Source organism: Ottowia sp. (assembly GCF_035325765.1).
GTDB lineage: Bacteria > Pseudomonadota > Gammaproteobacteria > Burkholderiales > Burkholderiaceae_C > Ottowia.
Genome location: NZ_DAOKZG010000017.1, coordinates 1 through 57,671 on the forward strand (window position 1 = coordinate 1; position 57,671 = coordinate 57,671).

Annotated in this window: 44 protein-coding genes and 2 riboswitches (1 of these 46 running past the window's edge); of the genes, 13 read left to right on the forward strand and 31 right to left on the reverse strand. The window is 70.9% G+C overall.

Annotated elements, in window-relative coordinates; genetic code table 11:
* Positions 1-291 precede the first annotated feature (291 nt).
* From ftsW to PKA16_RS07775, 14 genes are all read right to left on the reverse strand, one after another.
* Positions 292-1,566: a putative lipid II flippase FtsW gene (ftsW, locus tag PKA16_RS07710; RefSeq protein ID WP_324401989.1), complete on the reverse strand. Its 1,275-nt coding sequence runs from the start codon at positions 1,564-1,566 to the stop codon at positions 292-294.
* Positions 1,563-3,167: a UDP-N-acetylmuramoyl-L-alanine--D-glutamate ligase gene (gene murD, locus PKA16_RS07715; RefSeq protein ID WP_324401991.1), complete on the reverse strand. Its 1,605-nt coding sequence runs from the start codon at positions 3,165-3,167 to the stop codon at positions 1,563-1,565. Before murD ends, ftsW begins: the two co-directional genes overlap by 4 nt.
* Positions 3,168-3,339: 172 nt before the next feature.
* Positions 3,340-4,518, reverse strand: a complete 1,179-nt coding sequence (mraY, locus tag PKA16_RS07720; protein WP_324401993.1) for a phospho-N-acetylmuramoyl-pentapeptide-transferase — start codon at positions 4,516-4,518, stop codon at positions 3,340-3,342.
* The gene (gene murF, locus PKA16_RS07725) at positions 4,508-5,920 is read right to left on the reverse strand and encodes a UDP-N-acetylmuramoyl-tripeptide--D-alanyl-D-alanine ligase (RefSeq protein WP_324401995.1); all 1,413 of its coding nucleotides are present in this window, start codon (positions 5,918-5,920) and stop codon (positions 4,508-4,510) included. Before murF ends, mraY begins: the two co-directional genes overlap by 11 nt.
* Positions 5,921-5,925: 5 nt before the next feature.
* A complete protein-coding gene (locus PKA16_RS07730; protein ID WP_324402070.1) occupies positions 5,926-7,410 on the reverse strand; it encodes a UDP-N-acetylmuramoyl-L-alanyl-D-glutamate--2,6-diaminopimelate ligase in 1,485 nt (494 codons plus the stop codon).
* Between the two features lie 262 nt (positions 7,411-7,672).
* Positions 7,673-9,409, reverse strand: a complete 1,737-nt coding sequence (locus PKA16_RS07735) for a penicillin-binding protein 2 (protein ID WP_324401997.1) — start codon at positions 9,407-9,409, stop codon at positions 7,673-7,675.
* On the reverse strand, positions 9,406-9,714 hold the full coding sequence (ftsL, locus tag PKA16_RS07740; protein WP_324401999.1) for a cell division protein FtsL: 309 nt from the start codon (positions 9,712-9,714) through the stop codon (positions 9,406-9,408). Before ftsL ends, PKA16_RS07735 begins: the two co-directional genes overlap by 4 nt.
* Positions 9,711-10,625, reverse strand: coding sequence for a 16S rRNA (cytosine(1402)-N(4))-methyltransferase RsmH (gene rsmH, locus PKA16_RS07745; RefSeq protein ID WP_324402001.1), 915 nt, complete (start codon positions 10,623-10,625; stop codon positions 9,711-9,713). Before rsmH ends, ftsL begins: the two co-directional genes overlap by 4 nt.
* 11 nt (positions 10,626-10,636) lie before the next feature.
* Positions 10,637-11,065 (reverse strand): division/cell wall cluster transcriptional repressor MraZ, encoded by a 429-nt coding sequence (gene mraZ / locus PKA16_RS07750; protein ID WP_324402003.1) that lies wholly within the window; start codon positions 11,063-11,065, stop codon positions 10,637-10,639.
* A gap of 440 nt (positions 11,066-11,505) precedes the next feature.
* Positions 11,506-12,843 carry an ATP-dependent protease ATPase subunit HslU gene (hslU, locus tag PKA16_RS07755; RefSeq protein WP_324402005.1) on the reverse strand — a complete coding sequence of 446 codons (1,338 nt, stop codon included), beginning with the start codon at positions 12,841-12,843 and terminating at the stop codon, positions 11,506-11,508.
* A gap of 99 nt (positions 12,844-12,942) precedes the next feature.
* Positions 12,943-13,488: an ATP-dependent protease subunit HslV gene (hslV, locus tag PKA16_RS07760; protein WP_324402007.1), complete on the reverse strand. Its 546-nt coding sequence runs from the start codon at positions 13,486-13,488 to the stop codon at positions 12,943-12,945.
* 67 nt (positions 13,489-13,555) lie between these two features.
* Positions 13,556-15,226: an STAS domain-containing protein gene (locus PKA16_RS07765; RefSeq protein ID WP_324402009.1), complete on the reverse strand. Its 1,671-nt coding sequence runs from the start codon at positions 15,224-15,226 to the stop codon at positions 13,556-13,558.
* 27 nt (positions 15,227-15,253) lie between these two features.
* Complete coding sequence (dksA, locus tag PKA16_RS07770; RefSeq protein WP_324402011.1) at positions 15,254-15,895, reverse strand: RNA polymerase-binding protein DksA; 642 nt, start codon at positions 15,893-15,895, stop codon at positions 15,254-15,256.
* A gap of 199 nt (positions 15,896-16,094) precedes the next feature.
* Positions 16,095-17,165, reverse strand: a complete 1,071-nt coding sequence (locus PKA16_RS07775; RefSeq protein WP_324402013.1) for a GTP-binding protein — start codon at positions 17,163-17,165, stop codon at positions 16,095-16,097.
* A gap of 202 nt (positions 17,166-17,367) precedes the next feature.
* Between PKA16_RS07775 and PKA16_RS07780 the strand changes: the two genes are divergently transcribed.
* Positions 17,368-18,816 (forward strand): aldehyde dehydrogenase family protein, encoded by a 1,449-nt coding sequence (locus tag PKA16_RS07780; protein ID WP_324402015.1) that lies wholly within the window; start codon positions 17,368-17,370, stop codon positions 18,814-18,816.
* A gap of 16 nt (positions 18,817-18,832) precedes the next feature.
* Here the strand turns inward: PKA16_RS07780 and PKA16_RS07785 are convergent, their stop codons facing one another.
* The 8 genes from PKA16_RS07785 to PKA16_RS07820 form a co-directional block, all read right to left on the reverse strand.
* A complete protein-coding gene (locus PKA16_RS07785) occupies positions 18,833-19,696 on the reverse strand; it encodes an AlkA N-terminal domain-containing protein (protein ID WP_324402017.1) in 864 nt (287 codons plus the stop codon).
* Positions 19,697-19,773: 77 nt separating this feature from the next.
* The gene (locus tag PKA16_RS07790; RefSeq protein WP_324402019.1) at positions 19,774-21,357 is read right to left on the reverse strand and encodes a glutamate synthase-related protein; all 1,584 of its coding nucleotides are present in this window, start codon (positions 21,355-21,357) and stop codon (positions 19,774-19,776) included.
* Between the two features lie 117 nt (positions 21,358-21,474).
* Positions 21,475-22,701, reverse strand: coding sequence for an alpha/beta fold hydrolase (locus PKA16_RS07795; RefSeq protein WP_324402021.1), 1,227 nt, complete (start codon positions 22,699-22,701; stop codon positions 21,475-21,477).
* Positions 22,702-22,762: 61 nt separating this feature from the next.
* Positions 22,763-23,758 (reverse strand): tyrosine recombinase XerC, encoded by a 996-nt coding sequence (locus PKA16_RS07800; protein WP_324402022.1) that lies wholly within the window; start codon positions 23,756-23,758, stop codon positions 22,763-22,765.
* Positions 23,759-23,868: 110 nt separating this feature from the next.
* Positions 23,869-24,549 (reverse strand): DUF484 family protein, encoded by a 681-nt coding sequence (locus PKA16_RS07805; RefSeq protein WP_324402024.1) that lies wholly within the window; start codon positions 24,547-24,549, stop codon positions 23,869-23,871.
* 80 nt (positions 24,550-24,629) lie between these two features.
* Entirely contained in the window at positions 24,630-25,346 is a 717-nt protein-coding gene (locus PKA16_RS07810) for an ABC transporter ATP-binding protein (protein ID WP_324402071.1), read from the reverse strand.
* A 10-nt stretch (positions 25,347-25,356) separates the two neighbouring features.
* Positions 25,357-26,583 carry an FtsX-like permease family protein gene (locus tag PKA16_RS07815; protein ID WP_324402026.1) on the reverse strand — a complete coding sequence of 409 codons (1,227 nt, stop codon included), beginning with the start codon at positions 26,581-26,583 and terminating at the stop codon, positions 25,357-25,359.
* Positions 26,580-27,860, reverse strand: coding sequence for an efflux RND transporter periplasmic adaptor subunit (locus PKA16_RS07820; protein ID WP_324402028.1), 1,281 nt, complete (start codon positions 27,858-27,860; stop codon positions 26,580-26,582). The genes PKA16_RS07815 and PKA16_RS07820 overlap by 4 nt, the downstream gene beginning before the upstream one ends.
* Positions 27,861-27,935: 75 nt before the next feature.
* Between PKA16_RS07820 and PKA16_RS07825 the strand changes: the two genes are divergently transcribed.
* On the forward strand, positions 27,936-28,481 hold the full coding sequence (locus tag PKA16_RS07825; protein ID WP_324402030.1) for a carboxymuconolactone decarboxylase family protein: 546 nt from the start codon (positions 27,936-27,938) through the stop codon (positions 28,479-28,481).
* Between the two features lie 152 nt (positions 28,482-28,633).
* On the opposite strand, the gene ruvB is transcribed toward PKA16_RS07825, so the two are convergent.
* The 4 genes from ruvB to ruvA form a co-directional block, all read right to left on the reverse strand.
* Positions 28,634-29,695 carry a Holliday junction branch migration DNA helicase RuvB gene (gene ruvB / locus PKA16_RS07830; protein WP_324402032.1) on the reverse strand — a complete coding sequence of 354 codons (1,062 nt, stop codon included), beginning with the start codon at positions 29,693-29,695 and terminating at the stop codon, positions 28,634-28,636.
* Between the two features lie 14 nt (positions 29,696-29,709).
* On the reverse strand, positions 29,710-31,188 hold the full coding sequence (locus tag PKA16_RS07835) for a trypsin-like serine protease (RefSeq protein ID WP_324402035.1): 1,479 nt from the start codon (positions 31,186-31,188) through the stop codon (positions 29,710-29,712).
* 41 nt (positions 31,189-31,229) lie between these two features.
* Entirely contained in the window at positions 31,230-31,586 is a 357-nt protein-coding gene (locus tag PKA16_RS07840) for an I78 family peptidase inhibitor (RefSeq protein WP_324402037.1), read from the reverse strand.
* 177 nt (positions 31,587-31,763) lie between these two features.
* A complete protein-coding gene (ruvA, locus tag PKA16_RS07845) occupies positions 31,764-32,339 on the reverse strand; it encodes a Holliday junction branch migration protein RuvA (protein WP_324402039.1) in 576 nt (191 codons plus the stop codon).
* Positions 32,340-32,416: 77 nt separating this feature from the next.
* Here ruvA and PKA16_RS07850 point away from each other — a divergent pair, with 77 nt between their 5' ends.
* Together PKA16_RS07850 and PKA16_RS07855 are read left to right on the forward strand one after the other, a co-directional pair.
* Positions 32,417-33,379, forward strand: a complete 963-nt coding sequence (locus tag PKA16_RS07850) for a PhoH family protein (protein ID WP_324402041.1) — start codon at positions 32,417-32,419, stop codon at positions 33,377-33,379.
* Positions 33,380-33,793: 414 nt separating this feature from the next.
* On the forward strand, positions 33,794-39,820 hold the full coding sequence (locus PKA16_RS07855; protein WP_324402043.1) for an excinuclease ABC subunit A: 6,027 nt from the start codon (positions 33,794-33,796) through the stop codon (positions 39,818-39,820).
* Between the two features lie 247 nt (positions 39,821-40,067).
* On the opposite strand, the gene PKA16_RS07860 is transcribed toward PKA16_RS07855, so the two are convergent.
* Complete coding sequence (locus PKA16_RS07860; protein ID WP_324402045.1) at positions 40,068-40,910, reverse strand: DUF3883 domain-containing protein; 843 nt, start codon at positions 40,908-40,910, stop codon at positions 40,068-40,070.
* A gap of 79 nt (positions 40,911-40,989) precedes the next feature.
* Here PKA16_RS07860 and hemE point away from each other — a divergent pair, with 79 nt between their 5' ends.
* The 3 genes from hemE (at position 40,990) to PKA16_RS07875 (ending at position 45,290) form a co-directional block, all read left to right on the forward strand.
* Positions 40,990-42,117: a uroporphyrinogen decarboxylase gene (gene hemE / locus PKA16_RS07865; protein ID WP_324402047.1), complete on the forward strand. Its 1,128-nt coding sequence runs from the start codon at positions 40,990-40,992 to the stop codon at positions 42,115-42,117.
* A gap of 331 nt (positions 42,118-42,448) precedes the next feature.
* A complete protein-coding gene (gene priA / locus PKA16_RS07870; RefSeq protein WP_324402049.1) occupies positions 42,449-44,575 on the forward strand; it encodes a primosomal protein N' in 2,127 nt (708 codons plus the stop codon).
* Positions 44,576-44,924: 349 nt separating this feature from the next.
* The gene (locus PKA16_RS07875; protein ID WP_324402051.1) at positions 44,925-45,290 is read left to right on the forward strand and encodes a hypothetical protein; all 366 of its coding nucleotides are present in this window, start codon (positions 44,925-44,927) and stop codon (positions 45,288-45,290) included.
* 317 nt (positions 45,291-45,607) lie between these two features.
* Here PKA16_RS07875 and PKA16_RS07880 read toward each other — a convergent pair whose 3' ends face one another.
* Positions 45,608-46,588: an AEC family transporter gene (locus PKA16_RS07880; protein WP_324402072.1), complete on the reverse strand. Its 981-nt coding sequence runs from the start codon at positions 46,586-46,588 to the stop codon at positions 45,608-45,610.
* A gap of 241 nt (positions 46,589-46,829) precedes the next feature.
* On the opposite strand from PKA16_RS07880, the gene PKA16_RS07885 reads away from it, so the two are divergent.
* From PKA16_RS07885 to PKA16_RS07895, 3 genes are read left to right on the forward strand one after another with little or no spacing between them, the layout of a single operon-like run.
* A complete protein-coding gene (locus PKA16_RS07885; RefSeq protein ID WP_324402053.1) occupies positions 46,830-48,893 on the forward strand; it encodes a UvrD-helicase domain-containing protein in 2,064 nt (687 codons plus the stop codon).
* Complete coding sequence (locus PKA16_RS07890) at positions 48,890-49,381, forward strand: hypothetical protein (RefSeq protein WP_324402055.1); 492 nt, start codon at positions 48,890-48,892, stop codon at positions 49,379-49,381. The genes PKA16_RS07885 and PKA16_RS07890 overlap by 4 nt, the downstream gene beginning before the upstream one ends.
* On the forward strand, positions 49,371-50,222 hold the full coding sequence (locus PKA16_RS07895) for an arylamine N-acetyltransferase (protein WP_324402057.1): 852 nt from the start codon (positions 49,371-49,373) through the stop codon (positions 50,220-50,222). The genes PKA16_RS07890 and PKA16_RS07895 overlap by 11 nt, the downstream gene beginning before the upstream one ends.
* 174 nt (positions 50,223-50,396) lie before the next feature.
* Here PKA16_RS07895 and PKA16_RS07900 read toward each other — a convergent pair whose 3' ends face one another.
* The 3 genes from PKA16_RS07900 to PKA16_RS07910 are packed head-to-tail and all read right to left on the reverse strand — an operon-like array spanning position 50,397 to position 52,295.
* A complete protein-coding gene (locus PKA16_RS07900) occupies positions 50,397-51,092 on the reverse strand; it encodes an SDR family NAD(P)-dependent oxidoreductase (RefSeq protein WP_324402059.1) in 696 nt (231 codons plus the stop codon).
* Positions 51,089-51,985 (reverse strand): phenylalanine 4-monooxygenase, encoded by an 897-nt coding sequence (phhA, locus tag PKA16_RS07905; RefSeq protein ID WP_324402060.1) that lies wholly within the window; start codon positions 51,983-51,985, stop codon positions 51,089-51,091. The genes PKA16_RS07900 and phhA overlap by 4 nt, the downstream gene beginning before the upstream one ends.
* A 4-nt stretch (positions 51,986-51,989) precedes the next feature.
* On the reverse strand, positions 51,990-52,295 hold the full coding sequence (locus PKA16_RS07910; RefSeq protein ID WP_324402062.1) for a 4a-hydroxytetrahydrobiopterin dehydratase: 306 nt from the start codon (positions 52,293-52,295) through the stop codon (positions 51,990-51,992).
* A 118-nt stretch (positions 52,296-52,413) separates the two neighbouring features.
* Positions 52,414-52,523: riboswitch (TPP riboswitch) on the forward strand.
* Between the two features lie 51 nt (positions 52,524-52,574).
* On the opposite strand from PKA16_RS07910, the gene PKA16_RS07915 reads away from it, so the two are divergent.
* The 3 genes from PKA16_RS07915 to PKA16_RS07925 form a co-directional block, all read left to right on the forward strand.
* A complete protein-coding gene (locus PKA16_RS07915) occupies positions 52,575-53,846 on the forward strand; it encodes a cytosine permease (protein ID WP_324402063.1) in 1,272 nt (423 codons plus the stop codon).
* Positions 53,847-53,873: 27 nt separating this feature from the next.
* Positions 53,874-54,087: riboswitch (cobalamin riboswitch) on the forward strand.
* Between the two features lie 384 nt (positions 54,088-54,471).
* The gene (locus PKA16_RS07920; protein ID WP_324402064.1) at positions 54,472-56,916 is read left to right on the forward strand and encodes a ribonucleoside-diphosphate reductase subunit alpha; all 2,445 of its coding nucleotides are present in this window, start codon (positions 54,472-54,474) and stop codon (positions 56,914-56,916) included.
* Positions 56,917-56,935: 19 nt separating this feature from the next.
* Positions 56,936-57,671 carry the 5' portion of a ribonucleotide-diphosphate reductase subunit beta gene (locus PKA16_RS07925; protein ID WP_324402065.1) on the forward strand. It continues 362 nt past the right edge of the window, so 736 of the gene's 1,098 nt are visible here — the first part of the coding sequence; the start codon lies at positions 56,936-56,938; the stop codon falls past the right edge of the window.

Genomic DNA, 57,671 nt, shown 5'->3' on the forward strand with positions numbered 1-57,671 from the left:
CGGCGCTCAGGAGCAGGCCCCCACGCTTCCCCGCTGCGCGTGGTGCGCTGCCCCCAAAGGGGGCGCTCGCGCCTTGGGACGGCCCGGCGGCGCTCAGGAGCAGGCCCCCACGCTTCCCCGCTGCGCGTGGTGCGCTGCCCCCCAAGGGGACGCTCGCGCCTTGGGACGGCCCGGCGGCGCTCAGGAGCAGGCCCCCACGCTTCCCCGCTGCGCGTGGTGCGCTGCCCCCCAAGGGGGCGCTCGCGCCTTGGGACGGCCCGGCGGCGCTCAGGATGTGCAGGCACATCGCGCTCATTTGCGCCCTCCCCGCATCAGCGCGCGGCTTTCGACGTCGACGCGCAGCACGATGGCAATCGCCACGAGGTTGGCCATGATGGCCGAGCCGCCGTAGCTCATGAACGGCAGGGTCAGGCCCTTGGTGGGCAGCGCGCCCAGGTTGACGCCGATGTTGATGAAGGCCTGGAAGCCCAGCCACAGGCCGATGCCCTGCGCCACCAGGCCGGAGAACACGCGGTCCAGCGCGATCGCCTGGCGGCCGATGATCATGATGCGGCGCGTGAGCCAGAAGAACAGGAAGATCACGCACACCAGGCCGACCAGGCCAAACTCCTCGCCGATCACGGCGAGCAGGAAATCGGTATGCGCCTCGGGCAGCCAGTGCAGCTTCTCGATGCTGGCGCCCAGGCCGACGCCGAAGATCTCGCCGCGGCCGATCGCGATCAGCGCGTGCGAAAGCTGGTAGCCCTTGCCCAGCGCGTGGTCCTCGCTGAACGGGTCGAGGTAGGCGAAGATGCGCTCGCGCCGCCAGGGCGACGTCCAGATCATGAGCGCGAACGCCACCACCAGGATGGCGGCGATCAGGAAGAACATACGCGCGTTGACGCCACCCAGGAACAGGATGCCCATGGCGATCACGGCGATCACCAGGAAGGCGCCCATGTCGGGCTGGGCCAGCAGCAGGGAACCGACCACGCCCACCGACGCCGCCATCGGCAGCACGGCGCGAAAGAAGCGCTCCTTGACTTCCATCTTGCGCACCATGTAGTCGGATGCGTAGAGCAGGATGGCGATCTTGGCCAGCTCGGAGGGCTGGAAGTTGATGGGACCGAGCGCGATCCAGCGGCGCGCGCCGTTGATCATGCTGCCCACGTGCGGGATCAGCACGGCGATCAGCAGGCCCAGGGTGAGCAGGAACAGCCAGGGCGCCGCCTTTTCCCACCAGTCCATGCGCACCTGGAAGGCCACCAGCGCTGCCACCAGGGACAGGCCGATCCACAGCGCATGGCGCAGCGCGAAGTGATTGGGCGAGTAGCGCGCGAAGCGCGGGCTGTCGGGCAGCGCGATGCTGGCCGAATACACCATCACCAGGCCGAAGGCGAGCAGGGCCACGCAGACCCAGACGAGGCCCTGGTCGAAGCCCAGCACGCGCGAGGGCGTGCTGCTGGTGTGCGTGGTGCCGGCCGAGCCGATGCGCACCGGCAGCTCGGCCGCGGCGGCATGTGCGCCGCGCCGGCGGCGCGCCTTGCCGCTGCCGCCGGCACCCGTGAATCCAGCGGCCGCGGTCACGCGAGCGCCTCCAGTTCGATGCCCTCGGCGTGCGCCAGCGCCTGCACCTCGGCGCGGAACACGTCGCCGCGATGGCCGTAGTTGTCGAACATGTCGAAGCTGGCGCAGGCGGGCGACAGCAGCACCGCGTCGCCTGCCTGCGCCGCGTCGCGCGCCAGCACGACGGCCTGCGCCATGTCGGCGGCGTCGAGCAGGGGCACGCCCGACAGCACCTGGCGGATCAGCGGTGCATCCTGGCCGATCAGGATCACGGCGCGGGCATGGCGCGCCACCGGATCGGCCAGCGGCGCGAAGTCCTGGCCCTTGCCCTGCCCGCCCAGGATCAGCACCACGCGGCGCTGAACGATAGCCCCCACGTCCGGCACCTGGTGTCCGCCCTGCCCCCCAAGGGGGCTCTCGCTTGCCTCGGACGGCCCGGCGCTGCGCTCGCCCCCCAGGCCCTGCAGGGCGGCCACGGTGGCGCCGACGTTGGTGCCCTTGCTGTCGTCGAAGAACTCGATGCCGCCGAGCACGCCGACCGACTGCAGGCGATGCGGCTCGCCGCGGTATTCGCGCAGGCCGTACAGCATGGGCGCCAGCGGACAGCCGCAGGCCACGGCAAGTGCCAGCGCCGCCAGCGCGTTGGCGGCGTTGTGGCGGCCGCGGATGCGCAGCGCGTCGGCCGGCATCAGGCGCTGCAGATGCAGTTCCGGCGCGTCGCCGGCCTTGCGGCGGCGCTCGGGTTCGCTGTCCGGCAGCGCGCGCACCAGCCAGGTCATGCCCGCCACGCTCTCGAGGCCGAAATCACCGGCCTCCGGCGGCAGGTCGGTGCCGAAGCTGATGACCTCGCGCAGCAGCGGGCGCTGCCCGCGCACCGCCTTCGCCGGCGCCGGCCGCAGCGCGGCCACGCGCGCATCGTCGCGATTGAGCACCATCGCGCCGGTCGGACCAAACACCTTGGCCTTGGCTGCCGCATAGGCCTCCAGGCTGCCGTGCCAGTCGAGGTGGTCCTGGGTGATGTTGAGCAGCACGGCCGCGGTCGGCTCGAAGTCGTGCGCCGCGTCGAGCTGGAAGCTGGAGAGTTCGAGCACCCAGGCCTCGGGCAGCTCGCCCGCGTCCAGGCGCGCGGCCAGGGTGTCGAGCAGGCTGGGGCCGATGTTGCCGGCCACCGCCACCGACTTGCCGGCGCGCTCGATCAGCTGGCCCGCCAGCGCCGTCACCGTGGTCTTGCCGTTGGTGCCGGTGACGGCCAGCACCGCCGGTGCGTAGCCGCGCTCGGCCTTGAGCTGGGATAGCGCCTGAGTGAACAGGTCGAGCTCGCCGGCGACCGGCAGCGCGCGCGCCGCCGCGGCCTCGGTGACGGCGGCGATCTCGGCCGGCGCCAGGCCGGGGCTGCGGTAGACCGCGCGCAGGCTCGGGTCCGCGGCCAGGCTGGCCGTGAACGGTCCGCTGACGAAGGCGGCCCCCGGCACGGCCGCGCGCAGCGCCGCGAGCTGCGGCGGCTCGGCGCGCGTGTCGGCGACCGTCACGCGCGCCCCCGCGCGCGCGCACCAGCGCGCCATGGCCAGGCCGGAGGCGCCCAGACCCAGCACCAGCACGTGGAGGCCCTGCAGCGTGTTCACCGCGCCCTCCCCGCAATCAAGGCGCCGCAGTCGCTCACCCCAACCCGCTCCCAGGGGGAGAGGGAGAACGGTCCGCGGAGCAGGCCACGCGCGGGCACCCGTGGCCAGGGTCTCCCTGGCCACAGGGTGCGTCCCCCTTCGGGGGAACGAGCGAAGCGAGACAGGGAGAGCATCATCTCAGCTTGAGCGACGACAACCCCACCAGGCACAGCAGCATGGTGATGATCCAGAACCGGACGACGACCTGGGTCTCAGCCCAGCCGCTCTTCTCGAAGTGGTGGTGCAGCGGCGCCATCTTCAGCAGGCGCCGGCCCTCGCCGTAGCGGCGCTTGGTGAACTTGAACCAGGTCACCTGCAGCATGACCGAGATCGCCTCGACCACGAAGATGCCGCCCATGATGGCGAGCACGATTTCCTGGCGCACGATGACGGCGATGGTGCCGAGTGCCCCGCCCAGCGCCAGCGCGCCGACGTCGCCCATGAAGACCTGGGCCGGGTGCGCGTTGAACCAGAGGAAGGCCAGGCCGGCGCCGGCCATGGCGGCGCAGAAGATCAGCAGCTCGCCGGTGCCGGGGATGTAGGGAAACAGCAGATACTTCGAATACACGGCGCTGCCGGTGACGTAGGCGAACACGCCCAGCGCCGAACCGACCATGATCACCGGCATGATGGCCAGGCCATCGAGCCCGTCGGTCAGGTTGACGGCGTTGCTGGAACCGACGATGACGAGGTAGCTCAGGATGACGAAGCCCAGCACGCCGAGCGGGTAGCTGACCTCCTTGAAGAAGGGCAGCAGCAGGCCGGCAGCGTGGGGCAGCTCGACCTGGAAGCCCGAGCGGATCCAGCTCGTGAACAGCTCCCAGACCTTGGCGTTGGAGCCCTCGGAGATGCTGAACACCAGATACAGCGCGGCGACCAGGCCGATCACCGACTGCCACAGGTACTTGTCGCGCGAACGCATGCCCTCGGGGTCCTTGTTGACCACCTTGCGCCAGTCGTCGACCCAGCCGATGGCGCCGAAGCCGAAGGTGACCAGCATCACGATCCAGACGAAGCGGTTGCTCCAGTCGAACCAGAGCAGGGTCGAGATGGCGATCGCCAGCAGGATCAGCACTCCGCCCATGGTCGGAGTGCCGCTCTTGATCAGGTGCGTCTCCATGGCGTAGCCGCGCACCGGCTGGCCGATCTTCAGTGCCGTCAGGCGCCGGATCACCCAGGGACCGAAGGCAATGCCGATCAGCAGCGCGGTCATCGCCGCCATCACGGCGCGGAAGGTGAGGTACTGGAAGACGCGGAAGAAGCCCAGCTCTGGGGAGAGCTTCTGCAGCCAGGCGGCCAGTTCAAGCAGCATGCTCGCTCCCTTCCGGGGACGCGTTGTCCGCCGCCCGCGTGAGTGCCTCGACCACGCGCTCCATGCGCATGAAGCGCGAACCCTTCACGGCCACGCTGGCGCATTGCGCCAGCAGCGTGTGCACGGCGGCGTTCAGGCGCTCGATGTCGTCGAAGTGCAGGCCGCCAGAGGCCATCGCGGCGTGGATCGCGAGCGGTCCGTGCGCCAGCAGGTGCTCGATGCCACGCTGGCGCGCGTAGCTGCCGACCTCCGCGTGGAAGGCCGTGCCCTGGGTGCCCACCTCGCCCATGTCGCCCAGCACCAGCAGGCGCGGACCCGGCAGTTCGGCCAGCACGTCGATCAGGGCGCGCACCGAATCGGGGTTGGCGTTGTAGGTGTCGTCGATCAGGGTGATGCTGCGGCCGCGCCGGCGCAGCACCAACGTGCGCGAGCGTCCGCGCACCGGCCGAAACGCGGCGAGCCCCTGCGCCATGGCGTCGGGCGGCACGCCGGCGGCCTGTGCACAGGCCAGCGCCGCCAGCGCGTTGTGCAGGTTGTGGCGGCCGGCGATGTGCAGATCGAATGCCAGCGTGCCGGCCGGCGTCGCGGCACGCACCTGCCAGCGGTCGCCGCGCCACTCGGCCTGCCGCAGGTGCACGTCGGCATCCGCCCCGGAGGCGGCAAACAGCAGTTGGGCGTGGGCGCCGGCCATGGTGCGCCACAGCGGCGCATGCGCGTCGTCGCTCGGGAACACGGCCGTGCCGCCGGCGCGCAGGGCCTTGAGGACGGCGCCGTTCTCGCGTGCCACCGCCTCGACGGAGGCCATGAACTCCAGGTGCTCGCGCTGGGCGTTGTTGACCAGCGCCACCGTCGGCTGCGCGATCTCGGCCAGACGCGCGATCTCGCCCGGGTGGTTCATGCCGAGTTCGACCACCGCCGCACGGTGACCTGGCCGCAGCCGCAGCAGGGTCAGCGGCAGGCCGATGTCGTTGTTGAGATTGCCTTCGGTCGCGAGCGCGGCCTCGCCCACCCAGGCGCGCAGGATGCCGGCCAGCATCTGGGTCACCGTGGTCTTGCCGTTGCTGCCGGTGACCGCGATCAGCGGGCCATCGAAGCGCTGGCGCCAGTGCGCGGCGAGGTCGCCCAGGGCCCGACGCGCGTCGGGCACCAGCACGCCGGGCAAACCGCTCGCGTGCAGGCGCGCGGCCGCGTCCTCGCCGCACAGCGCCGCCACGGCGCCGCGCTCGGCGGCCTGCGCCAGGAAGTCGGCGGCATCGAAGCGCTCGCCGCGCAGCGCGACGAACAGGTCGCCCGGCTGCAGCGTGCGGGTGTCGCTGTGCACGCGCGTGATGCGCGTGGCGCCAGCACCCGCCAGGCGCGCACCGGGCAGCCAGGCCGCGATCTGGTCCAGGGGCAGATCCATGCCCATCATGGCCGCGCCCCCGGCAGGGCGGCGCGCGCCACCGCCTGGTCGGAAAACGGATGGCGCTGGCCGGCGACTTCCTGGTGGTCCTCGTGCCCCTTGCCGGCGATCAGCACCACGTCGCGGGGCTGCGCCGCGGCCAGCGCCGCTGCGATGGCGCGTGCCCGGTCGACCTCGACCAGGGCCGCATCCGGCCGCGCCAGTCCGGCCAGCACGGCGTCCACGATGGCGCGCGGGTCCTCGTGGCGCGGGTTGTCGCTGGTGACCACGACGCGATCGGCCAGCCGCTCGGCCACCGCCGCCATCAGCGGGCGCTTGCCGGCGTCGCGGTTGCCGCCGCAGCCGAACACGCACCACAGCGCGCCGGCGCGCCGCTCGGCCAGCGGCCGCAGCGCGCGCAGCACCTGCTCCAGCGCGTCGGGCGTGTGGGCGTAGTCGACAATGGCCAGCGGCGCGCCGGCAACCTCGATGCGCTCCAGGCGCCCCGGCACCGCCGGCAGGGCGGCGCAGGCCGCCGCCGCGTCCGCCAGCGGCACGCCGAGGGCCCGCATGACGCCGAGCACGCCCATCAGGTTGGCGGCGTTGTACGCGCCCACCACGGCGGCATCGACGACCTGTTCGGCCTGGGCCTCGTGCACGGTCCAGTGCAGGCCGCGCTCGTTCCAGTGCAGGTCCTGCGCGCGCAGCCGCGCAGGGCGTTGCAGGGATACGGTCCAGACGTCGACGCCGCGCGCGGCGGCATGGTGCGCCAGTGCGTCGCCGCGCGGATCGTCGATATTGATCACCGCCGCCTGCAGGCCGGGCCAGTCGAACAGCGCCTGCTTGGCCTGCCAGTAGGCGGCCATCGTGTCGTGGTAGTCGAGGTGATCCTGGCTGAAGTTGGTGAACACGGCGACGCGGATCGCCGTGGCGTCCAGCCGGTGTTCGGCCAGGCCGATCGACGAGGCCTCGAGTGCGCAGGCGCGCACGCCGTGGTCGACCAGGGTGCGCAGCCCGGCGTGCAGGCGCACCGGATCGGGCGTGGTCAGGCCGGTCGGCTCCAGCCGCGGCGGCACGCCGATGCCGAGCGTGCCGACGATGGCGCACGGCGACAGCGCGGGCGACCGCAGGGCCGACAGCGCGTGCGCCAGCCACCAGGCGGTCGAGGTCTTGCCGTTGGTGCCGGTGATGGCGACCAGGGCGAGCGCACGCGAAGGCGCATCGTAGTAGGCGTCGGCAATCGGGCCGCAGGCAGTCCTGAGGCCGGCATAGCGTGCCACCGGCGCATCCGGGGCAAAGCCGAAGCGCTCGCTGCCTGCCTGCTCGACCAGGCAGGCCAGCGCGCCCTGGGCCAGCGCGGCGGCAACGAAGGCGCGGCCATCGCTCGCCGCCCCCGGCCAGGCAATGAAGCCGTCGCCCGCGCGCACGCGCCGGCTGTCCGTGTGCAGGCAACCGCGCACGCGCGCGCGCAGCCAGCGCGCGGCCTCTTGCGGGGTATGCAGCACGGTGATCGCCACCTCAGTCCTTCCCGACGCCAGCCGTCACGCCAGAACCCGGGCATCGCGTGGCCGTGGAACAGGCCATTCGAGCGAACGCCGTGGCCTCAGCCATGCCGGCCACCAGCGTTGTCCCCCGGCCCGCGCAGCGCAGCGCAGCGAGAGCGGGGGGCTGAGGCTCGCGGCTCCAGGCCTGCCTGCGCAGGCCGGGGCGAGCCGAAAAGCCACCGACTCTGGCGGTAAGCACGTGGCGCGTCAGCGACTCAGGGGGGTGCATCTAGAACGACTCCTCGACCTGCTGCGCCACGATCTCGGGCTTGACCTCCACGTCGGGAGCCACGCCCATGATGCGCAGCGCCTGCTGCGCGACTTCGCTGAACACCGGGGCCGCCACGCTGCCACCGTAGAACACGCCGTTGCTCGGCTCGTCGACCATCACGGCGACGATCACACGCGGCTGCTCGATTGGCGCCATGCCGACGTACCAGGCGCGGTACTTGTTGGCGGCATAGCCCTTGCCGACCTGCTTGCGCGCGGTGCCGGTCTTGCCGCCGACCGAGTAGCCGATGGTCTGGGCGCGCTGGCCGGTGCCGCCCGGGCCGGCGGCCATGTGCAGCATCTTGCGCACGGCGCGCGCGGTCTTGTCGGAGAACACGCGCAGGCCGGGCACGGCGGCGCCGTCCTGGCTCTTCAGCAGGGTCGCCGGGATGATCACGCCGTCGTGGGCGAAGGCGGTGTAGGAATGCGCCATCTGGAACAGCGAAGCCGACAGGCCGTAGCCGTAGGCCATGGTGGCCTGCTCCACCGGGCGCCAGCTCTTCCACGGGCGCACGCGACCGCTGGCGGCGCCCGGGAACGTGAGGTCCGGCTTGCGCCCGTAGCCGAGCGCGGAATAGGCGTCCCACATCTCGCGCGCACCCAGCTTCTGCGCGATCTTCAGCGCGCCGACGTTGCTCGATTTCTGGATCACGCCCTCCACCGTCAGCGTGCCGTAGTCGTGCGTGTCACGCACCGTGTAGCGGTCGAGCTGGTAGCGACCGGGGCCGGTCTGGATCAGCGTCTGCGGCGTCACGCGTCCGAGCTCGAGCGCGATCGCGGCGGTGATCGGCTTCATCACCGAGCCGGGCTCGAAGGTGTCGGTGAGTGCGATGTTGCGCAACTGGGGCCCGCTCAGGCCGGCCCGGTTGTCCGGCGCGTAGCTGGGGTAGTTGGCCAGCGCCAGCACCTCGCCGGTGCGCGTGTCGAGCACCACCACGCTGCCCGATTTCGCCTTGTGCGCGGTCACCGCGTCGCGCAGCTTCTGGTAGGCGAAGAACTGGACCTTGGAATCGATCGAGAGCTGGATGTCCTGGCCGTCGGTGGGCGGAACCGCTTCGCCGATGGCGTCGACCACGCGGCCCAGCCGGTCCTTGATGACGCGACGCGAGCCCGGCCGCCCGGCCAGCCGCTGGTCGAACGAACGCTCGGCGCCTTCCAGGCCCTGGTTCTCGACGTCGGTGAAGCCGATCACGTGCGCCGCCGCCTCGCCCTCCGGGTACTTGCGCTTGTATTCGCGGCGCTGGTGGATGCCGGGGATCTTCAGCTCGGCGATGCGCTGCGCCACCGGCTCGTCGACCTGGCGCTTGACCCAGACGAAATTCTTGTCCTCGTCCGCCAGCTTGCGCTTGAGGTTGGCCAGCGGCATGCCCAGCAGCCCGGCCAGCTCGCGCAGCTCGGCCTCGCTCGCCTTGACGTCCTCGGGGATCGCCCAGATGCTCGGCGCCACCACGCTGGACGCGAGCAGCAGGCCATTGCGATCGAAGATGCGGCCGCGGCTCGCCGGCAGCTCCAGCGTGCGCACGAAGCGCACCTCGCCCTGGCGCTTGAAGAAGGCGTTGTCCACCACCTGGACGTAGGCCGCGCGCCCGGTCAGGCCGAGGAAGGCCACGGCCAGGCCGGCGACGATGAACTTGCTGCGCCAGACCGGCGTGCGCGAGGCCAGCAACGGGCTGGAGGTGTAGCGGATGCTCTTCATGGCCGCGCCCCCTCGGCGGCCGCGGCGCCGGCGACAGCCGCGCGCGGCAGCGTCACGTATTCGGTGATGGCCGGCGTGATCGAGCGCATCGCCAGCTTCTCCTTGGCCAGCTTCTCGACACGCAGCGAGGTCGCCTGCGCGCGCTTTTCCACCTCCAGCCGGCGCCGTTCGGTCTCGAGCGCGCGCGCCTCGCGGCCGACGCGATCGATCTCGGTGAACAGGCGGCGCGACTCGTACTGCACGCGCACCAGGTAGAGTGCCGACACCATCACGGCCGCCAGCAGCACGATCGACAATCGCGTCATGCTGGAGCCTCCGTGCGCTCGGCCACGCGCAGGATGGCGCTGCGTGCCCGCGGGTTGGCCGCCACCTCGGCGGCACTGGGGCGCTGGCGCGCGAGCGCGCGCAGCAGGGGCGGCGCCGGCTCGACGAAGGGCGCATGCCGGTCCACCGGCGCCCGCGCGTGGCGCGCGATGAACCGCTTGACGATGCGATCTTCCAGCGAATGGAAACTGATCACCACCAGACGCCCCCCGGCCCGCAGCACGCGAAGACTCGCGTCTAGCGCCTGGGCGAGCTCTTCCAACTCGCCGTTGATGAAAATCCGAATAGCCTGGAACGTGCGTGTCGCAGGGTGCTGGCCCGGCTCGCGGGTGCGGACCGCGCCAGCCACGAGTTCGGCCAGTTCCAGGGTGCGGGCCACCGGCCGGCCGGCCTGCCGGCGCGCGACAATCGCCTTTGCAATGGCGACAGCAAACCGTTCTTCGCCGTAGTCACGAATCACCTCCGCGATCTGACGCTCCCCAGCCTCCGCCAGCCACTCGGCCGCGCTCTGGCCCCGCGTGGGGTCCATGCGCATGTCGAGCGGGCCGTCGGCACGAAAAGAAAAACCCCGCGCGGGGTTGTCGACCTGGGGCGAGCTGATGCCCAGGTCCAGCAACACTCCGGCCACGCTGGCCGGGGCCAGTTCGCCCAGCGCCGCGAAGCCCTGGTGCCGGATGGCAAAACGCGCATCCTCGATGCGCGCCGCTGCGGCCAATGCCTCGGGATCCTTGTCGAAGGCGACCAGGCGGCCCGCCGGCGCCAGGCGATCCAGGATCTCGCGCGCATGTCCGCCGCGGCCGAAGGTGGCGTCGACATAGCAGCCCTGCGGATCGGTGACCAGTGCATCCACCGCTTCCTGCCGCAAGACCGTGGTGTGGGACCATGCGTGCACTGCCCCCGCCTTCAAAACGCGAAGTCCTCGAACGCCTCAGGCATCTGCGCCTGCATGGCCTCGGCCTCCTGCGCCTCGTAGCGTGCCTTGTCCCAGAGCTCGAAGTGCTGGCCCATGCCCAGCAGCATGGTCTCGCGCACCAGGCCGGCGGCGCCGCGCAGCTCGGGCGACACCAGCACGCGGCCGGTGGCGTCCATTTCCACGTCCATGGCATTGCCCAGGAAGATGCGCTTCCACCACTGGGCCGACATCGGCAACTGGGCGATGCGCTCGCGAAAACGCTCCCACTCCGGGCGCGGGAACAGCATCAGGCAGCCATGCGGATGCTTGGTGATGGTGAGCTGCCCGCTCGCCATGGCAAGCAGGACGTCGCGGTGCCGCGTGGGCACGGAGATCCGCCCCTTGGCATCCAGATTCAGCGACGACGCCCCTTGAAACACCGATATTCCCTGCTACGCTGGCCGCGATTTGGCAAGAATGGCACTTCTCACCACTTAATTGCACTAAATTGCACTGTAGCAGGAATTCACCGCGAACAACAGCGTGGGCCGCATTTTTTTTCAATGAAATCAATGCCTTAGCCCGTCATTCGAGATTTCTTTGAAGAAAAATGGCTTTGAAATTAGTCACTTATGGCGATCAATGAAAGTGCTTTGAAAGGATGCGCGCGAATCGCCCGGTCGCAGGGCGCACGCAAGAGCGTGAAATTCCGCACACCCTGCGGCCGCTGGCGCCGTCGACAGGAGGCAGGCCGGGCGCGCAGCCGCTGCCCCGGCCCGCCGCCCGGCCCGCGGCTGCCTGCAAACGCCGCGCGAGCCGCCTGAGCCTCGGTCCCGACGCCGTCGGGACGCGCCCCGGACGGGCCCGGCCGGACTCCGGCTCAGAGGATGTAGCGCGACAGGTCTTCGTCGCGGCTGAGCGCCGCCAGCCGCGCATCGACGTAGGCGGCGTCGATCACCACCGCCTGCCCTTCCAGCCGGGTGGCGTCGAAACTGACCTCATCGAGCAGGCGCTCCATCACCGTGGACAGGCGGCGCGCGCCAATGTTCTCGGTCGACTCGTTGACGTCGCAGGCGATCTGCGCGATGCGCGCGATGCCGTCCTCGGTGAAGTCCAGGCGCACGCCCTCGGTGGCCAGCAGGGCCTGGTACTGGCGCACCAGGCTGGCATCAGTCTGCGTCAGGATGGCCTTGAAGTCCTCCACCGAGAGCGAGGCCAGTTCGACGCGGATCGGCAGGCGCCCCTGCAGCTCCGGCACCAGGTCGCTCGGCTTGGCCAGGTGGAAGGCGCCGGAGGCGATGAACAGGATGTGGTCGGTGCGCACCATGCCGTACTTGGTGCTCACCGTGGTGCCCTCGACCAGCGGCAGCAGGTCGCGCTGCACGCCCTGGCGCGAGACGTCGGCCGTGCTGCCGCCGCCCTCCAGCGAGCGCGAGGCGACCTTGTCGATCTCGTCGATGAAGACGATGCCGTTCTGCTCCAGGTTCTGGATCGCCTGCACGCGGATCTCGTCCTCGTTGACCAGCTTGCCGGCTTCCTCGTCGACCAGCAGCTTGAGGGCCTCGCCGATCTTCACGCGGCGCAGCTTGCGCCGGCCGCTGCCCAGGTTGCCGAGCATGCCGCGCAGCTGTTCGGCCATTTCCTCCATGCCGGGCGGCGTCATGATCTCCATGGTCGGCGTCGGCTGCGCCAGCTCCAGTTCGATTTCCTTGTCGTCGAGCTGGCCCTCGCGCAGCTTCTTGCGAAAGGCCTGGCGCGCCGCGCTGTCGCCGCCCTGCGGCGTGCTGCCGTCGGCGCTGCGCGCGGGCGGGATCAGCACGTCGAGGATGCGCTCCTCGGCCAGGTCCTCGGCGTGCGTGCGATGCTGGCGCATGGCCTGCTCACGCTGCTGCTTCACGGCCAGTTCGGCCAGGTCACGGATGATCGAGTCGACGTCCTTGCCGACGTAGCCGACCTCGGTGAACTTGGTCGCCTCGACCTTGATGAACGGTGCATTCGCCAGCCGCGCCAGGCGGCGCGCGATCTCGGTCTTGCCGACGCCAGTGGGGCCGATCATCAGGATGTTCTTGGGCGTGATCTCGGGGCGCAGCTTCTCGTCGACCTGCTGGCGGCGCCAGCGGTTGCGCAGCGCGATCGCGACGGCGCGCTTGGCGGCCTGCTGGCCGACGATGTGGCGGTCCAGTTCGGAGACGATCTCCTGGGGGGTCATGGAGGACATGGCTGGGCGCGTGACAAATGACAGGTGACTGGCGTCGCTGCGCGACGTCGATGACGAAGACGGCCCGCGCGTCCAGGCGCGGCACGCGTCACGCCAGAATCAGAGCACCTCGATGGTGTGATTGAGGTTGGTGTAGATGCACAGCTCGCCGGCGATCTCGAGCGACTTCCTGACGATCTGCTCGGCGCTCAGCTCGGTGTGGTCGAGCAGGGCCTTGGCGGCGGCCTGGGCGTAGGGACCACCGGAGCCGATGGCGACCAGGCCGTGCTCGGGCTCGAGCACGTCGCCGTTGCCGGTGATGATGAGCGAGGCCTCGTGGTCGGCCACCGCCAGCATGGCCTCGAGCCGGCGCAGCACGCGGTCGGTGCGCCAGTCCTTGGTGAGCTCGATGGCGGCGCGCGTGAGGTGGCCCTGGTGCTTGTCGAGCTTGGCCTCGAAGCGCTCGAACAGGGTGAAGGCGTCGGCCGTGGCGCCGGCAAAGCCGGCCAGCACGCGCCCGTGGTGCAGCTTGCGCACCTTGCGCGCCGTGCCCTTGACGACGACGTTGCCCAGGGTCACCTGGCCGTCGCCGCCCAGGGCGACCTGCCAGCCGTCGGGCGTCTGGCGCCGCACGCTGATGATGGTGGTGCCGTGAAACGATTCCATCCAACTTAAGTGAGGGCGGTGCCGGCCATTGCAAGGGCCGCGCCGGCGGGCTTGGCCGCGCGCACGTTCAGTCGACGCGCCGCCGCACCCGTGCCGATTCGCTGATGCCGACAACGCCGAAGAAGGCGGCCACCAGCCGGTTCACGTGGCGGAACACGACTCGGCGACCCCGCCCCTGCTGCTCGGCGGCCCAGTTCAGCAGCGCACCGGCGGCGCCGAAATCGACCCGCTCCAGGCGCCGGCAGTTGAACTCGATGGTGCGCGTGTGTTCGGTGATGCCCAGCCCCTGCAGCGCCGCCGTGGCGTCGTCCTGGATCACGCCCTCGAGCTCGCGGCGCAGCACGTCCAGGCCCTCGCCCGGCAACAGGCTGGCCAGGCCCGAGGACGCCCGCCCACCGCGCTCGTCGTCCGCCTCGGGAGGTGGCAGGGTGCTGCCGCTCTCGTCCAGGAAGGCGCACTCGCAACGCGGATCTTCCCAGGCGGGCGGGGACATTTCATAGGTGACGCAGTAATTGAGCGCCACCAGGTCGAATTCGTCGCCCTCGTTCATGACGCGCAGCAGGGCGAGCCGTGCCTCCCACCAGCGGGGGTCGACGTCGCGCTGGTCGGACGGGGAGTGGTCCGCCAGGATGGCGAGCAACTGCTCGGCACCCAGCAGGCGCAGGCGCACCGGCTCCTCGGCCCAGCCACGCAGGGTCTCGAGCAGCGGCTGCAGCGCGTCCGGCTCGATCGCCCGCAGCCGGCGCCAGTCCAGGCGCCAGGGCGGCGTGGCGCGCGCCAGCGAGGCATTGAGGGCGGCGACGGACTGGATGCCCAGCGTCGATGGCGCCACCCAGTGCAGCGCCGCGCCGCCGCCGGCGCCTCCGACCACGTGCGGCGCGCCGTCCTCGTCCATCGGCACGGCGTCGGAACCCGCGCCGGGCAGCAGCTCCCACTGCGGCGCCGAACGCCCGAAGCGCCCAACGAAGGCAATCGCCGCGCCATCGAACTTGTCGGGCTCGCCCGCCGCCCGGTAGAGGTCGAACAGGGTCAGCCAGGCATCGACGTCATCGCACAGCTTGCCGCCCTCGGAGAGCAGGTCGAGCAGGCTGGCCTCGGCCCCCGAGACGTCGCCGTTGGCAAAGCGGATCGCGACCTCCTCGAGTTCGGGGCCGATCGAGACCGCATCCTCCTCCTCGTCGTCGGGCGCGGGGGCCGGCTGGGCCTCGGCCAGGATTTCGAGGGGCGGCTGCGCGGTCGGTCCTGCCTCGAGACCCGGCCCGGATGCGGGCGCCGACGTCGCGTCCACGGCGTCCAGGCCGTGCCCCGAACCGGTCAAGGTCGCCGGCACGGTCTTGTCATAGGCATGGCCCGCGTCGGTGGTGGTCTGCTCGCGCTCGAGCCAGGCGCGCGACATCTGCTGTTCGATCTGGTCGATCTTCTCCTCGATGCGTTCGCGCTGCTCCGACTGGGCCGACACCTGGCTGGAAGCGATCGAGCTGAGTTCCATCGAATCCGTGCCGCCCGCGAGCTGGCGCCGCCGCAGCTTGCGCAGCATGTCGAACTCGCGCTTGCGCACGAAATCGTTGCGCCGCTTGCGCTCGATCATTTCACGCAGCGCGAGGCTGGACTCGCTGGGCTCGGCCTCGCCCGAATCGACGCGATTCAGGTCGGCCCAGTCGGTGGTTGGCCGGGTGATGAACTTCACCACCTTGGACAACAGCCGCCCGCTGCTCTTGGGGGTGGTTTCCTCGTCCATCGGCCGGTGGCCCTCCACGCTTCGCGGTCAATCCCCGAACATCTTCTGCTTGAGCTCGCGCCGCTGCTGTGCTTCCAGCGACAGCGTCGCGGTCGGGCGCGCCAGCAGGCGCGGCACGCCGATCGGCTCGCCGGTCTCGTCGCAGTAGCCGTAGTCGCCCGCGTCGATGCGGGCGATCGACTGCTCGATCTTCTTCAGCAGCTTGCGCTCGCGGTCGCGCGTGCGCAACTCCAGCGCGTGCTCTTCCTCGATGGTGGCGCGGTCGGCCGGATCGGGCACGACCACGGTCTCCTCGCGCAGGTTCTCGGTGGTCTGGTCGGCGTTGGCCAGGATGTCGTTCTTCAGCCCCACCAGCTTGAGGCGGAAGAACGCCAGCTGGGTCTCGTTCATGTACTCGCCATCGGGCATGGCGATGACTTCCTCGTCGGTCAACTGGTCCGGGGCCTTGGTCTTCCAGTTGTTGGCCAGCCGGGGGTTCTTCTTGACCGCGATCGGCACGGGCGCAGGCGCGGGGGCGGGCGCGGGGCGGCGTGCAGCGGCCGGCTGCGCGGCGGACCGGGGCGCACCGGCATCGTCCTTGCGCGCGGGCGTCCGGGTCTGTCCGGCAGGCACGGTCTTTGCGGCCTTGGGCCGGGTTGCGGCCGGTGTCTTGGCAGCCTCGGATTTCACGTCATGCGTCTCCTGTCGGCGGGAGCGCGGCGGGCCACGTTCCTCCAACTCAAACATGGCGGATGGAATGGGTCACCCCCATCCGCAATGCCCTGTTATAGACCTTCTTGGGCGCTGGGGTCCCGCAGTTGCTGAAATCTTCAGCAACAGACCCGAAGGCGGCGATTGTATCGGTCCTGTCAAGCCTGCCCAAGCCCCGTCAGACCAGGCACTGCTCCAAGCCCTGCGTCAGGATGTCGCGCGGCAGGTCGATGCCGATGAACACCATCTTGTTCTGGCGCTTTTCCTCCGGCCCCCAGGCCGGCCCGAGGTCGCTGCCCATGAGCTGGTGCACGCCCTGGAACACCACCTTGCGGTCGGTGCCCTGCATCCACAGCACGCCCTTGTAGCGCAGCATGCGCGGGCCGTAGATGTTCACCATGGCGCCCAGGAAGTCCTCCAGCCGGGCCGGGTCGAAGGCGCGCTCGGACCGGAACACGAAGCTCTTCACATCATCGTCGTCATGGTGATGGTGCGCGTGGCCTTCGCCGTGATGGTGGGCGTGCCGGTGCGAGGGGTGGTCGCAGTGCGCGCCGTCGTGGTCATGCTCGTGATGGTGGTGCGCGTGCTCGTCTTCCCGCAGGAACTCGGGGTCGATGTCCAGCTTGGCGTTCAGGTTGAAGCCGCGCAGGTCGAGCACTTCCTTCAGCGCGACCTCGCCGAAGTGCACCACGCGCTGCGGCGCGCGCGGGTTCATGTGCCTCAGGCGATGCTGCAGGGCGTCGAGCTCCCGCGCGTCGACCAGGTCGGCCTTGCTGATGAAGATCTGGTCGGCAAAGCCGACCTGGCGCTGCGCCTCCAGCCGGTCGTTGAGCTGCTGCGCCGCGTGCTTGGCGTCGACCAGGGTGATGATGGAGTCGAGCAGGTAGCTTTCGGCGATCTCGTCGTCCATGAAGAAGGTCTGCGCCACCGGGCCCGGGTCGGCCAGGCCGGTGGTCTCGATGACCACGCGCTCGAAGTCGAGCAGGCCCTTGCGCTTCTTGGCCGCCAGCACCTGCAGGGTGTTGCGCAGGTCCTCGCGGATGGTGCAGCAGACGCAGCCGTTGCTCATCTGGATGATCTGCTCGCCGTCGTCGTGCACCAGGATCTCGTTGTCGATGTTCTCCTCGCCGAACTCGTTCTCGATCACGGCGATCTTCTGGCCGTGCGCCTCGGTCAGCACGCGCTGCAGCAGGGTGGTCTTGCCGGCGCCGAGGAAGCCGGTGACGATGGTGGCGGGAATCAGGGGCATGAGGATCTGGTCTTGATGCAGGTCATGCATCGCGCTTGGGTCAATCTTTCAGTGTAGCCACGCGAGGCCACGCCTGCAGCCACGGTGGCAGGAGCCGGCGCAGCGATCGTGGCAAACTGGCGGGTTGATCATTCACATGGGGTCGCCGGCGGATTTCGCAAATCACGGCGCCACGGCGCACCCCCACCTCAGGAGACCCCGCATGGACCAGCAGCTTCAGTTCTACATCGACGGTCAGTGGGTGGACCCGGCCACGCCGCGCACCCTCGACGTGATCAACCCCTCGACCGAGGAGGTCATCGCCCGCGTCAGCCTGGGCTCGGCCACCGACGTCGACCGCGCGGTGCAGGCCGCGCGCCATGCCTTCGAGACCTTCGGGCACAGCAGCCGCGAGGAGCGCCTGGCGCTGCTGGAGCGGGTGCTGGCGACCTACCAGCAGCACATCGGCGACGTGGCGCGCGCGATCTCGCTGGAAATGGGCGCGCCGCAGTGGCTGGCCAAGGCGGCGCAGGCACCGATGGGCGTGGCGCACCTGAAGCAGGCCATCAAGGTGCTGAAGGACTTCGATTTCCAGACCGTGCAGGGCACGACCGCCACGCTGTACGAGCCGGTCGGCGTGGTCGGCATGATCACGCCCTGGAACTGGCCGATCAACCAGATGATGTGCAAGGTGGCGCCGGCGCTGGCGGCGGGCTGCACCATCATTCTCAAGCCCTCCGAGATCGCGCCGCTGTCGGGCCTGCTGCTGGCCCGGGTGATGCACGAGGCGGGCGCGCCCGCCGGCGTGTTCAACCTGGTCAACGGCGACGGCGCGGGCGTGGGCGAGGCCATGGCGCGCCACCCCGGCATCGACATGATGACCTTCACCGGCAGCACGCGCGCCGGCATCGCGGTGGCCAAGGCCGCCGCCGACACGGTCAAGCGCGTGGCCCAGGAACTGGGCGGCAAGTCGGCCAACATCGTGCTGGACGACGCCGACATCGACAAGGCCGTCAAGCAGGGCGTGCAGGCCTGCTTCACCAATTCCGGCCAGAGCTGCAACGCCCCCACGCGCATGTTCGTGCCGCGCGCCAAGCAGGCCCAGGCCGTGGCCGCGGCCAAGGCGGTGGCCGAACGCACCCAGGTGGCCGACGCCATGGCCGAGGGCATGGCGATGGGTCCGGTGGTGAGCCAGGCGCAGTTCGACAAGATCCAGGGCCTGATCCAGCAGGGCATCGACGAGGGTGCGACCCTGGTGGCCGGCGGCACCGGGCGTCCCGAAGGCCTGAGCAAGGGCTATTTCGTCAAGCCGACGGTGTTTGCCGACGTCCGGAACGACATGACGATCGCGCGCGAGGAGATCTTCGGGCCCGTGCTGGTGATGATCCCGTACGACACGGAAGACGACGCGATCCGCATGGCCAACGACTCGCCCTACGGCCTGTCGGGCTACGTGCAGTCGGGCAGCCTGGAGCGCGCGCGGCGCGTCGCCGCGCGCCTGCGCACCGGCATGGTGCACCTGAACGGCGCCGGCCCGGACGTCGGCGCGCCGTTTGGCGGCTACAAGCAGTCGGGCAACGGCCGCGAGTGGGGCGAGCACGGCTTTCGCGAGTTCCTGGAGGTCAAGGCGGTGATGGGCTTCGAGCCCAAGCCCGCCAAGGCCGGCGCCTGAAGCGGGCAGACCCGGCTCACCCCAGCGACTGCCAGAGGCACATCACGGCGTAGGCGCGCCAGGGGCGCCAGCGTTCGGCGGCGGCACGGGCCTGCGCGGCCGTGCGCAACCCGAGCGCGGTCAGCACGCCGTGGTCGGCGGCCGGAAAGGCGTCGGCCCATTTCAGCGCGCGCATGGCGGCGTACTGCGCCGTCCAGTCACCGATGCCGCGAATCGCCTGCAGGGCGCGCAGCGTGGCCGGCACGTCGGCGCCGGGCGCCAGCACCAGCCCCTGCGCCACGGCTTGCGCCAGGCCCTGGATCGCCGCCACCCGGGTGCGCACGATGCCCAGGCGCCCGAGGGTCTCGCGGTCGGCCGCCGCCAGCGTGGCGGCGTCGGGGAAGGCGTGGGTCAGGCCAGCCAGCGGGATGGCCAGCGGCACGCCGAACTGCCGGGCCAGGCGACCCGCGAGGGTGCTGGCCGCCGCCACCGTGACCTGCTGGCCGAGGATGGCGCGCACCACGGTCTCGAAGCCGTCGAAGGCGCCGGGCACGCGGACGCCGGGATGCGCCGCGCCCAATGCGCCCAGCCCGGCCGCGACCGGCGCGGGATCGCGGTCGAGGTCGAACAGCCGGCGCAGGCGCACGACCACCCGATCCTGCAGCGGCGCCAGGCTGGCCGGCAGCGTGAGGCGCAGCGTGCCGGCCGGCCCCGCCGCAGCCAGCGCCAGCCAGCCTGCCACCCACTGCCCGCCATGCGGCAGGCGCACGGCGCGCCGATACACGCCGTCCTGCACCGATTCGACCCCCGGGATCGCGCGCGCGGCGAGGAAGCGGCACAGCCCCGACCAGTCGAGCGGTGGCTGGAAGGACAGGTCGAGCGTCAGGTGGTCGGCAGGCATGGCGGCACGCCCGCCAGTATCCAGCCTGACGCGATGGCCGGAACGCACCGCGATCACGCTGCGCGCGCAGCGGGCGTTCAGTCGAGTGACGCGGCGCCCGCCCAGGCGATGCCGGAAAGCTCGGCGATCTCGCGCTTGAAGGTGACGAGGTCGTCGAGGCAGAAGTCGGCCAGCCGGGCGTGGCCGCAGGCGCGCGCCATCACCTGCATCAGGCTGACCGAGGCGTCGAGGAAGCGCGCCAGCCGCTCGGCGGCGACGTCGACCTGCAGGCGCGCGCGCAGCTCGGGGCGCTGGGTGGCGATGCCGGTGGGGCAGTTGTTGGTGTGGCAGATGCGCGCAGCCACGCAGCCGATGGCCTGCATGGCGCTGTTGGCGAGCGCGATGCCGTCGGCGCCCAGGCACAGGGCCTTGATGAAGTCGGCCGGGGTGCGGATGCCGCCGGTGATGATCAGGGTCACGTCCTCGCGCCCGCAGCGCTGCAGGTGGCGCCGCGCGCGCGCCAGCGCCGGGATGGTCGGCACCGAGATGTGGTCGCGAAACAGCAGCGGCGCGGCGCCGGTGCCGCCGCCGCGGCCGTCCAGGATGATGTAGTCGGCCGAAGCCGCGAGCGCGAAGTCGATGTCGCGCTCGATGTGCTGGGCCGACATCTTGAAGCCGATCGGGATGCCGCCCGAGCGCTCGCGCACCTGGTCGGCAAAGGCCTTGAAGTCGGCCGGCGTGTGCAGGTCGGTGAAGGTGGCGGGCGAGATCGCGTCCTGGCCCACCGCGAGGTGGCGCACGGCGGCGATCTTCTCGCTCACCTTGGCGCCCGGCAGGTGGCCGCCGGTGCCGGTCTTGGCGGCCTGGCCGCCCTTGAAGTGGAAGGCCTGCACCAGGGTCGGGATGTCGTCGTGCCAGCCGAACTTGGCCGAGGCCAGCTCGTAGAAGTAGCGCGAGTTGTTCTGCTGCGCCTCGGGCAGCATGCCGCCCTCGCCCGAGCAGATGCCGGTGCCGGCCAGTTCCGCACCCCGGGCCAGCGCGGTCTTGGCCTCCTGCGACAGCGCACCGAAGCTCATGTCGGAGACCAGCAGCGGAATCTTCAGCCGCAGCGGCTTGCGCGCGTTGGAGCCGACCACGAGCTCGGTCGCCACCGGCGCGTCGTCCAGCAGGGGCTGGCGCGCGAACTGGGCGGTCAGGATCTGGATGTCGTTCCAGTCCGGCAGCAGGGCGCGCGGCACGCCCATGGCGTCGATCGGGCCGTGGCGGCCGGTGCGGGCGAGGCCGTCGCGCGCCAGCGCGTGGATGTATTCGACCGTCGGCTCCTCGGGCGTGTTGACGGACGCCGGCATGGCGCTGTTCGCCGCCGGGGCTGGCGCAGGGGCCGATGCGGGCGCAGCGGCGGCCGGTGCCACCGTATGGCTGCTCTCCAGCTCGGTCACGCCTTCGGGCAGGGTCTTGTGCGTGCCGTCGCAATAGGGGGCGTCGTGCGTCTGCTTGCACATGCACAGCCAGGCGTCGGTGGCCTCGGTGACGGTGAAGGCCACCGGCCGGATGCCGGTGCCGCGGTGAGAGCCGTCGCAAAACGGCTGGTTCTTCGAGCGCCCGCAGGCACACCAGTAGTGCTCGCCGGGCTCCAGGTGCACCTGCATCGGGCGGCGCGCTGCAATCACGGCCTTGGCCATGCGTGATCCTCCTTGAAATGATGGGGCGCTGCGCGGCAGCGGCGCAGTCGGCTCGCAGCGGGCGCATGCACTGGCGCCCGCCGGGTCGCGGTCATGATAGCGAGCAGTCGACGCCCTCTACCGCCCACGCTCCGGGTCCACCAGTTCGCTCACCACCTGCACCTCGGCGTGCAGGGTGCGGTGCACCGGGCACATGTCGGCGATCTCCAGCAGGCGCTGGCGCTGCGCCGCGTCCAGCGCGCCCTCGACCTCGATGCGACGCTCGATGCGGTCGATGCGGCCGGTGCGCGTCTCGCACTCCGCGCAGTCGCTGGCGTGGACCTTCTCGTGCCGCAGCGCGACACGCGCCCGCTCCAGCGGCCACTGCTTGCGGTTGGCGTACATGCGCATCGTCATCACGGTACAGGCGCCCAGCGCCGCGCTCAGCATCTGGTAAGGGTTGGGGCCGGCGTCGTCGCCGCCGACGGCGACCGGCTCGTCGGCGAGCCAGTGGTGGCGCCCGGCCTGCACGTCGACGGCGTAGGCGCCGGTCCCCGTCTCCTGCACTTGGACCCAGCCGTCGTCCGCCGCCGGCGCCTCGGGCGCCGGCTCGAGGTAGCGGCCGGCCCAGGTGGCGATCACCTGCGCGGCGTAGCGCGCGTCGGCTTCGCGCTGCAGCAGGTGGTCGGCACCGTCCAGCGCGATGAAGGACTTGGGGTGCAGCGCAGCCTGGAAGATGCGGCCGGCGTTGTCGATGTCGACCACGGCGTCGCGCGGCGCGTGCAGCACCAGCAGCGGCCGACGCAGGGCGTGGATGCGCGCGGCCTGGCGCTGGCCCTGCAGGTCGTCCAGCATCTGGCGCCGCACGGTGAACGGGCGACCGCCGAGTTGCACCACGGCCTCGCCCTCGCGCTGGATGCGCTCCAGCTGGTCGCCGAACTGGCGCGCCACGTGCGCCGGCTCGAACGGCGCGCCGAGGGTCGCCACGGCACGCGCATCGGGGATGCGCTCGGCGGCCGCGAGCACCGCGGCGCCGCCGAGCGAATGGCCGATCAGCAGCGCCGGCACGCCGCGCGCGCCGCGCAGCCAGTCGGCCGCCGCCACGAGGTCGTCGACGTTGGAGGAAAAATCGGTGTTGGCGAAGTCGCCCCCGCTGCCGCCCAGGCCGGTGAAGTCGAAGCGCAGCACGCCGAAGCCGGCCTCGGCCAGGGCGCGCGCGATATAGACCGCCGCCTTCGTGTCCTTGGAGCAGGTGAAGCAGTGCGCCAGCAGCGCCCAGTCGCGCGGCGGCGCCTCGGCCCACTCCAGACGTCCGGCCAGCGGCGTGCCCTGGCTGCCGGGAAACTCGATGCGCTCGCTGTACATGCTGGACTCCTTCTGGCGATCTCGCGCCCCAGCATAGCGAGTCGGCGCGGTGCCTGCGGCGTCAGTCCTCGCCTGGCGGCTTGTCGGGACGGGCGTGGGCGCGCGGGTGCGCGGCGTCGTAGACCTGCGCCAGGTGCTGGAAGTCGAGCCGCGTGTAGACCTGGGTGGTGCCGATGCTGGCGTGGCCGAGCAGCTCTTGCACCGCGCGCAGGTCGCCGCTGGACTGCAGCAGGTGGCTGGCGAAGGAATGGCGCAGCATGTGCGGGTGCACCGGCGTCGCCAGCCCCGCCTGCAGGCTGCGCCGGCGCAGCCGCTGCCACACGGACTGAGCCGTCAGGCGCGTGCCGCGGCGGCCGATGAACAGGGCCTGCGCGGCACCTTCGGCCACCGCGACCTGGCTGCGCACGGCCAGCCAGCGCTCGAGCGCGGCCTGCGCGGCGCGGCCCAGCGGCACGCTGCGGCGCTTGCTGCCCTTGCCCTGCACCTGCACCTCGGCGCCCGCCAGGTCGATCCAGCCGCGGCCCCCACGCAGGGCGGCGTCGCTGGCGGTCACGTCCAGCCCGACCAGCTCGCCCACGCGCAGGCCGCTGCCGTAGAGCAGCTCGACGATGGCGGCGTCGCGCGCGTCGAGCCAGGGATCTTCGCCCGCCTGCGTGCCGTCGTGGTCGGCGAGTTGCACGGCCTCGTCGACACCCAGGGCCTTGGGCAGCGGTCGCCGCTGCTTCGGCGCGCGCACGCCCTGCACCGGGTTGGCCGCCACCCTGCCCTCGCGCCCGAGCCAGGCGTAGAAGCCGCGCCAGCCCGAGAGGATGAGCGCGATGCCGCTGCCGCTGCGCCCCCCCGCGTGCATTTGCGCGACCCAGCGGCGCACGTGCGCCGGCTGCACGGCGCCGAGCCCGATGCCAGCCGCGCTGGCGAAGGTGGCCAGCTTTTCGAGGTCCAGCGTGTACAGCGCGACGGTGCGTTCGGCCAGGCGCTTCTCGACCCGCACGTGCTCCAGGTAGCGTGCCACCAGGGCCGCGTCGGCGGTCGACAGGCTGGACGGCTGGGTGGTCATGAGTAGCCCAGATCCAGGACAGCCATGCGCAGAGGACGCAAGAGAATTCATGTTGCCGTTGTGCATCTTCTGCTTTCCCTGCATCCGGCGATTGGCACGCCCCGCGATCGTCAGGGGCTGCGGAGCCTTGACAGGGCCGCGCTCGCGAGTTCGCCGATGCGCTCGACGAAGTCGGTCGCCATGTCGGCCTGGTAGCGCGTGGCGTCGGGCGAAGCCAGCACCAGCAGGCCGAAGGCCGACGTGTCGGCATGGGCGCGCAGCGGCAGCAGCACGAGCGAGGAAGCGGCCTCGGGCTCGTCCAGCCACTGCACGGCCTCGAAGCCCGAATTGACGCCGCAATACGGCGCGGCCAGCGAGCTGGCGAGGATCTTCACGTCCTCGCCCACGCCCTGCGCGAACGGCTCGCCGGCATGCGCCTCGGCCAGGTCCCAGAGCTTGAGCGCGGCCTGCGGCACGCTGAACTGGGCCCGGATCTCGGCCACCAGCACGGCGGGCAGGTCGGCCGGGCGCGCCACCAGGAACAGCTGGCGCGCCCAGCGCAGCAGCTTGTCGGCGATCAGCATGTTCTCGTTGCCGTGGCGCATCATCTCCATCAGGCGGTGCTCGAGCAGCTTGATCTTCTCGCGCAGCATCTCGGCCTGGCGCTCCTGCAGGCTGACGGCGCGCCCGCCATGCGGGCTGGTGAGCTGCACGGCCGTCAGCAGCTCGGCGTGGCGCTCGAAGAAATCGGGCGTCTGGATCAGGAATTCGGCGATGTCTTCTTCGGTGATGGGCGGCGTGGCGGGGGTCATGCGGGCTCCGGAGGATCGTGGGCACGGGGGAGCGCGGCGGCGCCGGCTGCCGCCGCGCCCGACGGCTGGCATGCGCCGGATTATCCCCGCGTGGCGTCGGGCAGCCCGTCGCGCGCGATGCGGCCATCGACCAGCTCGACCATGCGGTCGCAACGCGCCGCCAGGCGCGGGTCGTGGGTGACGACGATGAAGGCGGTGCCGCGCTGCTCGTGGATCTGGCGCAGCAGGCCGAACACGGCGTCGGACGAGGCGGTGTCGAGGTTGCCGGTGGGCTCGTCGGCCAGCACCAGCGGCGGCTCGTGCACCAGGGCGCGCGCGATCGCGACGCGCTGCTGCATGCCGCCGGACAGTTCCGAGGGCCGCTTGTGCAGCGCCTGGCCAAGGCCGACCGCCGCCAGCAGCTCGCGCGCACGCTGCTCGTCGGCGGCGCCGACGCGCCCCTGCGCCATCAGCGCCGGCAGGGTGACGTTCTCCAGCGCCGTGAAGGCCGGCAGCAGGTGATGGAACTGGAACACGAAGCCGAGCGCGCGCCGGCGCAGCAGGGTCAGTGCGTCATCGTCCAGGCCCTGCACCGCCTGGCCCTGCAGCCGGTAGCTGCCGGCCGTGGGCGGCTCCAGCAGGCCGAGCAGGTTGAGCAGCGTGCTCTTGCCCGAGCCGGACGGGCCGATCAGGGCCATGAACTCGCCCCGCGCCACCACCAGGTCGATGCCGTGCAGCACCTCGGCCTCGTTCGGCTGGCCGAGGTTGTAGGACTTGCGCACGCCCTGCAGCGCAACCAGGGGCGTGTCCCGGTCCATCACGCCGCGCTCACAGCCGGATCGCCCGCGCCGGGTCCATGCGCGCGGCGCGGCGCGCCGGCGCGATCGCCGCCAGCACGCCGCAGGCCAGCGCCAGCAGCGCGGTCTGCAGCGCCGTCTCCAGCGGCAGCACCAGCTCGAACAGGGGCTTGCCATCGGCGCCCAGCGCCAGGCGCGTGAACAGCCAGATCAGTGCGATGGCCAGCAGCACGCCCAGCACCGAGCCCAGCGCGCCGAGCAGCGCCCCCTCGACCAGGAACACGCGCAGGATCTGCCCGCGCGTGGCGCCCATGGCGCGCAGGATGCCGATCTCGCGGCGCTTCTGCACCACCGACACCACCAGCACGCTGGCGATGCCGAGCACCACCACCACCGCCACCACGACGCGGATCACGGTGGTGCTGACGTTCTGCGCGTTCAGCGCCGAGACCAGCTGGGCGTTGGTTTCCTGCCAGCTCTCGATCTTGTAGGGCAGGCCCTGGCGCAGGCCGGCCGCCACCGCCTCGGCCTGCCAGGGGTCGTGCAGCTGCACGTCGAGCACGGTGGCGCCGCCGGGCAGGCCGAGCACGCTCTGCGCCGCGCGCAGCGGCACGATCACGGTGCGACGGTTCAGGTCCTTGATGCCGAAGTCGGCCAGCGCGCTGACACGTACCGATTCCGTGACACGGCCGCTGTCGATGGCCAGCCGGTCGCCCGCGCGCACGCCGAGATCAGCCGCCAGCTCGGTGCCGATGATGGCCTCGCCCGGCTCCAGCCGCGCGCTGCCGCTGGTGATGCGCTCGCGCAGGCCCACCAGGCGGTCGTAGCGCGCCAGCTCGACCCCCATCAGGGCGATCGCCTGCGTCGCCTCGCCGCGCAGCGCCAGGCCGCTGCCCGAGACCATGGGCGAGACCGTGCGCACGTCGGCGCGCTGCTCGAGCAGCGGCACCAGCGCCTGCCAGTTGGCGACCGAGCGCAGGCGCTGGGCGCGCGCCTGGGTATCGCTGATGACCGGTGCGTCGTCGCCGGCACGCGGCCAGGCCGGCGTCACCACGTCGTCCGGCGCGCGCAGAACGATGTGCGCCTGCGTGCCCAGGGTCTTGGCCACGGTGTTGCGCTGCAGGCCATTGACCAGCGCCGTGATGTAGGCGATCACCGCCACCCCGGCGGCCACGCCGAGCACGATCAGCAGCGTCTGCATGCGGCCCTCGCGCAGGAAGCGCAGCGCCACGTGCCATTCGAAGCCGAGCGCGTTCATCGCGCCAGTGCACGGCCGACGGCCGAGGTCGGGTCGGCCTGGTCGCGGTCGGCGGCGCCGCCGGCGGCCAGGTTCCAGGCCACGACGCGGGCACGCACGCGCATGCCGGGCGCGACGCCGCGCGTCAGCACCACGCGGTCGCCCGCGGACAGACCCGCCAGCACCTCGGCCGCGTCCAGCGTGCGCAGGCCCAGGCGCAGCGCCACCGGCACCACGCGCCCGTCCTGCACGCGCCAGGCCGTGTCCGCGCCGGAGCCGACCTCGCCGCGCAGCGCCGCCAGCGGCAGCACCAGGGCCTGGTCGCGCGCGCCGGTGCGCACCTCGACCGACAGCGTCATGTCCTCGCGCAGGAACTCCGGCACGCCGCCCGCCGGCTCCAGCTTGACCTCGACCGCGCCGCGCGCCGCATCGACCGCCGGCGCGATCGACAGCACCCGCGCGGCAAAGGGCTGGGCCGGGAAGGCATCGGCCACCACCTGCGCCGGCTGCCCGGGCGCGAGCTGGTCCAGGAAGCGCTCGTCCACCTGTGCCACCAGCTGCGTCGGCCCCGCCAGCGCCAGGGCCAGCAGCACCGTGCCCGGCTGCACGATCTGCCCCGGCTCGACGTGGCGCAGCAGCACGCGCGCATCGGCCGGCGCGCGCACCGTCATCTGGGCCAGGCGCGCCTGCGCCGCGGCGCGTGCGGCCTCGGCCTGGATCAGCTGGGCCTGTGCCTGCATCAGGTCGCTGCCGGCGTCGCCCAGCGCCTGGCGCTGCGCGCGGGCGGCGTCGAGCTGGGCGCGTGCCACCTCGACGGCGCGCCGCGCCTCGTCCAACCGCGCCGCGCTCAGGAAGCCCTGCGCGACCAGTTGCTCGGTGCGTGCCAGCTCGCGCTCGGCAGCGTGCAGCGTGGCTTCGGCCTGCGCCGACTGCGCCTGCGCCACCTCTCGACCGCTGCCGCGCAGGCCCTGCAATCGGGCGCGCGCCTGCGCCACGCTGGCCTCGGCCTGGGCCAGGGCGCTGGCGGCCTCGTCGGTCTCCAGCAGCACCAGCGGATCGCCGGCCCGCACCGCGTCGCCCTCGCGCACGGCCACGCGGGCCACGCGTCCGGTCAGGGTGGCGCCGACGTTGACGCGCGACAGCGTCGCCACGCGCGCGGAGAACTGCAGCGTGCGCGTGAGCGGCGCCGTGCGCAACTCGACCACCTCGACCGGCACCGGCCGCAACCACAGGAACAGCAGGGCCGCCGCCAGCACCAGCAGGAGCAGGCCGGCGACGAGCCACCCGGTGCGCTTCATGCGGTCCGGGACAGGAAGGGGGAGGGCATCGCGCGATTATCCTCGGGGCTCCTGCCACCGCCTACGAGAGCCATCATGCGCATCCCCGACTGGACGCCCGAACGCAAGCCCCAGCCCGCCGAACTGGTCGACGCCATCCTGGCGCGGCGTGGCGGCACATTGATCAACCTCGACAAGGCCCTGCTCTGGAGCGAGCCGCTGGCGCGCGGCTGGAACGCGCACCTGAAGGCGGTGCGCAGCGAGCTCGGCGTGAGCCGCCGCCTGCGCGAGCTGGCGATCTGCACCGTGGCGCTGCTGACCGGCGCCCACTACGAGTACCACCACCACGCGCCCGACTTCCTTGCCGCCGGCGGCAGCCAGGCCGAGCTCGACGCGCTGGCGCGCGTGGTGGCGCGCGACACCCGCGCCGACGCCACCGATGCGGCCCTGGGCGAGCTGGAGCAGTTGGTCATCCGCTACGCGGCGCAGATGACGCTGGACGTGCGCGTGGATGACGCCCTGTTCGAGGCCCTGCGCGGCCACTTCGACACCACCGGGCTGGTCGAGCTGACGAGCTCGATCGCGACCTACAACATGGTGGCGCGCTTCCTGGTTGCGCTGGGGGTGACGCCGGAGGCTTGACGTTGGCGCGGTCCTTGCGGGATGGATTCGAACATCCATACGCAGAGGACGCGAAGGTTTCGCAGAGGACGCAGAAAATTATTTTTTGGGGTTCTTTTGCGTCTTCTGCGTGATTTTTGCGCCCTCTGCGTATGGAGGTCCAATGTCCGACGTCAGAACAGCCCACCCGCCCCCTGCGGCGGCGCCAGGCCCAGGTGGCGCCAGGCCGCCAGCGTGGCGACGCGGCCGCGCGGGGTGCGCTGCAGGTAGCCCTGCTGGATCAGGTAGGGCTCTATCACGTCCTCGATCGTGCCGGGCTCCTCGCCGATGCTGGCGGCGATGTTGTCCAGTCCGACCGGGCCGCCGTCGAAGCGCTGGATCACGGCCTCCAGCAGCTTGCGGTCCATGACGTCGAAGCCTTCCGGGTCGACGTCGAGCAGGGCCAGCGCGGCGTGCGCGATGTCCTGCGTGATGCGGCCCTGGCCTTTCACGTCGGCGTAGTCGCGCACGCGGCGCAGCAGGCGGTTGGCGATGCGCGGGGTGCCGCGCGAGCGGCGCGCGATCTCGCGCGCGCCTGCGGCATCGGTCTCGACCTGCAGCAGGCCGGCCGAGCGCGTGACGATGCGCGCCAGCTCGTCGGGCGTGTAGAACTCGAGTCGCGCCACGATGCCGAAGCGGTCGCGCAGCGGGTTTGTGAGCATGCCGGCGCGCGTGGTGGCGCCGACCAGGGTGAAGGGCTGGACGTCGAGCTTGATGGAACGCGCCGCCGGCCCCTCGCCGATCAGGATGTCGATCTGGTAGTCCTCCAGCGCCGGATAGAGGATCTCCTCCACCACCGGCGACAGGCGGTGGATCTCGTCGATGAACAGGACGTCGTTCTTCTCCAGGCTGGTCAGCAGGGCCGCCAGGTCGCGCGGCTTTTCCAGCACCGGGCCGCTGGTCTGGCGCAGCTGCACGCCCAGTTCGTGCGCGATGATGTGCGACAACGTGGTCTTGCCGAGGCCGGGCGGGCCGAACAGCAGCACGTGGTCCAGCGCCTCGCCGCGCTTCTTTGCCGCGCCGATGAAGATCTCGAGCTGCTCGCGCGCCTTGGCCTGGCCGACGTATTCATCCAGCAACCGGGGCCGCAGCGCGCGCTCCAGTGCTTCCTCGCGCGGGGATGCCGTCGCGCCGGAGACCAGGCGCGGCGCCGGGTCGCCGGCCGGCGCGCCGAAATCATCGACCGTGATGCTCATGCCACGATTGTGGCTCAGGGCGCCAGCCAGTCGCGCAGGCCGGCGGCAAAGCTGCGCTCGAAGCGGCCGTAGAAATCACTGCCCTCCGGATTGTCGCAACTGGCGTTGCCGCCGTGCAGCACACCGACCACGTAGCGCGTGCCGCCCTCCGACTGGGCGAAGATGGCCGAGCCGCTGCTGCCGCCCTCGGTGGTGCCGCGGCGCCAGGTCAGGCGCAGTGACGCCCCCAATGCCGGGTCGTTGGTCAGCGTGCAGTTGCCATCGCCGGTCGGACAGTTCGCATAGCCCAGCACGCGCCCCAGGCTGGCCTTGAGCAGATCGCCGCCGGCGTGGTGCAGACCCAGCACGTCGGCCCCGATCGCCGGGCTGGGGCCGAAGTAGGAGCCGGCGTAAAGCACGCCACCCGGAGGGGGTTCGTTCAGTTCCAGCAGGCTGGTGTCGGTCGCGGTATCGGTCGCGCGCCACACAGCACCACCTGCCCGGCGCGTGTTCGCCGGATCGGGGCGCGCGGCGCCGCAGCTCGCGGCACGGAAGAACCAGTAGGTGACCAGCGTCGAGGCCGTGGCCTGGTCGCCAATGCAGTGCGAGGCCGTCAGGAAGTACGGCCGGCCGCTGCCCTGTGCGTCGTTCAGCAGGGTCCCCGTGCACAGGAAGCTGGACCCACTCCGGGTGAACAGCATCTTGGCCACCGAGCGGCTCTCGGCCTCATAGGTCGTGCAGCTGGCGTCGACATTGCAGGAGCCCGCGCGTCCGATGTCCGCCTCGTCCTTGGCCAGCGCCTGCGCCACGGTCTGCATCAGGTGCGACAGCTCGGGCACGGCGAGCTGCAGTCGATCCGCCGCCACGCCCGCCGGCAGCTCGACTTCCAGCGTGCTCACGGCGCCGTCGGTATCGGGCCCCCAGACCATGCGCGCCGCATCGTCGGCCAGTCCGCCGCGCCGGTTGAGCGCGTGCAGCGCCGCCAGCGCGTCCGAATCCAGCGCCACCACCGGCGTGCCCGGGCGGCCGTAGAAACGCAGCACCGCCCCATCGGGCAACGCGCGCACCAGCACGCCCAGGCGCACGCCCTGCGCACCCGCGGCATCGAACGCCACCGCCGCCACGCGCGCGCCGTCGTCCAGCGTGTGCCAGTCGAGCAGGGCCGCCAGATCCTGCACCTGCGCCGTCGCAGGCACCGCGCGCCCGACGCCGATGCGCAAGGGCGACCCGGGCGCACGCTCGGGCACCGCCTTGGCCTCGACCAACGGCGCCAGTTCGACCCGCACCACCGGCGCGCCGGTCGGCAGGCGGCTTGCCGCCGCGGGTGCCCTCTTGCTGGCCGCGCGCTCGACCACCCGGGTGTCCAGCGGCTCGATGCGCGCGCCGGACGCCATCGGGATCGGCGCCAGCACCATGGACGGCGGCTGGCTCGGCTCGTCGTCGCCGCCGCCACAGGCGGCCAGGATCAGTCCGCACGCCAGGACCGCGGCCCGGGAATGCCATCGTCTCGTCATGTGCGCTCCTGTCCTCCGGCCCCGTGGCTGCACGCCGCCAGTCACCCGCAGTGCACGCGCACCACGCGTCCGCCGGCATCGACCACCACGTTCAGGCGGCCGGCCTGGTACTCCTTGGTGATCACGCTGTCCGGCCGCAGCCGCCGCGCCTCGTCGGCCCCGGCCGCCTCCAGGGCACGTCGCAAGCTGTCGTCGTCGTAGCGCTGGCCGACCAGGAACTGCGCTGCCCGCGCATCGCAGTGGTTGCCGGGCGCGCCGCCGGCGCTGATGCGATCGGCAACGACGCGCGGGATCGGCTCGGGCGCCGCCGCATCGGCCGGCGCGACCGGGTTGACGCAGGCAGCCAGCCAGGGCAGGGCCGCCAGCACCAGCATCGAAGTGGAGCGATCAAGTCGCATGCGAGGCTCCCGGGACCGGGACGGACGGACTCATGTCAGCGCGCCACCGATGCGGCGGGCCGTGCAACCCGCCCTTCGATCCGACCTGTCCCGCGTGGGCGAGACACAAGCCAGTCAGACAGCCGCCGTCCCCAGCGGCCAACAGGTGGTGCGTGGCAAGGCCGGCGGAGTGCCATTTCATTTCGCCAGTGCCTTCAGCGCCTGCCGGATGCCGTCGCTCACGCCGCTGCCCGGCGGCAGCGCCTTCAGCGCCGCGCCCGCCTCCTTCTCGCTGTAGCCCAGGGCCAGCAGGGCCTGCAGGATGTCGCCGTGGGCGTCGCTGGCGGGAGCGGCCAGCGGCGCGTCCAGGTCGGCGCCGAGCTTGCCGCGCAACTCCAGCAACAGGCGCTCGGCGGTCTTCTTGCCGATGCCGGGCACCTTGACCAGGCGCCCCGCCTGCTGCGCCGTGACGGCCTGGGCCAGCTCGGCCACGCTCATGCCCGACAGCACGGCCAGCGCCGTGCGCGGCCCGACGCCGCTGATCTTGACGAGCTGGCGAAAGGCAGCGCGCTCGGCCGCGCTGGCGAACCCGTACAGCACCTGCGCATCCTCGCGCACCACGAAATGCGTCAGCAACTGCACGCGCTCGCCCAGCGCCGGCAGGTTGTAGAAGGTGCTCATCGGCACGTCGACTTCGTAGCCGACGCCCTGGCAGTCGACCAGGATCTGGGGTGGGTTCTTTTCGGCCAGCAGGCCGCTCAGGCGTCCGATCACGGGGGTCCGGCTCCGGGCTTTGGGAGGTGTGGCCATGATAGGCGAAGCGCGGGCGGACAATGCCCGACAATTGCCTGATGCTCCTGCGCCACAGCTTCATCCCCCCCAGCAACACCCGGCTGGCCCACCTGTGCGGTCCGATGGACGAGCACCTGCGCACCATCGAGGCCGGGCTGCAGGTCAGCATCTCCCACCGCGGCGAGCAGTTCAAGGTGGAGGGCCCGAAGAAGCAGGCCGAGCGCGCACTGGCCGTGCTGCAGGCGCTGTACGAGATGGCGGCGCGGCCAATCGCGCCCGAGACCGTGCAGCTCATGCTGGTGGGCGATGGCGAGGGCCTGCGCGAATCGGAGGACGGCGCCACCGTGCTGGCCACGCGCCGTGGCGACCTGAAGGCGCGCACGCCCAACCAGAGCGTCTACCTGGAGCACATCGCCCAGCACGACATCACCTTCGGCATCGGCCCGGCTGGCACCGGCAAGACCTACCTCGCCGTGGCCTGCGCCGTCGACGCCCTGGAGCGCCAGTCGGTGCAGCGCATCGTGCTGACGCGCCCGGCGGTCGAGGCGGGCGAGCGCCTGGGCTTCCTGCCCGGCGACCTGACGCAGAAGGTCGACCCCTACCTGCGCCCGCTGTACGACGCACTGTACGACCTGATGGGCTTCGACCGCGTGGCCAAGGCCTTCGAGCGCCACCAGCTCGAGATCGCACCGCTCGCTTTCATGCGCGGGCGCACGCTGAACCACGCCTTTGTCATCCTGGACGAGGCCCAGAACACCACGCCCGAGCAGATGAAGATGTTCCTCACCCGCATCGGCTTCGGCAGCCGCTGCGTGGTGACCGGCGACACCAGCCAGATCGACCTGCCCAAGGGCACCACCAGCGGCCTGGTCGACGCCGAGCGCGTGCTGCGCAAGGTCAAGGGCATCGCCTTCACGCGCTTCACCAGTGCCGACGTGGTGCGACATCCGCTGGTGGCGCGCATCGTGGATGCATACGACGCCCAGCGGCGCGACAAGTCGAGAACAAGCCCGGACGAATGACGCCGGCCGGCGTCGTGGATGACAAACGCCATGCCGTGTCGTGGGTGATTCGCTGGACGGGCTGTCGCCCCGGTACCGATAGCCCCTACGCCACCAGACACAAGCGCCGCTCCCTAGAATCTTCGGGCTCATCTCCTTGTGCAGTGTTTCGCGCTGTCAGGTGCTTGTAGCGAGTCGCGAAGGGGCCGGATGCGCGACGCGTGGGTGCCGGCATGGGTGGGGCCATGTCAAGACCACGCAACAAGGCAGATGGCCCCCTGGCGGCTCGCCCGACGGGAAGCCAGAAAAAGGCCCTCTGTGGCGTTGCAGTTCTTGACGAGGCGCACCAGCATTGCCTGCGAACCGTGCCTCGCCCAGAGCCTTTTTCTGGCTTCTGCAAGTGCCTGACAGCGCGAAACACTGCACCAAAACCCAATGACCGATGGCCTGATCCGCATCCGCGGCGCCCGACAGCACAACCTGAAGAACCTGGACCTGGACCTGCGCACCGGCGAGCTGACGGTGGTCACCGGCGTCAGCGGCTCCGGCAAGTCCAGCCTGGTATTCGACACCCTGTACGCCGAGGGTCAGCGGCGCTACGTCGAGACCTTCAGCCCCTACGCGCGCCAGTTCCTCGACCGCATGGACAAGCCGGCGGTGGACAAGGTGGAGGGCGTGCCGCCGGCGATCGCGATCGACCAGACGAATCCGGTGCGCAACTCGCGCTCCACCGTCGGCACGATGACGGAGCTGAACGACCACCTCAAGCTCCTGTTCGCGCGCGCCGGCCAGCTGTTCGACCGCCAGACCGGGCTGCCGGTGCGGCATGACACGCCGAACACCATTTATCGGGAGTTGCTGCGTCGCGCGGAGCGCTTCACCGCCGGGCCGTCCCAAGGGGAAGCGGCCCCCTCGGGGGGCAGCGATCCGCGCCTCGCCCTCACTTTCGCGGTCGAGCTGCCCGCCAACACCACGGCCGAGGAAGTGCAGCAGTGGCTGTCGGCCGCCGGTTTCACGCGCGTGCAGGCCGAGCGCACCAGCGGCGACAAGAAGATCCTCGACGTAGTGGCGGATCGCTTCCGCGTCGGCCGCACCGAACGCGCACGCGTGATTGAGGCGATCGAGCTGGCGCTGCTGCGCGGCGGCGGGCGCCTCGCCGTGCACGTGCTGGGCGAGGACGGCGAGACCACGGATCTGTGGCGTTTCTCCACCGGCCTGCACTGCCCCGAAAGCGACCTGCGCTACGGCGAGCCCATCCCCTCGATGTTCTCGTTCAACTCGGCCGTGGGCGCCTGCCCCGACTGCCGCGGCTTTGGCCGCGTGATCGGGGTGGACATGGGGCTGGTGATCCCGGACGGGCGGCTCACGCTGCGCGCCGGCGCCATCAAGCCGTTCCAGACTCCGGCCTGGAGCGAGTGCCAGGACGACCTGATGCGCCATGCCGAGAGCGCCGGCATCCCGCGCGACACGCCCTGGAACAAGCTCACGCCCGAGCAGCAGCATTGGGTGATCGAGGGCACGCCGAGCTACCGCGAGGGCAACTGGAGCCGCCAGTGGTACGGCGTGCGGCGCTTCTTCGCCTACCTCGAGAGCAAGGCCTACAAGATGCACATCCGCGTGCTCTTGTCCAAGTACCGCAGCTACACGCCCTGCCCCACCTGCGGCGGCGCGCGGCTCAAGCTCGAATCGCTGCTGTGGCGCGTGGGCTCGAGGGAGGACGCCGACGCGGTGCTGGCGCCGTCGCCAGGCCGGGCTGCCCCAGGGGGCGGCAGCCCCTCCAGGGCGCAGCAAGCGCGCGGCTGCGCCGAGCGTGGGGGCCAGCATTTCGAGCGTTTCATGCCGCAGGGCGTGGGCTGGAGCCGCGCACAGCTGGAACGGCTGCCCGGCCTGTGCCTGCACGACCTGATGCTGCTGCCGATCGACCGCCTGGCACGCTTCTTCGACCGGCTGCAGGATGCGTCAAGAGGCACGACGGCCTCTGCCCGTCCGGCAGGCGCGGAAAGCCCATTCGATGCGCAATCCGCCGACGCCCAGGCGCTCAGGCTGATCCTGGACGAAATCCAGACCCGGCTGAAGTACCTCACCGACGTCGGCATCGGCTACCTCACGCTGGACCGCCAGAGCCGCACGCTCTCGGGCGGCGAAGTGCAGCGCATCAACCTGACCACGGCGCTCGGCACCTCCCTGGTCAACACCCTGTTCGTGCTGGACGAGCCCAGCATCGGCCTGCACCCGCGCGACATGGACCGCATCACCCAGGCCATGCAGCGCCTGCGCAGCGCCGGCAACACCCTGGTGGTGGTCGAGCACGACCCGGCGGTGATGCTGGCGGCCGACCGCGTGCTCGACTTCGGCCCCGGCCCGGGGGCGGCCGGCGGGCGCATCGTGTTCGACGGCACGCCGGAGGAACTGCGCGCTGCCGATACCCTGACCGGCGCCTACCTGGGCGGACGCAAGACCATCGGCCTGGGCTTTGCGCGCGGAGTCAAGCCCGACACGCCGCGCTTGATCCTGGAGGGTGCGCGCGAGCACAACCTGCAGGGCATCGACGTCGAATTCCCGCTGCAGCGCCTGGTCACCGTGACGGGCGTGTCGGGCTCGGGCAAGTCGACTCTGATCCAGGACGTGCTGGCACCGGCGCTGATGCGCCACTTCGGCCGCGCCACCGAGGCGCCCGGCGCGCACGACCGCCTGCTGGGTGCCGAGCAGCTCAGCGGCGTGGTGTTCGTCGACCAGTCGCCCATCGGCAAGACCGCGCGCTCCAACCCGGTCAGCTACGTCGGCGCCTGGGACGCCATGCGCAAGCTGTATGCCGACGCGCCGCTGGCACGCCAGCGCGCCTACACCGCGTCCAAGTTCAGCTTCAACAGCGGCGATGGGCGCTGCCCGACCTGCGGCGGCTCGGGCTTCGAGCACGTCGAGATGCAGTTCCTCAGCGACGTCTACCTGCGCTGCCCCGACTGCAACGGCCAGCGCTACCGGCCCGAGGTGCTGGAGGTGCGCATCGACCGCCAGGCGCCGAGCGACCTGCGCGCGCGCCACCTGAACGTGGCCGACGTGCTGGACCTCACCGTGGCCGAGGCGATCGAGCTCTTTGCGCGCGACCGCGAGGTGGTGCGCGCGCTGCAACCCATCGTCGACGTGGGGCTGGACTACGTCAAGCTGGGCCAGCCGGTGCCCACGCTGTCCGGCGGCGAGGCACAGCGCCTCAAGCTGGCGGGCCATCTGGCGGAAGCCGCGAAAGCTCAAACGGCCAGCCGCCAGCCCATGGCGCGCAAGGGCCAGCTGTTCCTGTTCGACGAGCCGACGACGGGCCTGCACTTCGACGACATCGCCAAGCTGATGCGCGCCCTGCGCAAGCTGCTGGACGCCGGCCACAGCCTGGTCGTGATCGAGCACAACCTCGACGTCATGCGCGCCTCCGACTGGCTGATCGACCTGGGCCCCGAGGGGGGCGACGCCGGCGGCTGCATCGTGGCGCAGGGCACGCCCGCGGACGTGATGGCGCAGCCCGGCTCGCACACCGGGACGGCGCTGCGCGCATACGAACAGGCACTGAACGCGCCGCCCGGCGTCGAGGAAGCCAGGGCCGCGTATGCCCGCCAGGCACTGGACGTGCAGCGTCCGACCGCCATCGACATCGTGCGTGCGCGCGAACACAACCTGAAGAACCTCAGCGTCTCGGTGCCGCACGGCCGCTTCAGCGTCGTCACCGGCGTGTCGGGTTCGGGCAAGTCCACGCTGGCCTTCGACATCCTGTTCAACGAGGGCCAGCGCCGCTACCTGGAATCGCTCAACGCCTACGCGCGCTCCATCGTGCAGCCGGCTGGCCGCGCGGCGGTCGACGCGGTCTACGGCATCCCGCCCACGGTGGCGATCGAGCAGCGCCTGTCGCGCGGCGGGCGCAAGAGCACGGTCGGCACCGTGACCGAGGTCTGGCACTTCCTGCGCCTGCTCTACGTCAAGCTGGGCGTGCAGCACTGCATCCACGACGGCGCGCGCGTCGAGCCGCAGACGCCCGAGCGCATCGCGGCGCAGATCCTGACGCGCTACCGCGGCCAGACCATCGGCCTGCTGGCGCCGCTGGTGGTGAACCGCAAGGGCGTCTACACCGAGCTGGCCGACTGGGCACGGCCGCGCGGCTTCACCCACTTGCGCGTCGATGGCGAGTTCCTGCCCACCACCGGCTTTCCGCGCATCGACCGCTTCAAGGAGCACACCATCGAGCTGCCGGTGATGAGCCTGCCCGTCAGCCCCGGCAACGAACCCCAGCTGCGCGAATCGCTGGCGCGCGCGCTCGAGCACGGCAAGGGCGTGGTGCACGTGCTGCACGAGATCGCCGGCCTGCGGAGTGCCATGGAGGCTGGCCTGCCCACCGCCGCCATCGGCCAGGTCGAGGTGTTCTCGACCAAGCGCGCCTGCCCGGTCTGCGGCACCAGCTACGCCGAGCCGGACCCGCGCCTGTTCTCCTACAACAGCAAGCACGGCTGGTGCCCCGACTGCGTCGGCACCGGCATTGCACTCACGCGAGCCCAGCGCAAGCTGCTGGACGACTCGGTGCTGTCCGCAGACGAGCGCGGCCAGGAGCAGACGCTGGACGAGCCCGAGGTGGAAGACCTGGTCGACCTGACCTGCGCCACCTGCGCCGGCACGCGGCTGAACCCGACGGCACGTGCCGTGCTGCTGGAGGGCGTACCCGCGCCGCAGGCCCTGTCCGCACGCGCATCGCAGGTCGACGGCCTGCCCATCACCGAGCTCGCACGCCTGTCGGTGGCTGACCTGCACCAGTGGGTCGATGGCCTGCGGCTCGAAGGCCGCGCGCAGGAGATCGCCCGCGACCTGCTGCCCGAGATCCGCAGCCGCCTGACCTTCCTCGAGCAGGTCGGCCTGGGCTACCTCACGCTCGATCGCGGCGCGCCCACGCTGAGCGGCGGCGAGGCGCAGCGCATCCGCCTGGCGGCGCAGCTCGGCAGCAACCTGCAGGGCGTGTGCTACGTGCTGGACGAGCCCACCATCGGCCTGCACCCGCGCGACAACCGCATCCTGCTGGGCGCGCTGCAGCAGCTCAGCGACCACGGCAACACCCTGGTCGTGGTGGAGCACGACGAGGAAACCATCCGCGCCGCCCAGCACCTGATCGACATCGGTCCCGGCGCCGGCATCCGCGGCGGCCGCCTGGTGGCCGAGGGCAGCGTGGCCGACGTGCAGGCCGCGCCCGACTCGGCCACCGGCCGCTACCTGCTGCACGCCATGCGCCACCCGCTGCAGCCGCGCCGACCGGTGCTGGCTGCGGCGCCCGCTCCTGGATTCGAGCAGGAATCGGCTCGGATGCCTCACCAGAAGGCGCAAGCGGCAATCCGTGACGAAGCGGATGAGGCAGTCCCGAACGGCGCCTCGCGCTGGCTCACCGTGCTTGGCGCGCAGCGCCACAACCTGCGGCAGGTCGACGCCCGCGTGCCGCTGCAGCGCCTGGTCGCCATCACCGGCGTCTCGGGATCCGGCAAGTCGACGCTGGCGCGCGAGGTGCTGCTGGCCAACGTCGCCGCCTGGGTGCAGCAGCGTTCGACGAAGGCGGGGCGCGAGGCCATGGACGCCGGCAAGGCACCGCCGCTGGTCGGTTGCAGCGGCCTGCAGGGCTTCGAGTCCATCGACCGCGTGCTCGAAGTCGACCAGACCCCGATCGGCAAGACCCCGCGCTCCTGTCCCGCCACCTACATCGGCTTCTGGGATCTGGTGCGGCGCCTGTTTGCAGACACCCTGGAGGCGCGCGCGCGCGGCTACGCGCCCGGGCGCTTTTCCTTCAACACCGGCGACGGCCGCTGCCCGGCCTGCGAGGGCCAGGGCATGCGCACGCTCGCCATGAGCTTCCTGCCCGACGTCAAGGTGCCGTGCGAGGTCTGCCACGGCGCGCGCTTCAACCCCGAGACCCTGGCCGTCACCTGGCGCGGCAAGAGCATCGGCCAGATGCTGCAGATGGAGGTGGACGAGGCGGTCGAGTTCTTCGCCTCCATGCCCGCCATCGCCCACCCCTTGCGCCTGCTGCAGGACGTCGGCCTGGGCTACCTGACCCTGGGCCAGCCCTCGCCCACGCTGTCCGGCGGCGAGGCCCAGCGCATCAAGCTGGTGACCGAGCTCAGCAAGGTGCGCGACGACGTGGCCAAGCGTGGCCGCAAGGCCCCGCACACCCTCTACGTGCTCGATGAGCCCACCGTCGGCCTGCACATGCAGGACGTCGAAAAGCTGATCCGCGTGCTGCACCGCCTGGTCGGCGGCGGCCACAGCGTGATCGTGATCGAGCACGACCTGGACCTCATCGCCGAAGCCGACTGGATCCTCGACCTGGGTCCCGAAGGCGGCGACGGCGGCGGCCGCATCGTGGCGGAAGGCACGCCGGAGGACGTGGTGCGGGCGGACACGCACACGGGGGTGGCGCTGGCACCGGTGCTGGCACGCGCGAGCTGACGCGAAGCTGCCAGCATCAGCTGACTTGAATTCGGCAAATCAGTAATTCACCCTGCACGGCACTCCACCCGCTGTCCCTGGCCGACGCCTGGATCGCCGCCAGCGCGACTCTGGTGCACGCCGTGCTGGTGCACAAGGATCCGGGGTTCTCGGCGCTGCCGTTGGCGCAGGAACTGCTGCCCTTGAAGCCGGTCAGGACGGCAAAGCCCCGTTAATCCCCGGTCTCCACGCGCGTGCCGCGCCCGCCTCACCCGAACGAGGCCCGATAGACGGCCGGCTCCAGGATCAGACAGCTCGTCAGCGGCGGCCGGATCAGAAACGCCCCCGGGGCTCGGCCCCAGTTGTACAGCCGGAAGATGCGGAACCGCTGGCCCGCCTCCTCGGCAAAGTCCTTCTCGTTGCGCGTCAGCATGAAAGGCGTGCGCTTGTGGCCGATCGTCGTCTTGACCTCAAGAAAACGCTCGCTACCGTCCAACTCGAACGAGGCGATGTCGTAGCCGGCACCGTCGCCCAGCTCCTGCGAGATCCATTTCACCTTGCGCGCGAGGTCCGGGCGCCCGTCGCGCGCCAGGCGCGCCCGCTCCGACTCGACGACCCGCTGCTCCCCCGCAAGGCCGATCTTGCGATTGCGCTCGTCCCGCAGGGCGGGATCGAACTTGCGAGCCATGCGCTCCAACTCCGGGTTGCTGGACACTGGAAGCGCGCCGATCTCGGGTGCCGTCTCGATGAACAGGGGCTCATCGAGCGACGCTTGAACGCCCGGCCGTTCAGGCACAACGCCGTCAATCCACTCACGCTCCACATAGCGTTCGACTGCCCTGAGCAAGGCACCCTGAAAATTTCTCAAGGGCGCATACCCGCCCAGCCACGGCAGACTGAGTCGCTCCAGCGTGGCGCTGATATTCATGTACTTGCTCTCGACCGAACCCTTCGATCGTCCTGTCTCCTCCATGATCGCGCGGTAGTGATGCGCCTTCACGAACGGCTCGTTGCGCAACCACATGTCGCGCATGCAGAAATAGTCAGCAACGATCAGATCGATCTCTGACTCGGACCAGTCCGCTCCTGAGACGCTGGAAGATCCCGCCATTTCCCTCCTCGAGTGACAGAATTATCAACAGTTCTGCCCATCCGGAACAGGATTGCCGGGACTGCGACAATCATCCCCCATGAGTCTCGCACCCCTCCAAAACGACCGCTTCCTGCGCGCCTGCCTGGGCCAGGCCACCGACGTCACGCCGATCTGGCTCATGCGCCAGGCCGGACGCTACCTGCCTGAATACCGCGATACGCGTGCCAGAGCGGGCAGCTTCATGGGCCTGGCGACGAACGTGGACTACGCCACCGAGGTGACGCTGCAGCCGCTGGAGCGCTTTCCGCTCGACGCCGCGATCCTGTTTTCCGACATCCTGACGGTGCCGGACGCGATGGGTCTGGGCCTGTCCTTCGTGCACGGCGAGGGGCCGAAGTTCGAGCACGCGGTGCGCGACGAGGCGGCCGTGGCCCGGCTGGCGGTGCCGGACATGGACAAGCTGCGCTACGTGTTCGACGCCGTCGCCAGCATCCGCAAGGCGCTGGCCGGCCGGGTGCCGCTGATCGGCTTTTCCGGCAGCCCCTGGACCCTGGCCTGCTACATGGTCGAGGGCAGCGGCAGCAAGGACTACCGCCACATCAAGACCCTGATGTACGCGCGCCCCGACCTGATGCACCGCGTGCTGCAGGTGAACGCCGACGCCGTGGCGCAGTACCTGAACGCCCAGGTCGACGCCGGCGCGCAGGCGGTGATGGTGTTCGACTCCTGGGGCGGGGTGCTGGCCGACGGCGCCTTTCAGGCCTTCAGCCTGGCCTACACGGCGCGCGTGCTGGGCCAGCTCAAGCGCACCGGCGCCGACGGCGCCGTGGTGCCGCGCATCGTGTTCACCAAGGGCGGCGGCCTGTGGCTGGCCGACATGCGCGAGCAGCTGGCCTGCGACTCGCTGGGGCTGGACTGGACCATGGATCTGGGCCGCGCGCGCCAGGTGCTGGAGCAGCCGCCCGCCGCCGCGCGCGACATCGCGCCGACGGCGCTGCAGGGCAACATCGACCCGAACGTGCTGTTCGCCCCGCCGGAGGCGATCCGTGCCGAGGCGCGCCGCGTGCTGGACGCCTTCGGCCGCCCGCACACGGATGCGGCGGCGCGCGGTATCGGCCACGTGTTCAACCTGGGACACGGCATCAGCCAGTTCACGCCGCCGGAACACGTGCTGCACCTGGTGGACGAGGTGCACGCGTACTCGCGCCGCCTGCGCGCGGGTTAGCGCGTTCGTGCACCCGCGTCAAGGTTGCAGACCCTGATTGGGGGCAAAAGCGGGCCCTGCGGACTTGACTTATGCACAAACGCGAAGGCGATGATACGTATTGTTTCTGTCGACCGGAATGCGCGTGCAACCCATTGATTCATATCGTGTTGAAATCCTGCTTCTTGGATGGGCAAGGTGTCGAAAGCCTTGATTTTCAAGGCCTGCGGGGCAGTGTCGGCGGGTTTTCAACAAAATTATCCACAGATTCTGGGAATGACTCGGAAAGCCGCCATCAATCAACTACTTAGGGCGCAAACCGGATGTTGATTCCCGGCCTGGCGCGGCGCCCATGACGCACTGGCTGGCCATCGCCGTGCCGACGCCGGCGCATAGCGGAATTGCCACACCGCTGACTTACCGCAGCGCCCAGCCCCTGCCGGCGGGTTCCCTGGTGCGTGTGCCGCTGGGCCAGCGCGAGGTGCTGGGCGTGGTCTGGCAGGCCGATCTGCCCGCGCCGGCCGAGCCGCTGGCCCGCCAGGCGCGCGCGGTCACGGGCGCGCTGGATGGCCTGGCGCCGCTGGACCCGACGTGGCGCACGCTGATCGAATTCACGGCACGATACTATCAGCGCGCGCTCGGCGAGGTCGCGCTGGCGGCGCTGCCGCCGCAGCTGCGCAGCCTGAGCGCCGTGCAACTGGCACGGCGCCTGAAGCGCCCGGCGGCGCGGCCCGCCGAGGCAGGCCCCGAGGACGGTGCGTTGCGCCCCCTGACCGCCGATCAGGCGGGCGCGCTGGCCGCGATCGAGGCCGAACCCGGGCCCTTCCTGCTGTTTGGCGCCACCGGCAGCGGCAAGACCGAGGTCTACATGCGTGCGGCCGCAGGAGCCCTGGCGCGCGATCCCGAGGCCCAGGTACTGGTGCTGGTGCCGGAGATCAACCTCACGCCGCAGCTCGAGGCGCGCTTTGCTGCACGCTTTGGCGCTGGCGCCTGCGTCTCGCTGCACAGCGGCCTGACGCCGCCGCAACGCCTGAAGGCCTGGCTGGCAGCGCACGCCGGCCAGGCGCGCATCGTGCTCGGCACGCGCGTGGCGGTGCTGGCCTCGATTCCGCGCCTGGCGCTGATCGTGGTCGACGAGGAACACGACCCGAGCTACAAGCAGCAGGAAGGCGCGCGCTACTCGGCGCGCGACCTGGCACTGTACCGCGGCCACGTCAGCGGGGCGCGGGTCATCCTGGGCTCGGCCACGCCCTCGCTGGAGAGCTGGCAGGCCAGCCTGCCGGCGGCCGAGGGCGGTCCGGGCCGGCTGCGGCGGCTCGCCATGCCGCGCCGCGTCGGCAGCGCGCCGGATGCCGACCCGCTGGCCGGCCTGCCGCGCGTGCGCCGCGTCGACATGGGGCGCCAGCCGCGCGGCACCCTCATCGCGCCGCCCCTGCTGGCCGCCATCGGCGAGCGCGTGGCACGCGGCGAGCAGGCACTGCTGCTGCTGAATCGGCGCGGCTGGGCGCCCGTGCTCCAGTGCCCCGATTGCGGCTGGAACAGCGAATGCCCGCACTGCAGTGCCTACCGCGTGTTCCACAAGATCGACCGCACGCTGCGCTGCCACCACTGCGGCCTGGCCGAGCGCGTGCCGCGCGCCTGCCCGCAGTGCGGCAATCCCGACATCGGCACCCAGGGGCGCGGCACCGAACAACTCGAAGAACGTGTCACCGAGTTGCTGGCCGGCGTGCGGCGCCCGGACGGCAGTCCGGCCCGCGTGGCGCGCATCGACGCCGACTCGACGCGCGGCAAGGGCCAGCTCGAGGCCTACCTGGCCCAGGTGCATGCCGGCACGGTCGACGTGCTGGTGGGCACGCAGATGATCGCCAAGGGACACGACTTTCGGCACGTCACCCTGGTGGCTGCCATCAATCCCGACACAGCGCTGTTCTCGAGTGATTTTCGCGCGCCCGAGCGCTTGTTCGCCCTGCTGATGCAGGCGGCGGGGCGCGCTGGCCGCGACGGGGCGAGCAGCGGCAGCAGCGAAATGTGGGTGCAGACGCACCACCCCACGCATCCGCTGCATGCCGCGCTGAAGGCGCACGACTACCCCGGCTTCGCCGCCAGCCAGCTGGCCGAACGGCGCCAGGCCGGCCTGCCGCCGTTCAGTCACCTGGCCCTGCTGCGCGCCGAGGCGCGCACGCAGGAGGCGGCCCAGGCCTTCCTGAACGCGCTGGCACGCCAGGCGCGCGAGCAGTTGGTGCAGGACCCGGCGCTCGCAGCCGCGCTGGACCAGCTCGCCTGGTATCCGGCCGTGCCGCTGGCGATCCAGCGCGTGGCGCGCATCGAGCGCGCCCAGATGCTGCTGGAAAGCCCCTACCGCAGCGCCCTGCAGCAGGTGCTGGCCGCCTGCGTGCCGCTGCTGCACGCACTGCGCGCCGCGCCCGAGCACCGCGGCATCGTGCGCTGGGCGGTGGACGTCGATCCGCTGTCGCTTTGAGGAATCGCACCCGGTGTCCAGAACGATCCCGTCCACGGGGGCCTGCGACTGGCCTGCGCCGCGGCCCTCGGAACAGGGCCGTTTCATGCGTCGCGGTCGATGCGAGGCAACCTGCGAAAAGGAGACCCGCGCCAGCAACCCGACCGCCGGCAGATGGAACTCTGGCGTGCTGCACCCCACCAATCCGGCAGGACGTGTCTCGTGCGGCCATCAGGGGCATGACAACGCTCCGGCCCGCGGCATGCATGGGAAGCGGACGAATGGCAGGCATCATCGCCGCGCAGCCGAAGGCGAGTCGCGGGCCGCGTTTTGCCGCCGAGCATCAAACCACCATGAAAGGAGCCCCAAGGTGATCACACGACTGACCGGACTCGCGCTGTGCACGGCGCTCGCCCTGCCCGCGCTGGCCCAGATCACGCCCGTCGAAACCAACCTCGATGAAGCCGCCGCCCGCCTGGAGATGCGCAACGCGCAAGAGAAGGAGCTCACCGCCGTCTCGGCGGACGAAGCCCTGGCCAATGCGCTCAAGCGTTGCGACAACCTGCCCGAGTTCTACAAGGCCGACTGCATCGCACGCGTCAAGGGACAGGGCGAGGTGTCGGGCAGCGTGATCGGCGGCGGCCTGCTGAAGGAAAGCGTGACCACCCTGCCCAAGGCGACGCTGGAAGAAGAGATCCGCGCCATCCCGCCCATCCACCTGCCACCGCAGCCATAGCGCAGTGGCCTGCCGCGGCCTCAGCGCCGCGCAACGGGTCATCTCCAGAAGCCGCGGCTCGCAGCGCAAGACGAGGCCGCATCGGTCTGGACGGGCGGCAGCGTCGTCACCTCTCGCAACGAGCACGCGGAGCGCGGCGACTGGAGCGCTTGTCCGGCTTCCGCTGGCGCACCCCGCTTCGCGCGCCGCACTGCGCATGACGCGGTCCTGCCCCGCTGGCCGCGGCGCCGGCCATTCGCGGCACCCATGGCCGGAGTCTCCCTGCGCAGAGGGCGCATCCCCCTCCAGGAGAAGGTGCGAAGAGCACCATGGGGTGCCTATTTGATCAGCGCCACCACCCCCGAAAAGCTGAAGAAGGCCAGGGTCGTCGACCACAGGATGATGCGCGCGACGCGCCCGTTGTCGGCGCCGAAGCGCTCGGCCAGCAGGGACACGCTGCTGGCCGCGGGCAGCGCCGCCGTCAACACCAGCGGCACGAGCAGCGGCGCCGGCAGCAGCCGCGCCCACACCGCCAGCGCGCCCAGGCCGGCCACCAGCAGCGGGTGCGCCACCAGCTTGAGCGCGGTGATGAAGCCGACGTCATGCAGCGCCGCCCGAGCCACGCCCTGCAAGCCCGGCTGCATCTGCTCGCGCGCCAGCACCGCGCCGATGGTGAACAAGGCCATCGGCGAGGCGGCGTCGGCCAGCAGGGCGACCGTGCGGTCCAGCGGCTCCCACAGGGCAAAGCCGACCGCGCCGGCCAGCGCGCCGAGCAGGATCGACCACGGCAGCGGATTGACCAGCGCGCCACGCAACGCCCGCGCCACGGCCTGGACGACCGGGCTTTCGCCGGGCAACCGTGCGGTCCCGACGTCATGCCACTGCGACAGGCCGATGCACAGCGAGCTGGTCAGCACCAGGTCCACCAGCAGGCTGGCCATCACGGGCCCGGCGCCGCTGTCGCCCAGCAGGGCGACGATCAGCGGCACGCCCATGAAGCCGGAATTGGGGAACACCGCCACCAGCGCGCCCATCGCGGCGTCCGGCCAGCCGGCGCCGCGGCGTCGCGCCGTGCCGGCCGCCAGCCAGATCAGCAGCAGGGCGCACAGGATCCACAGCAGCGCCACCCCGGGGTCGAACAGCTGCGCCGCCGGCGTCGCGCTGCCGAAGCGCCACAGCATGCACGGCAGCGCGAAGTACAGCACGAACATGTTCAGCCCCGGCACGGCATCGAGCGGCAGCAGGCGCGAGCGCGCCGCCAGGTAGCCGCACAGGACCAGGGCGAAGAATGGAAAGGTGACGGCCAGGATGCCGGCCAGGGCGGTCATGGAAAGGCGCTTCAAGCAGGTCCAGGGCCAGAGAGCGTATCAGTTCAGCGACCCATGGCGCCGCACTGCAGCCGCGGCGCGTGAAACCCGGAAGACCCGATGGCCGCGGGCAGGCCAGGCCTGCGACCGCCGTGGACGGGCTTTGACCGTGCGCGGGCGGTACCTCCTCGAAGGGGCAGCGCATCATCGCGCAGCGGGTGGCGCCGCGGGGGTGGTTATCATTCCTGCCCGCATGTCCGACCACCTGAACCTCGCCCAGCAGGACGCCGTGAATCACCTGCGCGGGCCCTGCCTGGTGCTGGCGGGCGCCGGTTCGGGCAAGACACGCGTCATCACGCACAAGATCGCGCGCCTGATCCAGACCGGCGTGGCGCCCGCGCGCATCGCCGCCATCACCTTCACCAACAAGGCCGCGGCCGAGATGCGCGAGCGCACGCGCGAGCTGGTCGGCAAGGCCGCGGGCGAGGTGCTGGTGTGCACCTTCCATGCCCTGGGCGTGCGCATCCTGCGCGAGGACGGCGCGACGCTCGGCCTGAAACCCCAGTTCAGCATCCTCGACAGTGACGACGTGCTCGGCCTGCTGAAGGACTGCGGCACCACCACCGACGCCGCCGCGGCACGCCAGTGGCAGTGGGCGATCAGCCGCTGGAAGAACGCCGGGCTGGACGCCGCCGACGCACTGGCGCAGGCCGGCAGCGAAGGCGAGCGCCAGACCGCGCTCCTCATGGCGCGCTACGAGGAGCGCCTCTCGGCCTACCAGAGCGTGGACTTCGACGACCTGATCGGCCTGCCGCTGCGTTTGCTCCGAAATCATGAGCGCGTTGCACACCAGTGGCAGGAGCGACTGGCGCACGTGCTGGTCGATGAATACCAGGACACCAACGCCACCCAGTACGAGCTGATGAAGCTGCTGATCGGTCCGTCCGGCAGCTTCACCGCCGTCGGCGACGACGACCAGAGCATCTACGGCTGGCGCGGCGCCACGCTGGACAACCTGCGTCGCCTGCCGCAGGACTTTCCGCAGCTCAGGGTCATCAAGCTGGAGCAGAACTACCGCTCCACCAGCGCCATCCTGCGCGCCGCCAACAACGTGATCGCGCCCAACCCCAAGCTGTTCGAGAAGCGCCTGTATTCCGAGCTGGGCGAAGGCGAGCCGGTGCGCGTCGTGTCCTGCGACCACGAGCAGCACGAGGCCGAGCGCGCGGTGGCGCGCATCCAGTCGCTGCGCGAGACCTCGCCGCACAGGGACTGGCGCGACTTCGCCATCCTCTACCGCGCCAACCACCAGGCCCGGCTGTTCGAGCAGGCACTGCGCAAGGCGCAGATCCCGTACAAGGTATCGGGCGGCCAGAGCTTCTTCGACCGCGCCGAGATCAAGGATCTGTGCGCCTGGCTGCGGCTGTGGATCAACGAGGACGACGATCCGGCCTTCCTGCGCGCCGTCACCACGCCCCGGCGCGGCATCGGTCACCAGACCCTGGGCGCCCTCGGCGCGTTCGCCGGCAAGGCGCGCCTGTCGCTGTTCGGCGCGCTCTTCGCGCACTCGCTGCCGGCGGCGCTGCCAGCACGCGCCATCGCCGGCCTGCACGAGTTCGGCCGCGCCGTCAACGCCCTGCGCCATCGCGCCGGCCACACCGTCGGCCACGAGGCCGCGCGTGCCTTCCTGGCCGACTGGCTGCGGGACATCGGCTATGAAAAGCACCTGATCGACGCCGCGGACACTGCCCCGCAGGCCGCCGCGCGCTGGCAGAACGTGCTGGAGTTCTGCGACTGGATGGCCGGGCGCTGCGGCGGGCAGATCGAGGACGCGGCCGGCGTGAGCCTGCGCCAGGAACCCCGCAGCCTGCTGGAGGTGGCGCAGACCATCTCGCTGATTTCGACCCTGAACGAGCGCGAGCAGGATCCGAACGTCGTGACGCTCTCGACCCTGCACGCTGCCAAGGGCCTGGAGTGGCCGCACGTCATCCTGGCGGGCGTCACCGAGGGCCTGCTGCCGTTTCGTCCCGACGAGGACGCCGGCAGCGTGGCCCAGGCCGCGCGCATCGAGGAGGAGCGCCGCCTGATGTACGTGGGCATCACGCGCGCGCGCCGCACGCTGGTGGTGAGCTGGACGCGCCGGCGCAAGAAGGGGCGCGAAGTGGTTGCCGCCCAGCCCAGTCGCTTCATTGCCGAAATGGCGCTGGACCAGGCCACCGTGCGCGAAGACCCGCGCGCGAAGCTCAAGGCCCTGCGTGCCGAATTCGCGCGGCGTGCCGGCCAGGACCAGGCCAGCCCGGCTCGGGAGGTCGCCGGATGAGCGGCGGCCTGCTTGCGCGCCTGGCCCAGGCAGCGGCGCTCGCCGGCCTGCTGTCGGCCTGCGCGGGCGGCGGTGCGCCCACCGAGCCGGCACCACCCGGCGCCGCCGCGATCAACCCGGCCTGTCCCGACCTGAACCGCTGGGACGCGCGCCGGCTCTACGGCGCCTGGGAGGTCGAGCTGCCCGAACTGGGCCAGCGCGGCCACCTGCTGCTGCGCCAGCACCCCGAGTTCAGCGCCAGCCTGCGCGGCGAGTTCGACTATGGCGGCGCGCACTCGATCGCCTCGGGCGACCTCGAGGACGGCGAGCTCAACCTCGACGAATCGCGCGACGGCAAGAGCCTGCACGCCTTCTGGACCGGCCGCCTGGTGCCGGCCGCCTGCGGGCGCGAAATCCGCGGCACCTGGCAGCGCCTGGCGCGCGAGGGTGTTCCCGCGGCCGAAAGCACGTTCGTGCTGCGGCGCGCAAACTCGGGGCATGGCTGGTGAACCGCAAGCGGGCGATGGCGCCGCGCCGATCGACCTGGCACGCTACCTGGCCCGCATCGGGCTGGCTGGCCCCTGCCCACCGACGCTCGGCACGCTGCATGCGCTGACCGCCGCGCACGCCGAGACGATCCCGTTCGAGAACCTCGACGTGCTGCTGGAGCGGCCGATCGAGCTCGCGCCCGAGGTCCTGTTCGACAAGCTGGTGCGGCGCCGGCGCGGCGGTTACTGCTTCGAGCAGAACGGCCTGCTGCTGGCGGTGCTGCAGCAACTCGGCTTCGACGTGCGGCCGCTGGGCGGACGCGTGCGCCTGGGCCAGCCGGACCGGCGCGTCCCCACCCAGCGCACCCACATGCTGCTGCAAATCCGGATCGACGGCCAAGCCTGGATCACCGACGTCGGCGTCGGCACCGCCTCGCTCACGCACGCCCTGCGCCTGCAAGCCGACGTCGAGCAGCGCACGCCGCACGACACGCGTCGCCTGCAACACGAGGCCGGCCGCTGGTACCACCAGATCCGGCGCGCCGGCGCCTGGGTCGACGTCTACGAATTCACCGAGGAGGAGCTGCCCCTCATCGACCGCAAGGTCGGCAACTGGTACACCAGCACGCACCCGGACTCGGTGTTCCGCCAGCGCCTGATGGCGTCACGCGCCGCAGCGGATGGCTCGCGCTGGTCGCTGGCCAATCTGCGCCTGAGCCGGCACCTAAATGATGGCAGCGAGGAACACCAAACACTGGCCAGCGCCCAGGCCCTGGGGCAGGCGCTGGAGCAGCACTTCGCGCTGACCCTCCCGGCGGCGGACGTGTCGGCACTGTTCGAGCGCATCGGCTCTGGCCGGTAGGGACGCGGTGTGGCGTTCATGGGCTGAACATCCATACGCAGAGGACGCGAAGGGATCGCAAAGGACGCAAAAGAACAGCCAAGAGAATGGGTTTGTTCTGCGTTCTCTGCGTAATCTTCGCGTCCTCTGCGTATGGATGTTGGCTCTCGGCTGTTCCGTCCGAACAGGCCGACCTCAAACCCGTCCCAGCACCGGAATCAGCGCCCCATGAATGGCGCGCGCCCCGTCCGAGGCCAGAAAACCGATCACCTCGGCCAGCGCGGCCGGCTCGACCCAGCGGCCGGGATCGGCATCGGGCATGGCGGCGCGATTGGGCGGCGTGTCCAGCGTCGAGGGCAGCACGCAGTTGACGTTGATGCTCCGGTCGCGCAGCTCGGCCGACATGGATTCGACCAGGCGCATGAGCGCACTCTTGGACGCCGCATAGGCGCCCATGTCGGCCCCGCCCTTGAGCGCCCCGGCGGCGCCCACGGCCACGATGCGGCCCGCGCCCTGGGCGATCATGCGCGGCACCACGGCGGCGGCGACGTGGATCAGGCTGCGCGCGTTCAGGTCCATCATCCGGTCCCAGGCCTCGGCCGGCGTCTCGTGCACCGGCTCGCCCATGTGGAAGCCGCCGGCCAGGTGGCACAGCACGTCGATGCGCCCGGCCTGGTCCAGCGCCGCGCCGACGCGCGCCGCGACCTCGGCCCGATCGAGCAGGTTCGCCGACACCGCCAGCGCATCGCCGCCGACGCGCTCGCGCACGGCGTCGGCATGGCGGTCCAGCAGGACCAGGCGCGCGCCCCGCTGCTGGAAGTGGGCGACCACGGCGCTGCCGAGCTGGCCGCCGGCACCGGTGATGAGGACGGTCTGTCGCTTGTCGTTCATGCGTTTCCCTTCTGGCGTTTTTCGGCATGGTAGCGACCCGTGCCGCGCGTGATCACGGTGTCGCTGGCCAGCACATCCCCCGGCTCGTGCGTCGGTCTGGCGGCGACGCGCTGGTAGATGGGCGCGAAGTCGATCTGCGCCAGTTCCAGCAACTGCTCCAGGTTGTCGAGCACGAAATAGGTTTCCTGGAAGTCGTCGATGCGGTAGCGCGTGGCCATCACGCGCTCGAGCTCGAAGCCGATGCGATTCGGCGACGCGTCCTCCACCGCGAACACCGACTCGGTGCTGGACGAGGCGATGCCGGCGCCGTAGATGCGCACCGCGCCCTGCTCGCGCACCAGGCCGAACTCCACCGTGTACCAGTAGACGCGCGCCAGCTGTTCCAGCACGCCCAGCCGCTGCGCGCGCAGCCCGCCCTGGCCGTAGGCCTGGATGAATTCGGCCATGACCGGGTGCATCAGCATCGGCACATGGCCGAACACGTCGTGAAAGACGTCCGGCTCTTCCAGGTAGTCCAGCTCGTCGGGCCGGCGGATGAAGCGCCCGGCCGGAAAGCGCCGGTGCGCGAGGTGGTCGAAGAACACCTCGTCCGGCACCAGCCCCGGCACCGCCACCACCTGCCAGCCGGTGCGCTTCATCAGCGCCTCGGACAGCTCGTCGAAGCGCGGGATCTGGTCATGCCGCATCGGCATCTCGCGCATGCCCTGCACGAAGGCCGCGCAGGCGCGCCCCGGCAACAGGCGCGACTGGCGCTCGAACAGCGTCTTCCAGACCGCATGGTCCTCGGCGCTGTAGTGCTGCCAGCCCTGGTCCACCGTCCAGTCGGGCGAGTCGGGCCGGTAGCTGCGGTCGGCCAGGCCATGCTTGCGCGTCGGTTCCGCCGCGTCGCTCATGGCGCTACCCCTGCCCGGCCAGCGCGGCGGCCAGCGCGTCCATCTGGCGCGCCAGCTCGACGTCCTTCATCGACAGGCCGCCGTCGTCGTGCGTGGTCAGCGTGACCCGCACCCGGTTGTAGACGTTGAACCACTCCGGATGGTGGTTGGCGCGCTCGGCCAGCAGCGCCACCTGCGCCATGAAGCCAAAGGCCTGGACGAAGTCGCGAAAGCGGAATTCGCGCTCGATCACGCCGCCGCGCTGCGCCTCGAAGCGCCAACCGGGCAAGGTCGCAAGTGCAGCGGACAACTGGGGTTCGGCAAGTTTCATGACAGGCCTCGCAGCTTCGACCAAACCATGATAGCCACGCCGGCGCCCGCCTGCCGGCCGGTCCCGCCGCAATGACCCCGATGCGCACAGGGCGGCGCATCGTGTAGGATGGCCGCTCGAGCATCGCTGGGGGTGTCGTCGGGCTTCACGCTGGAGCCAGGCGGCTGAGAAAGTCCCTTCGAACCTGATTGAGATCATCCTCGCGCAGGAAAGCAGCTCGCAGCGGCCGCGCTGCCGCATTGCGCCTGCCTCCTGTGCACCGTCATCGGCAGGCGCACCATGAATCCCTCTTCCTCCTCCTCGTCTTCCGCTCAGGGCATCGAACGAGTGTTCGGCTGGCGCGAGCACACGGCGCTGTGGTTCAGCCTGGGCGTCGGTCTGCTGGTGATGCAGGTGGGCGCCTACCTGGTGCCCGCCATGGGCACGCAGGGCGCGCTACTGGCGGTCATCTTCGGCTCCATCCTCGGTGCCGGCCTGCTCGCCTGGGTGGCCTGGCTGGGCTGCACCAGCGGCCGCTCCAGCGCCGAGCTGATCCAGACCGCCTACGGCAGCGGCTTCGCGCGCCTGCCGATCCTGCTCAACGTGGTCCAGCTGCTGGGCTGGGCCACCTTCGAGTTGGTCGTCATGCGCGACGGCACGCGCGCCATCGGACAGCAGGCGCTCGGCCTCGACATGGGACTGGCCGCGCCCACGCTGCTGTGGGGCGCCATCGTGCTGCTGCTGCTGCGCGGCTCCATGCTCACGCTGGTGCGCCGCATCGTCAGCCGCTACGCCCTGCCGCTGGTGGTGCTGTCGCTGATCTGGCTCAGCGTCCAGTTCGCGCTCAAGCTCGAGGCCGCCGGCCTCGACGCCCTGTGGCAGCGCGCCGGCGACGGCAGCATGAACACCTTCCAGGCGCTGGACCTGGTGATCGCCATGCCCGTCTCCTGGCTGCCGCTGGTGGCCGACTACGCGCGCCACGGCAAGAGCGGACGCAGCGCCCTGGGCGGCACCTGGCTCGGCTTCACCGTGGCCAACATCTGGTGCTACGGCCTGGGGGTGCTGGTCATCACCGTGGTTGGTGCCGACACCGACATGGTCAGCGCCCTGCTGCTGGCGCAGGGCGGCCTGATCGCGCTCGGCCTGATCCTGATCGACGAACTCGACAACACCTACGGCGACCTGTATTCGGGCTCGGTCTCGGCCAGCAGCCTGCACGCCGGCCCGAGCCTGCGCACCTGGGGCACGGTGCTGGCCGTGGTGTCGATCGCCTTCGCGCTGGTGCTGCCGATGCACACGCTGGAGCCCTTCCTGCTCACGCTCAGCTCGGTCTTCGTGCCGCTGTTCGGCACCATCCTGGGGCGCCTGGGCACCCAGCCGGCGCGCCTGGCGCAGGCGCCGCGCCTGGTCCACGCAGCCCCGGCGACGATCTGGGTGCTGGGCATCGTGCTGTACCACGTGCTGGCGCAATGGGCGCCGCAGTTCGGCAGCGCGCTGCCGACACTGGCGGCGACCTTCGTGCTGGGGGCGCTGAGCGGCCTGGGCGCCACGCAGCGCAGCCAGCCGGCCTGAGCCGCATGGGGACGCGCCGCGCGTTCCCGTTATGATTGCCACGTCGGTGCTCCAGCCGGCCCGCCAGGGCCGATGGACTGAAAAGGGAATCCGGTGCAAATCCGGAACTGCCCCGCAGCGGTAACTGGAAACGAACGGCTTCACCAGCACTGGATCCCAGCATCCGGGAAGCGAAGCCCAGTAGGAGGGCCACGGCCCGCGTCCACGAGTCCGAAGACCTGCCGGCACGCCGGGCTCACGCCCGGCGCGGGTGGCCGCTTCCGCGGGGAAGTGCGTCGCAGCCGGGCAGCACCCCGGCGCGATGCCTCCCCCCGTTTGACGACACCCCTTGGCCCTGCGCGCGGGAGCAGGTGGTGTTGTCAAGAAGCCGCCCACGCTGGCGGTTTCCCTTCGGGGAGTTCCCTCATGCAGGCAGCGCGCCTTGTTGCTTCGGTCCTCGCCGACCGGGGCCGCGCCGTGCGCCGCCGCGCCCGCCATCGTTTCCCTTGAACCGCTCCTGAGTCGCGCGCTCGCGCCCACCCGGGACGCGCAGCCGCTCTTTCGTTGACCGCACAGGCGACACGCAGCATCGCTGCCGTGTCCGGGCACGCCTGCGCCTGTGCTTTTGCAAGCCATCAGACACACCATGCTGGAGACCATCATCAAGCGCGACGGACGGCGCGAGCCGTTCACCCCCTACAAGCTCAACCAGTGGGGCCAATGGGCCGCCCAGACCCTGGGCGATGCGGTGGACTGGCCGTCGGCGGTGCTCGAAGCCGTCTCCAGCCTGTCCACCACCGCCAGCTCGCGCGAACTGCAGCAGCAGCTCATCCGCACCTGCCTGAACTTCGACACCTGGTCGTACAACCGCATGGCCGGGCGCCTGTACGCCACCCTGATCCGCAAGGACCTGTACCGCAACCACCGCCCCACGGTGCTGGAACTGCACCGCAAGCTGCAGCAGCTGGGCTTCATGGAGGTACTGGACTACTCCGAGTCCGAGTATGCGGTGATCCAGGAGTGGATCGACCACGAACGCGACTTCGAATACGCGCACTACCAGCTGCACACCCACCTGACCAAGTACGCGATCGCCGACCGGGTGCAGGGCGTGTATTACGAGTCGCCGCAGTTCATCTACATGCGCATGGCCATGGCGCTGGCGGTGGACCAGCCGCGCGAGCGGCGCATGCGCGACGTGCAGCGCTTCTACGAGCACCTGTCCAGGAACCGCATCAACGCGCCCACGCCCAACCACGTCAACCTGGGCACGCCGCTGCGCGGCTACGCCAGCTGCTGCCTGTACACGGTGGCCGACAACGCGCGCTCGATCGCGGTGGGCAACCACATCGCCAACACCATGACCTATATGAGCGCCGGCATCGGCGCGCACATGGCGACGCGCTCGCTGAACGACCCGGTGCGCGGCGGCGTGATCCGGCACCAGGGCAAGCTGCCCTACTACCGCGCGCTGGTGGCCGAGGTGAAGTGCAACCTGCAGAACGGCCGCGGCGGCGCCTGCACCACCTACTTCCCGATCTTCGACCCCGAGGTGGACACGCTCTTGCGGCTGAAAAACCCGATGTCCACCGAGGACAAGAAGATCCGCGGCATGGACTACTCCTGGGGCGGCAACCGCTTCTTCGCGCGCAAGGTGGCGCGCAACGAGAACATCTTCCTCTTCAACTGCTTCACCGCGCCCGACCTGCACGCGGCGCTGTACAGCGGCGACGAGGCGCAGTTCGAGGCCATCTACGCCCGTTACGAGGCCGACGAGAGTTTCAAGAAAACCTGGGTCAGCGCGCGCGAGCTGCTGATCGCCGCCAGCAACGAGTGGAACGAGACCGGGCGCGTCTACGAGCACAACATCTCGGAGATGAACCGGCACACGCCGTTCAAGGACACCATCTATTCGTCCAACCTGTGCGCCGAGATCGCCCTGCCCACGGCCGCCTACAACCACATCAGCGAGCTCTACGCCGAGGACGACATCTCCCGCGTCGAGGTGCAATTCATCGACGGCACGCGCCGCGAACTGCCGGGCGGGGACCAGGTGGCCACCCAGCGCGGACCGCAGTGGCCGGAGGACCTGCAGGCGGGCGACGAGGTCGACGGCGTGCCGATCGAGGCCGTCGTGCGCAAGAGCGCGCCCGAGGTGGCGACCTGCAATCTGGCCGGCATCGTCGTCTCCAACGTCGAGTCCGAGGCGCAGTACGCCGAGGTGGCCTACTACGCGCTGCTGATGATCGACAAGTGCATCCACCTGGCGCACTACGAGCTGCCCCAGGTGGGAGTGACCAGCCGCCAGCGCCTGAATGCGGGCGTCGGCATCCTGGGCCTGGCGCACCACATGGCCAGGAACGGCCAGCGCTACACCACGACCGAGGGCAAGCAGTTCATCCATGAAGTGGCCGAACGCCACTACTACCACCTGCTGCGCGCCAGCCTGAAGTTGGGCCAGGAGCTGGGCAACGCCCCCTGGATGCACAAGACGCGCTGGCCCGAGGGCTGGCTGCCCACCGACACCAGCAACCCGCACGTCGAGAAGATCGCGCCGTTCTCGCTGCGCTACGACTGGGAGGCGCTGCGCCGCGAGATCGTCGCCAACGGCGGCATCCGCAACTCGGTGCTGGTGGCGCACATGCCGACCGAGACCAGCGCCAACGCCTCCGGCACGACCAACGGCCTGTATCCGGTGCGCGAGCTGACGCTGATCAAGACCGACAACCAGCGCGTCAACTACTGGGCCGCGCCCGAGGGCGACACGCTGGCCGACCGTTACCAGTCGGCCTGGGACGTGCCGACGCGCGACATGACCGAGACCTACGCCATCGTGCAGAAGTGGACCGACCAGGGCATTTCGGCCGACTTCTACCGCCGCGTGATCGGCGACGCCTCGATCTCCTCGTCCGAGCTGATCGAGGACTACCTCTACCGCGTCAAGCTGGGCCTGAAGTCCAAGTACTACATGAACCAGAAGACTTCCAACGGCATGCGCGCCGTGGCCGATGGGGTGTCGGTCGCCGAACCGGCACCCGCAGCCGCGACCGTCGATGCGCAGGACAGCGACTGCGAGGCCTGCACCCTGTAATTTTTCGCGAGGACACACCATGCTCGAGACCGTCTTCAACCACGACAAGACCGACTACGAAAAGCCGCTGCTGCTGCTGGGCCAGCGCCCCGGGCTGTTCGACACCGTGAACCGCCACTACCCCGAGATCTGGAAGCTCTACAAGGCACAGAAGTCGCTGGACTGGGACGAGAACGAGTTCGACTACTCCAGCTGCAACGCCGACTTCCGGAGCTGCTCGCGCGCCACCTACGACATGATGATCAAGACGCTGGCCTGGCAGTGGGAGGCCGACAGCGTGGCCTCGCGCGCCATCGCGCCGGTGCTGGCGCCCTTCATCACCTCCAGCGAGCTGTGGGCCGCCTGGCAGCGCATCTCGGACAACGAGGTGGTGCATGCCGCCACCTATTCCGAGATCGTGCGCAACTCGTTCGACGACCCCAGCGTCATCCTGGACGAGATCCTGCGCGTGCAGGAAGCGCACGACCGCCTGGGCGAGGTGGCGCGCGCCTTTGCCACCGGCTACGAGGCGTCGCACAAATACGCCCTGGGCCAGCTGCCCAATGACCAGGCGACCTACAACGCGGTGTTCATGACCATCGTCGCGCTGCTGTGCATGGAGCGCATCCAGTTCATGGCCAGCTTCGCCGTCACCTTCGCGATCTGCGACACCGGCCTGTTCCAGCCGATCGGCAAGGCGATCCAGAAGATCGCGCAGGACGAGCTGGAGATCCACGTCGAGCTCGATCGCGCCGTGCTGAAGAACGAACTGGCCA

What these genes read in the sequence shown, in the direction of transcription:
- mraY (WP_324401993.1), bottom strand. Translation starts at nt 4,518, where the DNA reads ATGCTGCTTGAACTGGCCGCCTGGCTGCAGAAGCTCTCCCCAGAGCTG.
- murF (WP_324401995.1), bottom strand. Translation starts at nt 5,920, where the DNA reads ATGGATCTGCCCCTGGACCAGATCGCGGCCTGGCTGCCCGGTGCGCGC.
- PKA16_RS07735 (WP_324401997.1), bottom strand. Translation starts at nt 9,409, where the DNA reads ATGAAGAGCATCCGCTACACCTCCAGCCCGTTGCTGGCCTCGCGCACG.
- ftsL (WP_324401999.1), bottom strand. Translation starts at nt 9,714, where the DNA reads ATGACGCGATTGTCGATCGTGCTGCTGGCGGCCGTGATGGTGTCGGCA.
- hslU (WP_324402005.1), bottom strand. Translation starts at nt 12,843, where the DNA reads ATGTCCTCCATGACCCCCCAGGAGATCGTCTCCGAACTGGACCGCCAC.
- hslV (WP_324402007.1), bottom strand. Translation starts at nt 13,488, where the DNA reads ATGGAATCGTTTCACGGCACCACCATCATCAGCGTGCGGCGCCAGACG.
- PKA16_RS07765 (WP_324402009.1), bottom strand. Translation starts at nt 15,226, where the DNA reads ATGGACGAGGAAACCACCCCCAAGAGCAGCGGGCGGCTGTTGTCCAAG.
- PKA16_RS07775 (WP_324402013.1), bottom strand. Translation starts at nt 17,165, where the DNA reads ATGCCCCTGATTCCCGCCACCATCGTCACCGGCTTCCTCGGCGCCGGC.
- PKA16_RS07780 (WP_324402015.1), top strand. Translation starts at nt 17,368, where the DNA reads ATGGACCAGCAGCTTCAGTTCTACATCGACGGTCAGTGGGTGGACCCG.
- PKA16_RS07785 (WP_324402017.1), bottom strand. Translation starts at nt 19,696, where the DNA reads ATGCCTGCCGACCACCTGACGCTCGACCTGTCCTTCCAGCCACCGCTC.
- PKA16_RS07790 (WP_324402019.1), bottom strand. Translation starts at nt 21,357, where the DNA reads ATGGCCAAGGCCGTGATTGCAGCGCGCCGCCCGATGCAGGTGCACCTG.
- PKA16_RS07795 (WP_324402021.1), bottom strand. Translation starts at nt 22,701, where the DNA reads ATGTACAGCGAGCGCATCGAGTTTCCCGGCAGCCAGGGCACGCCGCTG.
- PKA16_RS07800 (WP_324402022.1), bottom strand. Translation starts at nt 23,758, where the DNA reads ATGACCACCCAGCCGTCCAGCCTGTCGACCGCCGACGCGGCCCTGGTG.
- PKA16_RS07805 (WP_324402024.1), bottom strand. Translation starts at nt 24,549, where the DNA reads ATGACCCCCGCCACGCCGCCCATCACCGAAGAAGACATCGCCGAATTC.
- PKA16_RS07810 (WP_324402071.1), bottom strand. Translation starts at nt 25,346, where the DNA reads ATGGACCGGGACACGCCCCTGGTTGCGCTGCAGGGCGTGCGCAAGTCC.
- PKA16_RS07815 (WP_324402026.1), bottom strand. Translation starts at nt 26,583, where the DNA reads ATGAACGCGCTCGGCTTCGAATGGCACGTGGCGCTGCGCTTCCTGCGC.
- PKA16_RS07820 (WP_324402028.1), bottom strand. Translation starts at nt 27,860, where the DNA reads ATGAAGCGCACCGGGTGGCTCGTCGCCGGCCTGCTCCTGCTGGTGCTG.
- PKA16_RS07825 (WP_324402030.1), top strand. Translation starts at nt 27,936, where the DNA reads ATGCGCATCCCCGACTGGACGCCCGAACGCAAGCCCCAGCCCGCCGAA.
- ruvB (WP_324402032.1), bottom strand. Translation starts at nt 29,695, where the DNA reads ATGAGCATCACGGTCGATGATTTCGGCGCGCCGGCCGGCGACCCGGCG.
- PKA16_RS07835 (WP_324402035.1), bottom strand. Translation starts at nt 31,188, where the DNA reads ATGACGAGACGATGGCATTCCCGGGCCGCGGTCCTGGCGTGCGGACTG.
- PKA16_RS07840 (WP_324402037.1), bottom strand. Translation starts at nt 31,586, where the DNA reads ATGCGACTTGATCGCTCCACTTCGATGCTGGTGCTGGCGGCCCTGCCC.
- PKA16_RS07850 (WP_324402041.1), top strand. Translation starts at nt 32,417, where the DNA reads ATGCTCCTGCGCCACAGCTTCATCCCCCCCAGCAACACCCGGCTGGCC.
- PKA16_RS07855 (WP_324402043.1), top strand. Translation starts at nt 33,794, where the DNA reads ATGACCGATGGCCTGATCCGCATCCGCGGCGCCCGACAGCACAACCTG.
- PKA16_RS07860 (WP_324402045.1), bottom strand. Translation starts at nt 40,910, where the DNA reads ATGGCGGGATCTTCCAGCGTCTCAGGAGCGGACTGGTCCGAGTCAGAG.
- hemE (WP_324402047.1), top strand. Translation starts at nt 40,990, where the DNA reads ATGAGTCTCGCACCCCTCCAAAACGACCGCTTCCTGCGCGCCTGCCTG.
- priA (WP_324402049.1), top strand. Translation starts at nt 42,449, where the DNA reads ATGACGCACTGGCTGGCCATCGCCGTGCCGACGCCGGCGCATAGCGGA.
- PKA16_RS07885 (WP_324402053.1), top strand. Translation starts at nt 46,830, where the DNA reads ATGTCCGACCACCTGAACCTCGCCCAGCAGGACGCCGTGAATCACCTG.
- PKA16_RS07890 (WP_324402055.1), top strand. Translation starts at nt 48,890, where the DNA reads ATGAGCGGCGGCCTGCTTGCGCGCCTGGCCCAGGCAGCGGCGCTCGCC.
- PKA16_RS07895 (WP_324402057.1), top strand. Translation starts at nt 49,371, where the DNA reads ATGGCTGGTGAACCGCAAGCGGGCGATGGCGCCGCGCCGATCGACCTG.
- PKA16_RS07900 (WP_324402059.1), bottom strand. Translation starts at nt 51,092, where the DNA reads ATGAACGACAAGCGACAGACCGTCCTCATCACCGGTGCCGGCGGCCAG.
- phhA (WP_324402060.1), bottom strand. Translation starts at nt 51,985, where the DNA reads ATGAGCGACGCGGCGGAACCGACGCGCAAGCATGGCCTGGCCGACCGC.
- PKA16_RS07910 (WP_324402062.1), bottom strand. Translation starts at nt 52,295, where the DNA reads ATGAAACTTGCCGAACCCCAGTTGTCCGCTGCACTTGCGACCTTGCCC.
- PKA16_RS07915 (WP_324402063.1), top strand. Translation starts at nt 52,575, where the DNA reads ATGAATCCCTCTTCCTCCTCCTCGTCTTCCGCTCAGGGCATCGAACGA.
- PKA16_RS07920 (WP_324402064.1), top strand. Translation starts at nt 54,472, where the DNA reads ATGCTGGAGACCATCATCAAGCGCGACGGACGGCGCGAGCCGTTCACC.